Raw genomic sequence first — 56,210 nt, 5'->3', positions numbered from 1 at the left:
AAAATGTCCTGGGGGCCGACCACGGGGTCGTCCCCTTCGGCCACCACGCTGGCCTTTCCGGTCAGGACAAGGACGAGCGCCCGGCGGAAGGTGATGACCGCCAGCGGTTCATATCCAGCATTCAGAACGAGAGTGCGCATCCGCATACCTCTTCACGGCCGCACCCGCCAGCGGCACGAGGGCCGGCTGCCCTCTGCATGGTCGGGCTATGGATCGACAACACAAGAGTAAACACTCAAGTGCCGGATCACCGAATATTTTTTCACCGGTGCGGTCCCGGGCGCGGAAAGTTCACTGCACGGCAACGCAAAAGACCCCCGCCTGCAGGCGGGGGTCTTTCGGAATGCTGGGGTTCGTGCTTAGGCGCCGACGCGGATGAAGACCGGGCCGGAGCCGACGTTGACGCTGTACAGCGCGGTGGTGCCGCCGTTCCAGCCGCCGTGCACTGCCATGCCGTTGCCGACGTAGACCGCGATGTGAGCCATGCCCACGCCGCCGTTCTGGTAGTAAGCGAGGTCGCCCGGGCGTGCCTCGGCGGCGCTCACGGTGCGGCCCAGGGACAGGTAACCTGCCGGCCAGCCGTGGTAGTGGATGCCTGCCGCGGCCAGGGCGTTGGTGGCGAGGGCGGTGCAGTCCTGCGCCACGCCGATCTGTGCGTAGGCAGCGGCGGCGATGGTCGCGCCTGCGCCGCTTCCGATGCCAGCGGGGGCCTGGGCAGCGACGCCGCCGCTGACGCCAAGCTCGGTGCCGCCGGCGCGGGTGGCCGTGGCGTCCTGGACCTTGACAACGGGCTTGGGAGCCTCGACAACGGGAGCCGGCGTGGTGGTCACGGCGGGCTTCTCGTAGGAGATCGCGATGGTGGAAGCGGCCGAGATGGTGGCCGGAGCTGCGGACTGGACTTCCAGGGCCGAAGCGGAGGTGGATTCGCGCTGAACATTGGTTTCAGCAGCGTTGGCTGCGATTCCGCTGGTCAGGACCAGACCGGAAGCTGCGGCGATGACCGCAGCCTGACGACCCACGCCGCCGGCGTTGTCGCCGACAGCCTTAGCAATAACAGCCAGCGAGTTGGTCTTGGTGACCTCGGCGCGGTGCCGTGCAACGTTTGCACGAGTAGTCATTAAGTTCTCTCTTTCGTGATCCTTGGACCGCGCGCTTTCGGGCGCGGACTGAGGACGCTCCGGCATCTTGGGGGTACGCCGGATCGCCCCGAAATGGGTTACTTAGCGAAGGGTGTACTGCGAAGACGCGCCAAAAGCGGAAACTGCATGCTGTCCGGGCTCGCTAGAGATTGAGCCTGCGGAACGTGATCCAATCCGGGCGCCGGCAAGGGCGGCACGTGATGTGGATTCCAGCGGGCTCGACAGAGCCTCGCCGGTGCGCATGCGCGCAGAATTGTGGCGTGAAGACACGAAAGTAGCCTCTCCCAATGCCTACGAGGTGAGCTGTCGGATTCGGATGGGAGTCACCCGGCCGCGCTGCTTCCTGGGAAGCTTTGCGACTTAACCCCAAGGCCTTCTTTCGAAGGCCAAAATTGGTTCCCCCGCCCCTGCCAGACGATGTAATGCGAACGGACCTTGAGCGGTGGCAGAGCTAGGCAATCCACTCAAGAGCGCCAACTTCGGAAAAGTTGGCGTGCTTCAAACCCTACAGCAGTCCGGATCCAATGTCACATTCAGATCACGGCGTGTCACAGGAAGTTGAGAGCAGCCCATCGTCTTTTTAGAGCCAGCCGAGCGGGTCAACGACATCGCCGTTGACCATCACTTCAAAGTGGAGGTGGCAGCCCGTGGAGGCGCCGGTGGTTCCGCTCATGGCGACGACGTCACCGCGGGAAACCTTCTGGCCGACCTTGACCGAGGCCGAGGACAGGTGGTTGTACGTGGTCTCCAGGCCGTTGCCGTGATCGATGACCACGCGGTTCCCCCCGCCGAAGGGATGCCAGCCGTTGAAGGTCACGGTGCCGCTGGCGGCCGCGTGGACCGCCGTGCCGCACTGGGCGGCGAAATCCTGGCCGCGGTGGAACTCCCCCGCGCCCCCGGTAATGGGGCTGACACGGTAGCCGAAGGGCGAGGCCGTGACCAGCTGGTCGAGCGGCGCACCCAGGGTGCCGGCCGATGCCGCGCGGGTGATGGTGCCCACAGACTGGGCGCTCAGCAGCTGCTTGAGTTTCCCGTCCGGATCGCCCTTCGTGGTGACGGCCGTGCGGTTGAAGTCGACTTTGGCGGCGGCGGCAGCGGTGACATCCGGCTGCACGGCAGCGGAGAGCGCGCCGGACCCGCCCGGATTCGAAGCCATCACCGGGCTCGTGACGGGGACCGTCACGGTCAGAACCAGACCAGTTGCGGCCAGGGCGATCCCGGCCTTCTGCCCGACCCCGCTGGCCGCGGCAAAGTCCGTGACCTGGCGGAACGGACTGCGACGGCGACGGCGTTCATCCCGGTGCACGTCCCGCGGGCGTTCGGCCGTGTGTGCGACGACGGGACGCGGCTCCGGTGCGGGACCGGTCGCGCGGCGACGGCCCCTGGAGGTCTGGGTGGTCAAGAACGGTTCCTCTCTGGATGGCCTGCGAAGTTAGCTGTCGGATTCGGGTCAGAGAGATCAAAGACCCGGTCCGCCGTTGCAAGCAGCCACGCACAGATGCATCCCCAGGGGATCCTTCGGTGGAAGCTGCTTGCCGCTGACGGACTTCACCCCAAGGCTGCCGAAGTAGCAGCCGAAAGTGGTTCCCCCGCCCCTGCCAGGAGGTAGTTCTGCGACTGATCCGCTGGCAGGGCTCGGCTTCGGATCAGGTAACGCTTTGGTATCGGTACTGGGCACTAACTATAGGCGATTAAGCCGCCCGGTAATAAATCCGTAACCGCAATTGTGGACAACTCATGGGTCGTCCCATGACCGGCGCGTAGTGGCTGGTCAGGCGACTGTTACAAAGACGTGCGCGGCAACCTCGGGCGGCAGTTCCAGGGCACCTTCGATATCGGGGACGCGGACCGAGATGTACTCCCCCACCCGCTCCAGCGAGACAAGCGCGCCAGGCCTGATTCCGCCCTCGTCGAGCTGGGCCAGAAGCTCCGGCTCCACCTGGATCGGCTCCGCGAGCCGGTTGACCGTAACCCGGGAACTTACCCCGTAGCCGGCCATGGCCTCCAGCAGGTTCACAGGCCTGTCCACGGGGGCGCCATTGGGAACGCCGCCAAGATCCGCAAGCCCCGGAATAGGGTTTCCGTAGGGCGAGACTGTCGGGTGGTTGAGCATCTCGAAGATTCTTCGCTCGACGCGTTCGCTCATGACATGTTCCCAGCGGCACGCTTCCTCGTGGACGTAGGCCCAGTCGAGCCCGATCACGTCCGCGAGGAGGCGTTCGGCCAGACGGTGCTTGCGCATGACACCGATTGCACGTTTCCGTCCGGTTTCCGTCAATTCAAGGTGCCGGTCGCCGGAAACAACCACCAGCCCGTCGCGCTCCATCCGGCCGATCGTCTGGGACACAGTGGGGCCGGAGTGGCGGAGCCGTTCGGCGATGCGGGCGCGGAGGGCAACGATGTTTTCTTCTTCAAGTTCCAGAATGGTCCGAAGATACATCTCCGTGGTATCGATCAGATCCGTCATTCAGCTCAGCTCCTCGAGCGCAGTCCTAGCGTCATTCCCACCGTACCGCGTGCGGGCTGCATGCAGGATGCGCCCAGGCGGGAACCGCCGTACGTTCGCATGCCAGCCTAGCCTATTTTGAATTACTCCGGATAATCTTTCGATCGACCTGGAGCTATTATCCCAGCCCCAGCCGGCCGGCCGTCCCCGGCGTCTCAATGACCGGACTATGACAGGCCTTTTTCCGTATCGCCGGGAGCTGTCAGGCAAAATAAAACAGGCAGAATGAAACAGGCAGAATGAAAAGGGGGGTCCGTGGTAGCCATCCCTGCCCGCCACCTCCCAGCCACGCTACGAACCAGCCGAAAATTGGAGCCACTGTGAGCGACACCAGCATCACGATCCCCGCCAACCTCCTGCCCAAGGACGGACGGTTCGGCGCCGGCCCGTCCAAAGTCCGGCCGGAACAGATGGACGCCCTGGCCGCGGCATCGTCGAAGCTGCTGGGGACCTCGCACCGCCAGGCACCCGTGAAGAACCTGGTCGGCTCGGTGCGCAGCGGCCTCAGCGAATTCTTCCGGGCACCGGAAGGCTATGAAGTCGTGCTGGGCGTCGGCGGATCTACCGCGTTCTGGGACATTGCCAGCTTCGGGCTCGTGGAGAACAAAGCGCAGCACCTGTCCTTCGGCGAGTTCGGCTCGAAGTTCGCCTCCGCCACCAACAAGGCGCCGTTCCTTGCCGAGTCCTCCATCATCAAGGCCGAACCCGGCACCCGCCCCACCGCCCGGGCGGAGGCCGGCGTCGACGTCTATGCGTGGCCGCAGAACGAGACCTCAACCGGCGTGGCCGCCCCCGTCCAGCGGGTGGCCGGCGCCGACGAGGGGTCGCTGGTGCTCGTGGACGCGACCTCGGCCGCGGGCGGGCTGGACGTGGACGTGGCGGAGTCGGACGTGTACTACTTCGCGCCGCAGAAGAACTTCGCATCCGACGGCGGCCTGTGGCTGGGCCTGTTCTCCCCGGCCGCGCTGGAACGGGCGGCACGGATCAAGGCCGGCGACCGCTGGATTCCCGACTTCCTTGACCTCCAGACGGCGATCGACAATTCCCGGCTGAACCAGACCTACAACACCCCCGCACTGGCCACCCTGGTGACCCTGGACGCCCAGGTGCAGTGGCTCAACGCCAACGGCGGCCTGGACTTCGCCGCCGGCCGGACCACGGATTCTGCCGGCCGCATCTACCGCTGGGCCGAAGCGTCCGAATACGCCACGCCGTTCGTGGCCAAGGCCGAGGACCGCTCGAACGTGATCGCCACGATCGACTTCGATGACTCGATCGACGCCGCGGCCATCGCCAAGGTGCTCCGCGCCAACGGCGTCGTCGACACCGAGCCGTACCGCAAGCTGGGCCGCAACCAGCTGCGCATCGCCACCTTCGTGGCGATCGAGCCCGACGATGTCTCGGCACTGCTCGAGTGCATCGATTTCGTCGTGGCGGAACTGAAGAAGTAGCCCTGCGTCCGGCGGCGTCACGGCCCCTGAGAACCTAAGCCGTGACGGCGCCGTCGTCGTTTCAGGTCCGTCCGCCCTGCTGTGCCTCCGGCAGCGCGTCCCTGCCGGCACCGGCCGCCCCGGTCCGGCTTTCGACGCGGAAGTACCGCAGCCCGTGGGCGCGGCGGTTGAAGTGGAGCCGCAGGTGCTTCGCGCGGATGATCCACACCAGCCCGATCAGGGCCGCCAGCAGGCCGGCGCCCGCCGCGACCGCCATGGACCAGCGGGGGCCGGCGGTGTTTGCCACCCAGCCGACGAGCGGCGCACCAAGGGGGGTTCCGCCCATGAAGATCGCCATGTAGAGGGCCATCACCCGGCCCCGCATTACGGGCTCTGTCGTGGTCTGGACGTACCCGTTGGCGCTCGTCATCATGGTGATCGCGAACAGCCCCACGGGCACAAGTGCGACGCCGTACCAGAAGTAGTTCGGGGCCATCGCTGCGATGCCCGAGGTCACGCCGAAGGCGGCGGCCGCCCCGAAGATGACCCGCAGCCGTGGCTTGCCGCGCCCGGCGGACAGCAGGGCCCCGGCGACGGATCCGATGGCCATGATCGAATTCATCAGGCCGAAGGCCCCCGCGTCCAGGCCGAATTCGGTCCCCACCATGGCCGCGATGAACAGGGCGAAATTCAGCCCCAGAGTTCCCACGATGAAGATCGCCACCAGCACCACGACCAAATCCGGACGGTACCTCACATAGCGCAGCCCCTCCCGGATCCTGCCCTTGCCCGCCGGTGCCCGCGGCAGCCGGCGCAGCGACGACGACGGGATTTTCGCCAGGCTCAGCAACAGGGGCACAAAGGTGAGCGTATTAATGAGGAAGACCCAGCCGGGCCCGACGACGGCCGTGAGCACGCCGGCGACGGCCGGACCGATCATCCGGGCAACATTGAAAGACGCGCTGTTCAGGGCCACTGCGTTGGGCAGGTAGTCGTCCTGGACGAGTTCCGAGACGAAGGTCTGCCGGACGGGGGCGTCCAGGGCGGAGACCACCCCGAGCATCAGGGCAAAGGCGTAGACGTGCCAGAGCTGCGCCGCGCCCGTGACCACCAGGATGCCCAGCCCCGCGCTCAGCAGCGCCATGGCGGACTGCGTCAGCACCAGGAGCCTCTTGCGGTTGAACCGGTCGGCGACCAGCCCGGCCACGGGTGCCAGGAAGAGTTGCGGGCCCAGCTGCAGGGCCATTGTGATTCCCACCGCCCCGGCATCGTGCGCCGTCAGGTGGGCGAACACCAGCCAGTCCTGGGCGGTGCGCTGCATCCAGGTGCCAACGTTGGAAATGAGGGCGCCGACGAACCAGACCCGGTAGTTCAGGATGTGCAGGGATTTGAACGTGGACATCAGCCCCAGCCCTCCCCAGACACCCTCCCGGACGCTTCCAACCGCTAGTCGGCCTCGCCCGTGGAGCGTTCCCGCTCGTCGTCGTCGGTGTCAGTGGCGTCGTCGGCGTCAGTGTCGGCGTCAGCGGCGTCGGCGTCGGCGTCGGCGTCGGCGTCGGCGTCGGCGTCGGCGTCATCCTGCTGGTCGGCGTCGGACGCCTGTGACGGCGCTTCGGAACCGGACGGCGCCTCGGCAGCCTCGTCAGCCTGCGCGTCTTCCGGGCGGACCCGTTCGGCCCACGGAACCCAGGCCGGTGCCAGGATGGAGTCCTCGGAGGGCAGGAGCCCAAGTTCGTCCACCGTGACCACCTTGGAGCGCGAGTTGCGTGTCAGCACGGCGTACCACTGCCAGCCCAGGTATCCGGGGAGCCTGGATTCGAACAGGTGGGTCACCAGGCGGTCGCCCTCGCTCCGGGCACCGATGTGCTCGCCGATCTGCTCGGCGGGGGCAATGCCCTCCACCGCGGTGCGGGCGACGTCGACGGCGGCGGCCAGGAAGGCGTCAGGCTTGCCGGTGCGCCAGACGGGCACGCCGGCGCGCGGGCGGATTCCCTGCTTGGAGCCGGTTGCTTTGGCCCCGGCGGGCGCTGCGGTTCCGGCATCCGGCGCCGGCAACTGATCAGGTTCCTGAGTCATCAAAAGCCTTATACGTCCAGCTCGTCGGCAACCTTACGGAGGGCCGCTGCGATCGCCTTGCCCTTGTTGCCTTCCGGGTACTTGCCCGCGGACAGGGTCCCGGACAGGTTATCCAGCACGCTGACGAGGTCCTGGACCAGCGGGGCAAGGTCCTTGGCGCTGGGCCGCTTTGCCTTGGCGATGGACGGCGTCTTGTCCAGCACGCGCAGGCCCAGGGCCTGGGCACCCTTGCGTCCGTCGGCTACACCAAATTCAACACGCGTGCCGGCCTTGAGCTCCGTGATGCCTTCGGGCAGCGCGGACTTGGGCAGGAAGACTTCCTGGCCGTCCTCGCCCGCGAGGAATCCGAAGCCTTTTTCCTTGTCATACCACTTGACCTTGCCGGTAGGCACGTAATCAACCTTCTTCGTTCTGCGGGGACACGGCCGGCGGTCACCGCATCCGCATGGATACGCGGGTTCAGGGTATGACTGCCCGGACCGTGTTGGTCTGTATCTCCAAGGTTATCCTGCCTGGTTCACTTTAACGGCTTGAGGCGCGGGCGATGCCGGACTGTTAGCGTTGCCCCCATGACACTGACGCGTTACCGGCGGCCTTTGATGATCGTAGCGGCCACCCTTGCTGTGCTGTCCCTCGTTGCCGTCGGCGCTGTCATGGCGATGGCCTTCAACAATGCCGTGGCGCCCGCTTGGATTACCTCGACGGCCCTCTACGGCCTCCCGGTGGCATTCCTGCTCATGCTGGCCCTCGTTGTAGACGCGGTGGCAGCCCGGCGCCGCCCGCGCGGGCCCGGCGAAAGGTAACGTTGGAGCGATGTCCCTCATCCGCGCGCTCAGCAAGGAACTTCAGGCACGAAGCGACGAATCGTTGCGGGCCTTGTTCTCCGCGCGGCCGGACCTGATTTCTCCCGGCGTCCCGGACTTCGCCGCCCTCGCCGCCCGCGCCAGCGGACGCGTCAGCGTCCAGCGGGCACTCGAACGGCTCAACCGCCCGCAGATGCAGGTCCTGGAAACCCTGCACCTGTGCACCAACGCCGATACCGGGCACAGCGCGTCGGCGGCGATGCTGAAGAAACTGATCAACGGCTCCTCGGTTGCCGCCGTCGACCGGCTCCTCCATTCCCTGCAGGAACTGGCCCTCGTCCACCGCGCAGATCCGCCGCACGGCGCGACCCCCGCCGCCGCCAAGCAGCGCCACTACCTTCCGGTCGGCAGCCTCAAGGACGTGATTGGCATCTACCCTGCGGGGCTGGGGCGCAGCTACACCGAACTGGTGCGGCTCCAGCCTGCTTTCACGCAGCGCGTGGTGCAGCTGGTGGGGGAACTTCACCGCGCCGGGGCGTCCATCTCTCCCGCCACGACGCCGATGGAAGCCGCCCTGTCCCTGCAGCACTGGACGGCAACACCGGAATCGCTCCAGCAAATCCTGGCCACCGCACCGGACCGGACCGCCGCCCTTCTGGCCCGGTTCGGGAACTGGGCCATGGGCGCCGTCCCGCAGGCGCAGCGCCGGGCGTCCGTGCTCCACGAAGGCGCCGACGTCGGCCCCGTGGACTGGCTGCTGGCGCGCGGGCTGCTGGTACCGCTGGACGCCGCGCACGTCGAACTGCCGCACAGCGTCGGAGTGTCGCTGCGCGGCGGGTTTGTCATCGAGAACTTTTCGCTCACGCCGCCTGTCCCCCGGCTGGGCAACACGAGCGCGGGGCTGCGCCGAAACGCCGCGTTGGGCGCCATCGCCGAGACGCTGCGGCTCGTCGGCGAAGTGCTCTACACCGTGCGCGAACAGCCGCTGGCGACGCTGCGAAGCGGGGGCGTCGGGGTCCGGGAGATGAAGCGGCTGGGGGATTCCCTGCGGATGGACGTGCACGAGGCCGGCGTCCTCGCGGAGCTCTGCGGAATGGCCGGTCTGCTGCGGCTGGACGTCGACAGTTCTGCGTGGGTGCAGCCGCCGCAGCTGGAGTGGCTGTCGCTGCCGCGGCAGGAGCAGTGGCTGTGGCTGGTCAACGCCTGGCTGGCCAGCGAGCGCGCACCGTCCCTCGTGGGCCAGCCGGTGAATGCTGCCGCCCCGGGCCCGGCCGGGCACCGGGGCCCGGCCGGGACCACCATCAATGCGCTCTCCGCCGAGGCGCAGCGGCCGGACGCCCCGGTGGTCCGGAAAAGGGTCCTGGAAATCCTGCACGAACTCACCCTTGAGGCCGTGGCGCCCGACGGGCAGGCCCCCGTCCTCGATGCCGCCGCCGTGCTGGAGCGTGCCGAGTGGACGCAGCCCCGGATGGCCAGGCGCTTCAGCTCGCTGATCCGCGGCATCCTCGCGGAGGCCGAGATGCTTGGCCTGATCGGCTCTGGGGCGCTGAGCCAGCTGGGCGCCGCGATCGCCGCCGAGCAGCCGGACGACGCCCTGGGGATCCTGGGCGAACACCTGCCGGCGGCCCTGCAGCACGTGTTGCTGCAGGCGGACCTGACGGCGGTGGCGCCGGGCTACCTCGACCCCGAACTGAGCGAACGGCTCCTGACCATGGCCACGGCCGAAGGGCAGGGACCGGCCACCATCTACCGGTTCTCCGTCACCTCCGTGCGCCGGGCCCTCGACACCGGCCAGGACGCCGCGGCGATGCTGGACTTCCTGCGCCAGCATTCGGCCACCGCCATCCCGCAGCCCCTCCAGTACCTCATCGAAGACACCGCCGCGCGCCATTCCCGGCTCCGGGTGGGGGCCGCGGCCAGCTTTATCCAAAGCGAGGACGAGGCTGCCCTGCTGGAACTGCTCAACGCCCCGGCCGCGGCTGGCCTCGGGCTGGTGCGCATCGCGCCCACCGTGGTCGTCTCCCACGCCGCGCCCCGGGAAACCGCCCAGGCCCTCCGGGGTCTGGGGCTCGCCCCGGTCCTGGAGGAAGCTGCCTCCGCCATCGTCCGGCTGCGCCGCAGCACCCCTGCGCCCGGCAGCGGCCGGCCGGTCTACACCGCCCCGCGGACCGCTCCGCCGGAGGCCGACATCGAGGCCCAGCTCGCCGTGCTGCGCACCAACGGGTCCCGGGCGCCGGGCTCCGGCGCCCACCCGCCCGCGGCACCGGGCAGCGAGGAAGCGACCCAGTTGGGCCTCGAGACCCTGCTGAAGGCGATCCGCCTCAGGCAGCGGGTCATCATGAACGTCGTGGACAGCATGGGGAATGCCACCCGCGAGACGGTTGTTCCGGTAGCTGTGAATGGCGGGCGGGTGCGGGTGTTCGATCCGGACAAGGAAATCGAGCGGGTCCTGTCCATCCACCGCATTATCGACGTAGAAGCTACAGAGGAATTGTTCCAGTGAATGACGGGCCCCTGATCGTCCAGAGTGACAAGACCATCCTGCTGGAGGTCGACCACGAACTCGCAACGGAGGCCCGGCACGCCATCGCGGCGTTCGCCGAGCTGGAACGGGCCCCGGAGCATGTGCACAGCTACCGGCTGACGCCGCTGGGGCTCTGGAACGCCCGGGCGGCCGGGCTGGACGCCGAAAAAGTGCTGGACACCCTGCTCACGTACTCCCGTTTCCCCGTGCCCCATTCCCTGCTGATCGACGTCGAAGAGACCATGTCCCGGTACGGCCGGCTCCGGCTGGAGAAGGACCCGCAGCACGGCCTGGTCATGCGCACCTCCGACTACCCGGTGCTCGAGGAAATCAGCCGCGCCAAGAAGATCGCCCCGCTGCTCGGGCCACGGATCGACGGCGAGACGGTGGTGGTGCATTCCTCCCAGCGCGGCCAGCTCAAGCAGCTGCTGCTCAAGCTTGGCTGGCCGGCCGAGGACCTGGCCGGCTACGTGGACGGCACCCCGCACCCCATCATGCTCAACGAATCGGGCTGGAAGCTGCGGCCCTACCAGCAACTGGCCGCGGAGAACTTCTGGGCCGGCGGCAGCGGCGTCGTCGTCCTTCCCTGCGGCGCCGGCAAGACGCTGGTCGGCGCGGCCGCCATGGCCACCAGCTCCACCACCACACTGATCCTGGTGACCAACACCGTCGCCGCGCGGCAGTGGAAGGACGAGCTCCTCAAACGCACGTCGCTGACTGAGGAGGAGATCGGCGAGTACTCCGGCTCCGTCAAGGAAGTCCGGCCGGTCACGATCGCCACCTACCAGGTCCTGACCACGAAGCGCGGCGGGCTGTACCCGCACCTGGAGCTCGTGGACGGCAACGACTGGGGCCTGATCATCTACGACGAGGTCCACCTGCTGCCCGCGCCGATCTTCCGGATGACGGCGGACCTGCAGGCCCGTCGGCGGCTCGGGCTGACCGCCACGTTGGTGCGGGAGGACGGCCGGGAGGGCGAGGTCTTCAGCCTGATCGGGCCGAAACGCTACGACGCGCCGTGGAAGGACATCGAGGCCCAGGGCTACATCGCCCCGGCCGATTGCGTGGAAGTCCGGGTGGACCTGCCCCGCGACGAACGGGTGGCCTATGCCATGGCCGAGGACGCCGACAAATACCGGCTGTGTGCCACCTCCGAGACGAAGACCCGGGTGGTCGAAGAACTCGTCGCCGAACACGCCGGGGAACAGCTCCTGGTGATCGGGCAGTACATCGACCAGCTCGACGAGATCGGCGAGCGCCTGGGCGCGCCGGTGATCAAGGGCGACACGTCGGTGAAGGAGCGCCAGCGGCTGTTCGACGCGTTCCGCGCCGGCGAGGTGCAGACCCTGGTGGTGTCCAAAGTCGCCAATTTCTCCATCGACCTGCCCGAGGCGTCGGTCGCGATCCAGGTCTCCGGTTCATTCGGGTCCCGCCAGGAGGAGGCCCAGCGCCTGGGCCGGCTGCTGCGCCCGAAGAAGGACGGCCGCTCCGCCCGGTTCTATTCGCTCGTGGCCAGGGACACCCTGGACCAGGATTTCGCCGCGAAGCGGCAGCGGTTCCTCGCCGAGCAGGGGTACGCCTACCGGATCATGGACGCCAAGGACGTCGGCACCGCGGGCTAGGCGGGGGCCGGGGATGCGGCCATGCAACACACAACCTCCATTCAGAAAACTCCCAGAGTCTGGGAGCATCATGGGAACATGAAGAAGAACGGTCCCGAAGCCAAGCTCCTCGTCGTCGATGACGAACCGAACATCCGCGAGCTGCTCTCCACGTCCCTGCGCTTCGCTGGTTTTGAAGTCGTCTCGGCCGGCAGCGGACGCGAGGCGCTGGCTGCTGCTGAGTTGCACTCCCCCGATCTGGCGGTGCTGGACGTCATGCTGCCGGACATGGACGGCTTCACCGTTACCCGCCGCCTGCGCGCCGCCGGCAAGCACTTCCCGGTCCTGTTCCTCACGGCCAAGGACGACACCGAGGACAAAGTCACCGGTTTGACCGTGGGCGGGGACGATTACGTCACCAAACCGTTCAGCCTCGACGAGGTGGTGGCCCGCATCCGCGCCGTACTCCGGCGCACGCAACCCCAGGTCGACGATGACGCCGTGATCCGGGTCGATGACCTCCAGCTCGACGACGACGCCCACGAGGTCCGCCGCGGCGGGACCGTGATCGAGCTCTCGCCCACGGAATTCAAGCTCCTGCGCTACCTCATGCTCAATCCGAACCGGGTCCTGTCCAAGGCCCAGATCCTCGACCATGTATGGGAGTACGACTTCAACGGCGACGCCTCGATCGTGGAGTCGTACATCTCCTACCTGCGCCGCAAAGTGGATATCGATCCCGATGCCCCGGCACTGATCCAGACCAAGCGCGGCGTCGGCTACGTTCTGCGGACTGCCGAGAAGCGCTGACCTTGCTGTACCGCTGGAAATCGGCGTCGCTGCGCTCGCAGCTCGTGGCCATCATGATGGCGCTCATGCTGGTGGCCCTCACGGCTACCGGGGCGGGCACGCTGACGCTGCTGCACAGCTTCCTGCAGGGCCAGGTGGATGACAAGCTCCGGGCCGCCGTCGAATCCGCGCGGCAGCAGCAGTCCTTCAGCCAGCTGCAGGAGACCAACTCCACCGTTCCCACCGACTACTCGCTGATGCTCTTCAGCCCCGGTCTTCCGCCCTACACGTTCGGCGGCGACAAGGAATCCCACCCCGCGCTCAGCACCTTTTCCTCGGTCGAGGCCCGGGAACGCCAGCAGATGCCGTTCCAGGTCCGCGGATCCGAGGGCGGCAGCTGGCGGGTCGTGGCCGTCAGCGTGGTGGACAACAACAACCGCGGCGCCGTCGTCGTGATCGGGCTGCCGCTGGACCCCGTGGATTCGGTGATGGAACACGCTGCCCTGGTGGTGGTGGGTGTGGGCCTGCTGACGCTTGTGCTGGCGTTCTTCATTGCCACCTGGACTGTTTCGCGGTCCTTCCGGCCGCTGGCCCGGGTGGAGAAGACGGCCGCCGCGATCGCCGCGGGAGACTTGTCCCAGCGTGTGGAGGTGGAGAACCCGGGCACGGAGGTGGGCCGGCTTGGGAGCTCGCTCAATGCCATGCTCGCGCACATTGAGACGGCCTTCGCCGCCAGGATGGCGTCCGAGGCGCGGATGCGGCGCTTCGCCGCCGACGCCTCGCACGAACTGAGAACCCCGCTGGTGACCATCCGCGGGTTCTCCGAGCTGTACCGGCACGGGGCGTTGTCCACCCCGGAAGACGTGGCCACGGCTATGGGGCGGATCGAAAGCGAAGCCAAACGCATGGGAGCCATGGTCGAAGACCTGCTGCTGCTGGCCAGGATCGACGAACAGCGGCCGTTGCAGCAGAAGCCCGCAGACCTGCTGCTGCTGGCCAACGACGCCGTGGTGGACACCCAGGCGAGCGACCGCAGCCGCACCATCACCCTCACCGGGATTGACGGCGCGGCCCCGGCCGCCGCCCCGGTGCTGGGCGACGAAGCCAAACTGCGCCAAGTGGTCAGCAACCTGGTCGGCAATGCCCTGCGCTACACGCCGGAGGGCACCCCGGTCGAAATTGGCGTCGGGGTCCGGACCGCACCGGACGGAACACGGCAGTCCGTGATCGAGGTCCGGGACCACGGACCGGGGGTTCCGGATGAGGAGGCGGCCCGTATTTTCGAGCGCTTCTACCGGGCCGACACCTCCCGGACCAGGGAGACCGGCGGCAGCGGACTTGGCCTGGCGATCGTGGCCGCCATCGTCGGCTCGCATTCCGGGTCCGTGCGGGTCGGGAAGACCGACGGCGGCGGTGCCACGCTGGTGGTCAGCATCCCGCTCCTGGACGAAGAGGCCACGGAACGGTCCACAGCGGACTTATCCACATAGGGGCCGACGGCGGTGTCCGGCCGGCGCGCCGCCCGCCTACGCTCGAGGTGTCCGGAAGATCCGGATGAGGCAGCCGCTCCCCGCCAGCTCTCACCGAAAATGTCACCGCAATACCTCACCGCAGACCCGCTGACGTTCACCGTGCTTCGCCGGGCCGCGGCCGCCTCCCGAGCATTCGAGAGGCATTTCCATGAGCATCATCTCCGTCGATACCGAACTCCTCCAGCTAAAGTCCGCCAACGTGCAGGCCACGGTGGAGAGGATCAGCGCGGACGTCCACGCCATGAAACGGGGGCTGGACGAGCTCCAGGGCAGCTGGCGGGGCTCCGCGGCGACTAATTTCCAAACCCTCGTGGCCGAGTGGACGCTGACCCAGGGCAGGGTCGAGGCGTCCCTGGCGTCCATCAACCTCGCGCTGAACTCCGCTGCCGCCACCTATGCGCAGGCGGAACTGGGCAATGCGCAGCGCTTCACGTGAGCCGCACGCGCCCTCAGGCCTCGGGTGTGCCCTGATGGAAGCGCAGGCGCCATTGGGCGCCTTCAAGGACCCACAGGGAGCTGCGCAGGGCTGATCCCTCACGGGACCGGCTGCGGTAGGTCAGCAGGATGGTCTTCTCACCCAGCCGGTCCGCGCCCAACAGTTCCAGCTCCACGGCTCCGCCCGGGTTGTCCTCGAGTGACATCATCATGGCGTCGCGGGTCCAGATCCGGCCGGAGCTGCCGATTTCGGTGAAGCCCGGGTGGAGCAGCACGCCCGTGCGGCCCAGGTCTGCCCGGGTTTCGGGGCGGAGCAGTTCGCGTTCGAGGGACTCGACGACGGCTTCGGCGCTGGCCTCCGCCCGGTCTACGGCAGGTTCTTCTTCAAGTTCGCTGAAGAGGTCCGGTTCGTCGTAGGTCCCCGGCGCGCCAAAGAGTTCCTGCTGGCCGGCTGGCGCCGGGGCTGCCTGCGGCCGGGTCGCGGCCGCAGGGGCGGCTGCGGGTGGGGCGGCGGACTGGGCGGCGGGCTGCATCTTGTCCTGCTGTGTTTTGCCCGCTGGCGGTTCGCCCGCTGGCGGTTCGCCCTCCGGGGTGCCGAACCCGGGACCCTGCCGGACGGCCACGCCCTGCTGGTACGCCGTGGCCGCTGCCCGGGCGCGGACGTCGGCCGCCTCGTTGAGCTCGTGCCCCGCGTGGCCCCGCACCCACTCGAAGGTGTACTTGCGGCCCACGAGCGCCTGGTCGATGTCCTTGAGGAGGTCCACGTTCAGCACCGGCTTGCCGTCGGCTTTGCGCCAGCCCTTGCGTTTCCAGCCGGGCATCCACTTGGTCACGGCGTTGATGACGTACTGGCTGTCGCAGAGGATCAGCAGGTCTTCCCTGGGCATGTGCGCCGTTGCCCGGAACAGGTCCAGCACCGCCATCAGTTCGCCCTGGTTGTTCGTGCCGTGGGGCCACCCCCCGGCCCGCCAGCAGTCGTCATTCACGTACCAGGCCCAGCCGGCCGGGCCAGGATTTCCTAAGGCCGAACCGTCGGCCGCTGCTGTAATCGTCACTGACCTATCCTGCCAGAACCCGCCGACGCCCACCGACGCTCCCTTGGACAGGGGCAGCGCTTAACCGGCGACGGCGGCCCCACCCGAAGGTGGGACCGCCGTCGTCGAACAGCCGGTGATGGCTGGCGCGGGTGGTTAGAAACCGCCCATGCCGCCCATGCCGCCCATGTCGTCGCCGCCGCCCATCGGGGCGCCACCCTTCTCGGGCTTGTCGGCTACAACGGCCTCGGTGGTGAGGAAGAGGCCGGCGATGGAAGCCGCGTTCTGCAGGGCAGAGCGGGTTACCTTGACCGGGTCGTTGATGCCGGCGGCCAGCAGGTCGACGTACTCGCCGGTGGCGGCGTTGAGGCCGTGGCCTGCGGGCAGGCCGCGGACCTTGTCCACGACGACGCCGGGCTCGAGGCCGGCGTTGAAGGCGATCTGCTTCAGCGGGGCGTCGATGGCAACGCGGACGATGTTCGCGCCGGTTGCTTCGTCACCGGAGAGCTGCAGGTTCGCGAATGCCTTGGCGCCGGCCTGGATCAGGGCAACGCCACCGCCGGCGACGATGCCCTCTTCGACAGCAGCCTTGGCGTTGCGGACGGCGTCCTCAATGCGGTGCTTGCGTTCCTTGAGCTCGACCTCGGTTGCGGCGCCGGCCTTGATGACTGCAACGCCGCCGGCCAGCTTGGCCAGGCGCTCCTGCAGCTTCTCGCGGTCGTAGTCGGAATCGGAGTTCTCGATCTCGGCGCGGATCTGGGACACGCGGCCGGCGATCTGGTCGGCGTCGCCTGCACCCTCGACGATCGTGGTCTCGTCCTTGGTGACAACAACCTTGCGGGCCTTGCCAAGGAGTTCGAGTCCGGCGGTCTCAAGCTTGAGGCCGACTTCCTCGGAGATGACCTGGCCACCGGTGAGGATGGCGATGTCGGCCAGCTGCGCCTTGCGGCGGTCGCCGAAGCCCGGAGCCTTGACGGCGACGGACTTGAAGGTGCCGCGGATCTTGTTGACGATCAGGGTGGCCAGGGCCTCGCCCTCGATGTCTTCGGCAATGATCAGCAGCGGCTTGTTGGACTGCATGACCTTTTCCAGGACAGCAACCAGTTCCTTGACGTTGGAGATCTTGGAGTTGACGATCAGGATGTACGGATCCTCAAGGACCGTTTCCTGGCGCTCAGCGTCGGTGACGAAGTAGGCGGAGATGTAGCCCTTGTCGAAGCGCATGCCTTCGGTCAGCTCCAGCTCGAGGCCGAACGTGTTCGACTCCTCGACGGTGATGACGCCTTCCTTGCCGACCTTGTCGAGGGCTTCGGCGATCAGGGCGCCGATCTCGTTGTCGCCGGCGGAGATGGACGCGGTGGCGGCGATCTCTTCCTTGGTCTCGATTTCCTTGGCGGAGGCCAGGAGCTCGACGGTGACCGCGTCAACAGCCTTCTCGATGCCGCGCTTGAGGGACAGCGGGTCAGCGCCGGCCGCTACGTTGCGCAGGCCTTCCTTGACCAGGGCCTGTGCCAGCACGGTTGCCGTGGTGGTGCCGTCGCCTGCGACGTCATCCGTCTTCTTGGCAACTTCCTTGACCAGCTCGGCGCCGATCTTTTCGTAGGGATCGTCCAGCTCGATCTCCTTGGCGATGGAAACACCATCGTTGGTGATCGTGGGGGCGCCCCACTTCTTTTCGAGGACGACGTTGCGTCCCCGCGGGCCGAGGGTGACCTTGACGGCGTCGGCGAGGATGTTCAGGCCCCGCTCAAGACCGCGGCGTGCCTCTTCATCAAATGCAATGATCTTGGCCATAACGGCAGTAGTCCTTTCGGGACAGTCGTTAAGAATGAACCTTCGCTGTGGTGCCCGCGACGGACGATCCCAACCCCGCGGCCTCTGTATGCCGCCGGGTCCGGGATCTCACCCCAGCAAGGTGTTTCTTTAGCTCCTGGACCGGCTGCCCCACTTCGCGGCCGGGCGGACCGGGCGTCGTGTTAGCAGTCAGTGCGCTGGAGTGCTAAATCAATAATTAGCACTCCCCCGGGGAGAGTGCAAGCAGTGGCAGGCCGGAACCGGCCACCACGCGGGCACAATACGCTACGAGCGATCAGCCGCCGCTGCTGCTCGCGGCTTCTGTGCCGTCCACCGTGGGCAGGTTGTCCTCGCCGTAGGTCGAAACCATGTAGTTCGCTTCGGTGATGTCGCCGTGGGCATCAAAGTTGATCCGTCCGGACTGGCCGTCGTAGTCCGGCCGCTGGCCTGCCCGGAGGACGCCGACGCAGTCTTTGTAGCTCGTGCATGACTCGCTGGGCGGCTGGCTGCCGCCGGCCCCGGTTCCGCCTGCTGCCGGGGTTCCGCCGGAGACCGCGACGAGGGACGCCGCGATGGAAGTGCCGGCGTCGTCCTCTGCGGCGGCGGCGGCGACGGCGGCCAGGACGACGGCGTCGTACGTCTCGGCGGCGAACACCATGTCCTTCAGCCCGGGATCAACGGCCACGAGGTCCGCCTGAAAGGCGGCGGAGGGAAACACGCCGGGCAGGATCCCGCGTGCACCCTCGAGCGCCCGGGCGCCCAGGCCAGAGCCGTACTTGCTGACTGCTCCGTCACTGAGGACCAGCTTCTTGCCGGCGAGGCCGGCGTTGTTCAGCTCGGCGATGGCGCCCTGTGCGCCGTCGCGCGAGACCAGGATGACGGCGTCGGGGTTGGCGGCCTTAGCGGCGGCGACAGCCTGCTGAGCCTGGCCGGGGGTGAACTCCGAGTCCGCCACGACCTCCAGTCCGGACTGTTTCGCCGCGCCGCCGACGGCGGCGGCGACGTCTTTGCCGTAGTCGCCTTCCTCATGCAGGACCGCCAGGGTCCTGGCGCCGCCGTCTTTGACCAGTTTGGCGAGGACGGATGCCTGGGCGATGTCGGCGGCCGAGGTGCGGAAATAGTAGCCGCCGCTCTTGTAGTTGCTGAGCGCGGCGGCGGTGTTGGCCGGGGAGATCACGGCTACCTTGGCGTTGGCGAGCACGTCGATGGCGGCCGGGGCACGGCTGGAATCGGTCGGGCCGATCACGACGTCGGCCTTGGCGGCAACCAGCGCTTTCGCCTGGGCGGCGGTGTCCGTGCTGATGGTTTCCGGCAGCAGCTCCACCGGTTTGCCTTTGTGCCCGCCGGCAGCGTTGATCTCCTTGACGGCAAGTTTGGCCGCCGCGAGCTCGGAGGCGTTGAGGAAGTTCTGCTTGCCCGTGTTGTCCAGGATCAGGCCGATGCGCAGGATGCCGTCACCGCTGGCGTCGGCGCTGGCCACGCGGGCACTGCCCGCGGGGCCCAGGCAGCCCGTCAGGGCCAGGGCCGCTACTGTGCCCGCCGCCAGGGCGCGGCCCAGCGGCAAATGTCCTCCGCGGCGCCCGGCCGCGTTCCTTGGGGCGTTCGTGACGGCAGCCAGTACCACTAGGCGGGCCGGACGCTTTCGGCCTGCGGGCCCTTTTCGCCCTCGCCGACTTCCAGTTCCACCCGCTGGCCCTCGTCCAGGGCGCGGTAGCCTTCCCCGACGATCGCTGACCAGTGCACGAAGACGTCGTTCTCGGAACCGTCCACGGCGATGAAGCCGTAGCCCTTTTCGGCGTTGAACCATTTGACGGTTCCCAGTGCCATGGTGTCCACACTTTCAGCTAGCTTGCGTGCGGCCCACCTCGATGTGCGCCGCGGACTGCGAAGAGAAATCCGCAGATACTGTACCCACAGCGTCCCCCAGGAACGCCGGCGGCGGGCAGGGCCGCCGCCTAATAGTTATTGAGGCGTAACCGGATTGGCTACTGGTAGCCGGGGCCGAGAACGACGACAAGGGGCATGTTGAACTCGGCAGAGTCCACGAGGGTGTCGACGCCGAGGAGGGCTCCGAGTGCCTCCGCATTGTCCTTCTGCTCGACGCCGCTGTAGAAGATCACCGACGTCTGTTGCGGGACACCGCCCCAGTTGCCTGTCTCGCCCAGGACCCAGCCGTCGGAGGTGACGGTGCCGCCGACGCGGGTGGCGAGGCCGGCGGTGGTGGTCGCGTTGTAGATCGTCACCGGCTGCGTCTTGTCGACGGCGGCGGCTGTGGCGCTCGGCGTAGCTGACGGCGAAGCCGCCGGCGCGGCGGCGGCGTCCGTGCCGGCCGGCTCCGGGCTCGTCGGCGTGGGACTGGGGCTCATGGTGCTCGTGGCGGACGGGCTGCTGCTGGCAGATGCGGACGCGCTGCCACCGGCCGTCACGGCCGCGGCCTGGCCTGCGGAGAAGCCGAGCTTCGGCAGGATCAGGAAGGCCACCAGGCCGATGGCCAGGGCTACGCAGCCAGCCGCCAGGATCGGCGCCAGGCTCCGCCGCCGCGATGCCGCGACGGCCCGGTGGACTCCCTGCCGGGTAGAGGTCTCCGGGACCCGATCAAATTCATCCCGAGCGTATTTGGTCATGGTAAAACGACGTCCTTGCTGATTTCATACGGGGTGCCCGAGGCCGGAACGGACGCAACAGGACGTGCGCATCCGGCTGCTCGTGACGCGACTTTACGAATCTGTTCCCAGACGACGGGCAGTGCGGGCACGTTGGCGTGATGTACGTAGTCTACGCAATCTCTTGACCAGCATGGGATCGTGGGCCAGCGCATCCTCGGTATCGATGAGGGCATTGAGGATCTGGTAGTAGTGCGTGGCGGACAGATCGAACAGCTCGCGGATGGCCTGTTCCTTGGCCCCGGCGTACTTCCACCATTGCCGCTCCAAGGCCAGCATCTGCTGGTCGCGGGCGCTCAGCGCAGACTCCGCGGACACCCCGTCCGGGCCCGCGCCGGCGGTTGGGAATCCGGCAGAATCCCCCGCGAGCACGTGCTCTTGCGCTGTTTCGGCCACGACACACTCCTGGTTGATTCCGAAAAACCTGGCTGGTATCCGTTAAAAAGTCAGTCCCAATGCTACGGCCGAATGACAGGGTTGTCATTCGGGCGGGCGCAGAAACGGGCCGCAGCTGGGGAAGAATGGGTGCTGTGTTTGATGCCGAGTTTGACCCCGCCAGTGAACCCGACGCGCTGTTCGAGCTGGAGCCCGCAGCCGCGGACGCCCTCAGTTTCGAGGACCTGGCGCGCCGGCCGCTGGACGCGCTGGTTGCTCCTGACTGGGCGGAGCCGCTGGCGCCGGTGGAGGCGGAGTTGCGCGAAGCCCTCGCCTTTGTCGCGGGCGAAGTGGCCGCCGGGCACGGCGTACTGCCCTCGCCGGCAAACCTGCTGCGGGCTTTCCGGCAGCCCCTGGCCGGCGTCCGCGTGCTGGTGGTGGGCCAGGACCCATATCCGACGCCGGGGCACGCCGTGGGGTTGTCCTTCGCCGTGGACGGCGCCACCCGGCCGATCCCCCGCAGCCTGGCAAACATCTACAAGGAACTTCAGGCCGATCTCGGCTTCCCCCCGCGCGTCCACGGGGACCTCAGCCACTGGGCGGACCAAGGCGTACTGCTGCTCAACAGGGTGCTCAGCGTCCGTGCCGGCGCGGCGGGCTCGCACCGGAACAAGGGCTGGGAGGCCGTGACGGCGGCGGCCATCCGGGCAGTCGCCGGCCGCTCGTCCGTATCCGGTGCGGGCCATGCCCCCCTGGTGGCGATCCTGTGGGGGAAGGATGCCGAGTCCGTGCGGCCGCTGCTGGGGTCCGCAGCCGTGATCGCCAGCGCCCACCCCAGCCCGCTATCGGCCTCGCGCGGTTTCTTCGGGTCCCGGCCGTTCAGCCGGGCCAACGCCCTGCTGCTGCAACAAGGCAACGGGACGGTCGACTGGGAGCTTCCGCCGTTGCCGTAACAGGCCCCCGCGCAAAGCTCCCGCCGGGGGTTCTTGGATAGGCTTAGCTGCATGACATCCGTCCCCGCAGCCACCACCGCCACCCGGAATTCGCGCCCCCAGACCGATCTGATGGTCCTGCGCAGGGAGCAGCTCTCCCCGCATATGGTCCGGATCATCGCCGGGGGCCCGGGCTTCGCCGGGTTCGTCAACAACGACTATGTGGACCGGTACGTCAAGATCGTCTTTCCGCAACCCGGCGTCGAATACCCGGATCCGCTGGATTTGTGGGCCATCCGGGAAACCATGCCGCGCAGTCAGTGGCCGCATACCCGGACCTACACGGTCCGCTGGGTGGACCCGGAGGCGCAGGAACTGGCCATTGACTTTGTAATCCACGGCGACGAGGGGCTCGCCGGCCCCTGGGCGGCCTCGGCCCAGCCCGGCGATCGCCTGACTTTCACCGGCCCCGGCGGCGGGTACAACCCTGATCCGGCCGCGGACTGGTACCTGTTTGCCGGCGATGAATCAGCGTTGCCGGCCATCGGCGCGGCGATCGAATCCCTGCCGGAGGATGCCCGCGGCCTCGCCCTGCTCGAAGTGGACAGCGACGCCGACGTCCAGGCCATCGCCGGGCCGGCCGGCGTCGAACTGCGCTGGCTGCTGCGCGGCGGCGCACCCGCCGGTGAGAGCGAACTGCTGGTCACGGCGGTGCGCGACGCCGAGTGGCCCGAGGGCCGGGTGCAGGTCTTTGCCCACGGCGAGCGGGGCTACATGAAGGGCCTCCGGGACGTGTTCTACGTGCAGCGCGGGCTGGAGCGGGCCCAGGTGTCCCTCTCGGGCTACTGGGCCAAGGGCCGGGTGGAGGACGACTTCCAGGCGGAGAAGAAGCTCCCCATCGGCAAGATCTAGCGAGGCAAGATCTAACGGCGCAAGACTAGGCGGCGCGAGATTTGGCGCTGCGGAGTTTCCCCACCTTTGCCACCACGACGCCGGGACACGCCGGCGCGGCGGGCTGACACGCCGTCGCGTCCCGGCAAAAGTGGGGAAACCCGGCGCCTTAGGGGAGCCGGACGGGCATTCCTCGCAAGGTCTAGCGGCGGCGTGCCCTGCGCCGTTCGTTGCTCGCCAGGCTCCGCGTCAGGGGCCGCGCCAAGGTGTCGCCGAGCACGATGCCGGCAGCGACACCGAGCACGATGGCCCCGGCGTTGAGCATGCCGCCGGCGCCCATGAGAATCTCCGATTCCTCGATGGTCAATACATACATCGACCGGAATATAGTGAGTCCGGGGAGCAGAATCAGCGCGGCGGGAACGGCCACCACTAGCTGTGGGGCGCCCATCCGGAGGGCCACGACGCGGGCCAGCAGGCCGATCACCACGGCAGCGAGGGCCGGGGCGAAGCGGGATCCGATGCCCAGGGCGTCGCCGCCGATGAGGACCAGGTAGCCCACCACCCCCACGGCCGCCGTCGGCAGCAGCAGCTTCCAGCTGGTCTGTTCCGTGATGCCGATCATCAGCACCGCGATGGCGATCAGGATGACGATCACCCACAAGTCATACTTGGGCGGGAATGTTTTGGTGACGTCTATGGGATCCATGCCGGTCATGTCCCCCACGACGAACCCGACGGCGATTCCGGCGACCAGCGCCCCGAAAGTCAGCATGGTGGACAGGAACCGGCCGGCCGCCGTGACGGGGAAGCCGTTGATCGCATCCTGCACCGAGGACACCAGGCGTCCCGTCGGCAGGAGCAGCAAAATCCCGCCGACCACCACGATCTCGGGAGCAATCTGCACTCCCAGCGGGCTGCCGAAGCGCCACAACAGCAGGGCGATGATGGTCACCAGGAACGAACACGAGGCAGTGATGAAGAAGTCCGGCGTACGCCAGCGGCCCAGCTGGCGGGCCAGCAGGCTGACCAGAAGGTTGGAGAGGAACGCGACGACCGAGGCGCCCAGTCCGCCGCCCAGGACACCGACGAAAACGGCAGAGAACACGCCGAAGGCCACGGTGACCATCCACCGCGGGAACGGCTTGGCGCTGCGGGTGATGTCCTCAAGCCGGCGCACGGCTTCCTCGCGGCCGACGCCGCCGGCCACGATGTCCGTCACCAGCTGGTGCACTTGAGAGAGGCCCGCGTAGTTGTTGGTCCAGGACCGCACCACGCGCAGCAGTGAGATGGGCGTCTGGTCCTTGGGTGCGTAGTTGATGGCCACCGACTGGTTGGTGATGTCCACCTCGATGTTCTTGAGGCCAAGCGCGGCGGTGATGGCGATGATGCTGGTCTCGACTTCGAGGGCGCCGGCCCCGTACCGGAACATGGATTCGGCCAGCTTCAGGGCGAAGTCGATGGTTTTGCGGGCAGAGGCGTCCACCCCGCCAACCTGGATCATCGGATTGGCGTAGGGGCTGCCGGCGAGCCGGTCGACGATGCTCATCGGCGCGGTGGGCGGGTTTTCGCCCTGGACCAGGCGGCGCAGCATCCTCTTGGCGGCGGCGTTCTGGCGCACCTGCATGGCCGACATTGGCTGGGTCCGGGGCAGGCCGTCCGTGGGTGGCCTGCGGTGGCCGTCGTTTCCGTTGTTCATTCCGGCCTCCTCACTGTCCTCGGCTGACCTTGATTGTCTCTGGCTCGGTTTAGTAAAACTGCTGGCCCGTGCGCCGGGTGTAGACCTGGCGTGCGACGCGCTCCCCCGCCGTCATCCAGGCCTTGTACTTCAGTGGGCTCAGGACTTGGTCATAGCAGCCGACGAAGTCGGTCACGGTCTTGCTGAAGCTGGTCTTGAAGAGCCCCAGCCCATGGAACGGGTTCGACGTGTCCTTGAGCTTGTCGCTCGGGGGCGTGCCGCAGAAGTCGTATTCGGTGCAGCCGAGGTCCTTGACCTGGTTGATCGCGGTCCACTGCACGAGGTGCGAGTCACCGTACTGGCCACGCTTCTGCAGGGAGCCGCCGTCCTTGTACGTTCCCTTGCGGCCGTAGTTGATCACGAACGCGCCCACCGAGGGCACGCCGCTTTCGTACACGAAGAGCAGCCTGCCCTGATCCCGCTTCAGAAAGTTGGTCCAGAACTGGCGGTAGTACTCGTACTCGCGCACCCGGACCTGGGACTTGGCTTCCACCGTGGTGGTCATCAGGGCATACATGGCCCGGAAGTTCTCTTCCGTGGGCTCGACGTTGTGGACTTCCACGCCCTCGCGGATGGCGCGGCGCACGGCGTTGCGGCCCCGGGAGTGCAGGTTGCGCAGCAGCTGGTTTTCCTCGGGCGCAATATCGAGCAGCGCCGTTGAGTCGTTCGGCTGCAGGTTGTGGGTCTTGACCAGGCCGGCCCCCTCAAGGATCCGCGCGGCGTCGTCGCACAAGACAACATCCGGTTCGATCTTGATCGCGAAGACACCCAGCTTGGCCCTTTTGACGAAGTCCGCGTTCGCCGCGACGATCCCGGGGATGTCCTCGACCGACGCCACGTCGGGTCCCTTGATCAGATACCAGAGCTTGCCGAGGACCGGAAAGGACTTCTCCAGGACCAGGTTGTAGCTCGTGTAATCGGCCGACTCGTACACCAGGTGCAAGGGCTTCCAGCCAAAGTGCTGTTTGACCTCGGCGAAGGCTTCCGATTGCAGGAGATTGCCGCCGTTGGGGTTCGCGGTGACGTGGGCATCCCAGTTGGCAATCTCTTCGGCAGAGGCAAAACGGGCAGTGAATTCTCGCAAGGGTGCGGTATCCAATCATTGCGGTACGAGCTTCGGCGGCATGCGGACATGCAGCCCCAAGTCTATCGGCACGCACCCTGCCGCCGGTCCGGGTCAGGCGGTTACGCTGGTCTCATGCAGGCTCAGCAACAACCGCTGGAAGGCCGTCCGGGGGCGCCCGGCGGCCACTCTAAGGGCGTCGGAAGCGGCGCGGGCAGCGGCTTCTCCCAGGTGGTCGCGCTGCTGCTGTTCCTCGGCGCGTCGGCGCTCGTTGCGGCCTTGGGCGGCCTGGCCACGGCCAACCACGTCAACGGCTGGTACGCCAACGCGGACAAGGCCCCGTGGTCCCCGCCGAACTGGGTTTTCGGGCCCGTCTGGACGGTCCTGTACGCCGCCATGGCCGTCGCGGCGTGGCTGGTCTGGCGCAGCCGCGCCCCGGGGTCCAAAGCGGCCCTGACAGCCTACGGCGTGCAGTTGGGGCTGAACCTGCTCTGGACGCCGGTCTTCTTCGCCTTGTACCCGGCGCTCGGGACGCCGGCGCTGTGGATCGCGTTCGGGATCATCGTGGCTTTGGCCGTGGCCGTGGCCGTGACGGTGGTGCTCTTCGGACCGATCAGTCGGACGGCAGGACTGCTGATGCTGCCCTACCTGTCGTGGATCGTGTACGCATCCTCGCTGAACCTGTGGGCGGCACTGCACAACTAGCGCCTGCACAGCTGTAGGCCGCATGGCTGTAGGCTGCACAGCCGGAGCCGCCGGCCAGCGCCACGTCAGCCCCGGCCGGCGGCGGTCAGCTTCCTAGCACTCCACGACGTTGACGGCGAGGCCGCCCATCGCGGTTTCCTTGTATTTGGAGCTCATGTCCTTGCCGGTTTCGCGCATGGTCACGATAACTTCGTCCAGGGAGACCCGGTGCGTGCCGTCGCCCCAGAGCGCCATTTTGGCGGCGTTGATGGCCTTGGCGGCGGCGATCGCGTTGCGTTCGATGCACGGGACCTGCACGAGCCCGCCGATCGGATCGCAGGTCAGGCCCAGGTTATGTTCCATCGCGATTTCCGCGGCGTTCTCCACCTGCTGGGGCGTGCCGCCCATAACTTCGGCCAGGCCGGCGGCCGCCATCGACGACGCCGATCCCACCTCGCCCTGGCAGCCGACTTCCGCCCCGGAAATCGAGGCCTGCTCCTTGTACAGCACCCCGATGGCGCCGGCGGTCAGCAGGAACCTGACGATCGTGTCGTCGCGGTCGGCCTGGGTGGCCTGGTCCATGCCGGGGGCGAAGTGCAGCGCGTAGTAGAGCACGGCCGGGATGATGCCGGCGGCGCCATTCGTGGGGGCGGTGACGACGCGGCCGCCGGAGGCGTTTTCCTCGTTTACGGCCAGCGCGATCAGGTTGACCCATTCCTGCCAGTACTTCGGGTCCCGGTAGTCGGGGTCCTGTCCGCGGGTTTCCTTCATGAGCCGTTCGTGCCAGTCCGGGGCCCGGCGGCGGACCTTGAGCCCGCCCGGCAGCAGCCCGGTGCGTTTGAGGCTGACCTCGACGCAGCCTTCCATCACCGAGTAGATGTGCAGCAGCCCGTCGCGGATTTCCGCTTCGGTGCGGGAGGCGCGCTCGTTGACGAACATGATCTGCCCGATCGAGAGGCCCTTGGACTGGCAGCGGCCCAGCAGTTCCGCGGCCGTGCGGAACGGCAACGGCAGTTCCTTCTTGGATTCGTCGAGCTCCTTCAGGGCCGCGTCCTCCTCGCCCTCGCGGACGATGAAGCCGCCGCCGACGGAGAAGAACGTGGCTTTGTGGACGGTTTCGCCGTCGGCGTCGGAAACCGTGAACGTCATGCCGTTGGTGTGCCGGGGCAGGATGGTCAGCGGCCGCAGGATCATGTCCTTCACCCCGTACGGCAGGGCGACCGAGCCGGCCAGCTGCAGAGTGCCGGTCTCAGCGATCGTGGCCAGCCGTTCCTCCACTTCCTCGGGCAGGATCAGCTCGGGGTGGAAGCCTTCCAGGCCGAGCAGGATCGCGGTCATAGTGCCGTGCCCCTGGCCCGTGGCGGCCAGGGAACCGTACAGGTCCACCCGCAGCGACGCTACCTTCTCCAGGTCCCCGGAGGCCTTGAGTTCCTCGGCGAAGAGGGCGGCGGCCCGCATGGGCCCCACGGTGTGTGAGCTGGATGGCCCTATTCCGATGGAAAAGAGGTCGAAGACTCCAACAGCCATTGTCGGTTCCTAACTAGGTCTTGCTGTGGCCCGGCAGAGGGTCCTGCCGGAAGGCGCTGCGGGCGCTGGTTGGCGGCCGCATGCCGGATGCACGACGCCGGGCGGCGGCTTGTGGCGGCAACCCGGCGTCGTGATCTGTACTGCTGTTAGTTCTGTACTGCTGCTACTTCAGTCTTACGTCGCCTGGGCGAGGTTATCAACCGAGGGGTAGAGCGGGTGGGCGGCGGCTTGTGGCGGCAACCCGGCGTCGTGATCTGTACTGCTGTTAGTTCTGTACTGCTGCTACTTCAGTCTTACGTCGCCTGGGCGAGGTTATCAACCGAGGGGTAGAGCGGGTGGGCGGCGGCGAGGGCCTGGACCCGGGTGCGGAGACTGGAGAGGTCGGCGCCGGCGTCGGCGATCAAAGCCTCGGCGATGATGTCGGCAACCTCGGTAAAGGCCGCCTCGCCAAAACCGCGGGTCGCCAGCGCCGGGGTGCCGATCCGCAGCCCGGAAGTGACCATCGGCGGACGCGGATCGAACGGCACGGCGTTGCGGTTGACGGTGATGTCGATCGCCGCGAGCCGGTCCTCGGCTTCCTGCCCGTTCAGCACGCAGTTGCGCAGGTCCACCAGGACCAGGTGCACGTCGGTGCCGCCGGAGATCACGTTGATGCCCTTGGCGGTCACGTCGTCCTGGACCAGGCGCTCGGCGAGGATCCGGGCGCCGGCCAGCACACGCTCCTGGCGTTCCCTGAACTCCTCGGACGCGGCGATCTTGAAGGCCACGGCTTTGCCGGCGATGACGTGCTCCAGCGGCCCGCCCTGCTGGCCGGGGAACACCGCCGAGTTGATCTTCTTGGCGATCTCGGCGTCGTTGGAGAGGATGATGCCGCCGCGCGGACCGGCGAGGGTCTTGTGCGTGGTGGAGGTGGTGACGTGCGCGTGCGGGACCGGGGACGGGTGCAGCCCGGCCGCGACCAGCCCGGCGAAGTGCGCCATGTCCACCATCAGGTACGCGCCCACCGAGTCGGCGATCCGGCGGAACTCGGCGAAGTCGAGCTGCCGGGCGTACGCGGACCAGCCGGCAACGATCAGCGCCGGCTTGTGCTCTTGGGCCAGGGCCTCGACCTCGGCCATGTCGATCCGGTGGTCCTCTTCACGGACCTGGTACGGAATGACGTTGTAGAGCCGGCCGGAGAAATTGATCTTCATGCCGTGCGTCAGGTGCCCGCCGTGCGCCAGGTTCAGGCCCATGATGGTGTCGCCCGGACGGATCAGGGCGTGCATCACGGAGGCGTTGGCCTGTGCGCCGGAGTGCGGCTGGACGTTCGCGTACCCGGCACCGAACAGGGCCTTGACCCGGTCGATGGCGAGCTGTTCGATCACATCAACGTGCTCGCAGCCGCCGTAATAGCGCTTGCCCGGGTAGCCCTCGGCATACTTGTTGGTCAGCACCGAACCCTGCGCCTGCATCACAGCCTTGGCGGTGTGGTTCTCCGAGGCGATCATCTCCAAACCGTCACGCTGCCGGGACAGCTCGGCGTCGATCTTCGCGGCGATCTCCGGATCCAGCACGGACAGCTCCGCGTCCAGGCTCGGCGAAACGACCTGCTCGAACGCCAACGTCTGGGTGCCCGCGGCCGCCGTTGCGCCGCTCACAGTTCGCCACCGTTCTTGGACGCGTACTCCTGGGCCGAGAGCAGCGGGCCGTCCGATTCGGCGGCCACCTTGAAGAGCCAGCCGGCACCGTACGGGTCGCTGTTGATCAGCGCGGGGTCATCGACGACGGCGGGGTTGATTTCGGTGACCTCGCCCGTGACCGGGGCGTAGAGGTCCGAGACCGACTTGGTCGACTCGACCTCGCCGCAGGTCTCCCCCGCGGTCACGGCGGAGCCGACCTCCGGCAGGTCAACGTAGACGATGTCGCCGAGGGCATCCGTGGCGACGGCGGAGATGCCGATGGAAACAACGTTTCCGGCCTCGCGGGCAACCCACTCGTGCTCGTCGGAGTACTGCAGTTCAGGGGCAACTTTTGCCATGTGTTTTTCCTTTACGTTTGAAAAGTCGTGGGCCACAACAATTGGGGTGGGTTGGGTGGCGGATGAGGCAATTCCTCCGCGTGCTCGCTCGTCCCTCGCTTAGACGCACGCTTCCGGAATCCCCTCACCCGCCGCTATTCAGTTCAGTTTTTGGGGCCAGCCGTTTCCTCGGAAGAAACAGTGGCTTTTCGATATCTTCCAGAGCCGGGGTGCTCCGAGGCTTCAAGGCTGTCATCAAGCTCAACCCCCAATGATCGGGCTTGGGACAACCCAGAGCCGCGGCAGGCGGTACATCCCCCAGCACTTTTGGCTTTCGAAGGCGCCCCAAATGAGGCTTGGAACTCGAGGTGAGTTGAACCCGAGGTGAGCTGCAGGGCCCCTTCGGGCCCGACATCCGGGAGCATGCGTCTAAGGGAGCGTTACGTCCGCTCAGCGGGCGTCTTCGCGACCGAGCATGCAGAGGATGCCGGGTCCGACGGGCTGACGCAACCACAATCACGCAGCCCCCGGGACAGCTTCGGCTACTTTTGGCGCTTGTAGAAAGGCAGTGCGACCACTTCGAAGGGTTCGGCCTTGCCGCGGAGGTCGACGTCCAGTGCGGTGCCGGGCTCGGTGAATTCGACGTCGACGTAGGCCATCGCGACCGGGTAGCCCAGGCTCGGGCTGGGCTGACCGGAGGTGACTTCGCCGACGACGTTGCCGTCCTTGAGGACCGGGTAGTGGCCGCGGCCGGCCCGGCGCCCGAGGCCCTTGAGCCCGACGAGCTTGCGGCCCGTCGTGGCGCCGGCGCCGGTTTCCTTCTTGGCGGCCAAGGCGGCCTTGCCGATGAAGTCGCCTTCCTTGGACAGGGCGACGACGGGGCCCAGGCCGGCGGCGAACGGATCGCCCTCCAGGGAGAGCTCGTTGCCGTAAAGCGGCATGCCGGCCTCGAGACGGAGCGAATCGCGGGACGCGAGACCGGAGGGGGTCAGCTCGCCGTCCTCTGCGATGGCGACGAGCGCCTGCCAGAGGGCGGCGGCGGCGTCGTTCGCGACGAAGATCTCGAAGCCGTCTTCACCGGTGTAGCCGGTGCGGGCCAGCAGGAGGTCCTGGCTGGCTCCAGCGAACATGAACGGGACGTCCACTGCGGCGTAGTACTTCAGGCCGGTGACGAGCTCGTGCTGCGCGGCGGGGACCAGGCGCAGCAGGATCTCCTGGGCCTTGGGTCCCTGCACGGCGATCAGCGAGATCTCGGCGGACGCGTCACGGACGGTGACGTCGAATCCGCCGTCCTTTCCGGAACCGGCGCGCTCGGCCAGGGCCGCGGCGACGATCTTCGCGTTGCCGGCGTTGGGGACCACAAGGAATTTCTGGTCGCCGCGGCGGTAGGTGATGAGGTCATCGATGATGCCGCCGTCCTCGTTGCAGATCAGCGAGTACTTGGCCTTGCCGATGGCCATCGCCGAGATCTTACCGACGAGGGCGTAGTCCAGGAAGGCTGCGGCGTCGGGGCCGGTGACCCAGACTTCGCCCATGTGGGAGAGGTCGAACAGGCCCGCGGACTTGCGGACGGCGTGGTGCTCGGCTAGTTCCGAGCTGTACTTCAGCGGCATCTGCCAACCGCCGAAGTCCGTGAAGGAGGCGCCGAGCTTCTTGTGCTCTTCGTAAAGTGCCGTGTAATTCTCATTCATCGGTGGCTGTCCCTAGCTGTCAGAGTCGGAGTTGGCGGAGTCGTCGGAGTGGACTGCTGTGTCTTCTTCGAAGGCCTCGAGGGGAGGGCACGAGCAGATCAGGTTGCGGTCCCCGGCTGCGCCGTCGATGCGGCCGACGGGCGGGAAGTACTTGTCCTGCTTGAGCGTGTGGACCGGGAAGACGGCCTGCTCACGCGGGTACTCGCGGGTCCAGTCGGTGCTGATCACGGCAGCGGCGGTGTGCGGGGCGTTGCGCAGCGGGCTGTGCTCCACGGTGAAATCGCCGTTGGCCACCTGGTCGATCTCGGCGCGGATGGCGACCATGGCCGTGATGAAGCGGTCGATCTCGCCCAGGTCCTCGGATTCGGTGGGCTCCACCATCAGGGTGCCGGCCACCGGGAACGCCAGGGTGGGGGCGTGGAAGCCGTAGTCGATCAGGCGCTTGGCCACGTCCTCGGCGGTCACGCCGGTCTTGGCCGTGAGTTCGCGCAGGTCCAGGATGCACTCGTGCGCCACCAGGCCGCCCTCGCCGGTGTAGAGCACCGGGAAGGAGTCGTTGAGGCGGGCCGCGATGTAGTTCGCCGCGAGCAGCGCGGACTTGGTCGCCTCGGTGAGGCCGCGGCCGCCCATCAGCTTCACGTAGGCCCAGGAGATCGGCAGCACGCCGGCCGAGCCGTAGCGGGAGGCGGAGATCGGGGTTCCGTCGGCGCCGTTGGCGGGATCAGCCGCGTTGCCGGGCATGAAGGGGGCGAGGTGCGCCTTGGCTGCGACCGGGCCGACGCCCGGGCCGCCGCCGCCGTGCGGGATGCAGAAGGTCTTGTGCAGGTTCAGGTGCGAGACGTCGCCGCCGAACATGCCGGGCTGGGCCAGCCCGACCAGGGCGTTGAGGTTGGCGCCGTCGATGTAGACCTGGCCGCCGGCGGCGTGGACCGCGTCGCAGACCTCGCGGACATCGGCGTCGTACACCCCGTGCGTGGACGGGTAGGTGATCATGATGCAGGACAGCGCATCCTTGTGCAGCTCGATCTTGGCGGTCAGGTCCGCGTGGTCGATCGTGCCGTCCGAAGCCGTGGCCACGACCACGACCTTCATGCCGGCCAACACGGCCGAGGCCGCGTTCGTGCCGTGGGCGGAGGCCGGGATCAGGCAGATATTGCGCTGGGCATCGCCGCGGGAGAGGTGGTAGCCGCGGATCGCCAGCAGCCCGGCGAGCTCGCCCTGGGAACCGGCGTTGGGCTGGATCGAGACCTGGTCGTAGCCGGTGATCTCGGTCAGCTGGCCTTCGAGGTCCTCGATCAGTTCACGCCAGCCGGCGGTCTGGGATTCCGGGGCGAACGGGTGGATGGAGGCGAATTCCGGCCAGGAGATGGCCTCCATCTCGGCGGTGGCGTTCAGCTTCATGGTGCACGACCCCAGCGGGATCATGGTCCGGTCCAGGGCCAGGTCGCGGTCCGAGAGCTTGCGGATGTAGCGCAGCAGCTGGGTTTCGGAGCGGTGCGTGTTGAACACCGGGTGCTGCAGGTAGTCGGAGGTGCGCTCGACGGCGGGGTCCAGGCCGAACGCAGTGTCCGTGCCTGCAGCCGCGGCAGTCACGGACGCGCCGAACGCGGCAATGACGTCGGCGACGACGGCAACCGTCGTGGCCTCGTCGGCGGAGATGCCGACGGTGTCGGCGTCGATGGCGCGCAGGTTGACGCCCTTGGCGTCGGCTGCCGCGATGATCTCAGCTGCCCGGCCCGGCACGGAGACGGTGATGGTGTCGAAGAAGGAGGTGTGCAGCACGTCCAGGCCGGCGGCCTTCAGGGAGGCGGCGATGGTCTTGGCGTGGACGTGGACCGACTGGGCGATTGCCTTCAGCCCGTCCGGGCCGTGGTAGACGGCGTAGAAGGAAGCCACGATGGCCAGCAGGGCCTGGGCCGTGCAGATGTTGGACGTGGCTTTCTCGCGGCGGATATGCTGCTCGCGGGTCTGCAGGGCCAGGCGGTAGGCGGGAACGCCGGCGTTGTCCTTGGAGACACCCACGAGGCGGCCGGGCATGGAGCGCTCGAGCCCCTTCTGGACGGCCATGTAGGCAGCGTGCGGGCCGCCGAAGAACAGCGGCACGCCGAAGCGCTGGGCGGATCCGACGGCGATGTCAGCGCCCTGCTCGCCCGGAGACGTGATCAGGGTCAGGGAGAGGAGATCTGCCGCGACGGTGACGAGGGCGCCCCGTTCCTTGGCGTCGGCGATCACGGCGGTGTGGTCGAACACGCGGCCGGAGACGCCCGGCTGCTGCAGAACGACGCCGTTGATGACGCCGTCGGGCAGGCCCTTGGAGAGGTCGGCGACCTCGACCTCGAAGCCGAGGGCCTCGGCGCGGCCCTTGACGATCGCGATGGTCTGCGGCAGGCAGTCGGCGTCGAGGACGGTCTTGCCGTCGTGCGCCGTCTTGTTCTTATTCGCGCGGCGCATCATCAACACGGCCTCGGCCACGGCGGTGGCTTCATCCAGCAGGGAGGCGTTGGCGATCGGCAGGCCGACCAGGTCCTGGACCATGGTCTGGAAGTTCAGCAGCGCCTCCAGCCGGCCCTGGGAGATCTCCGGCTGGTAGGGCGTGTACGCGGTGTACCAGGCCGGGGCTTCGAGGATGTTGCGGCGGATCACCGGCGGGGTGAGCGTGTCGTAGTAGCCCTGCCCGATCATCTGCACGGCGGTCTTGTTCTTCGACGCCAGCTTGCGCAGCTCGGCGAGGACTTCGACCTCGCTCAGGGCCGCGGCGAGCGCGAGGTCGGCGTCCTGGCGGATGTCCTTCGGAACGGCGGTGTCCACCAGGGCGTCGACGGTGTCGTAGCCGACAGCCTTCAGCATGGCGTCGACGTCGGCCTGGCGGCGCGCGCCGATATGCCGGTCAACGAAGGACGTGGAGGCTGGGGTAACAGTCACAAGGAACTCCATAACTCAGGCGGCGCAGGGTACGCCACATTGATTCGGGTTCCTCCCCGCTCTGTATTGGACCTGAGAGTTTCCGCGCAGCCCGCGTTTCAGGGCTCCGCTTGCACCGTCGGTGAGCACAGCATGTCCGGGACACGCCTGCTACTTTCCAGAGATGCCTTGCCGCGGCGGTACATGGGCCTGAGAGATTCCTGGGGAGGGTTTGCTCCTACGGCGCCTGCTTGTACCTACTTGCAGGACTCTCCCGCCGCAGATCAAAGGCGTATTTAATTAGGTGTTCAATCGGGGGTGACTACAGTCACAGCTCTCATTGTCCTATGCCGGGCGCGCGTCCGCAAACTCCCTCCCGGCGGCGGACCCAGGTTACGGGCCACGAGCCACCCGGTGGCGAATCCGGCGGCGCGAACTCGCCGGAAACGCCCGGAGTCGCCGCAACTTTCCGGCGTACTCGAACGCTTCCGGCGAATTCGGCGGGGAGTAGGGGGTCGGCGGGGAGTAGGGGGTCGGAGGGGGTGGGTGTGGGCTTCAGCCGCGCAGGCGCTCGACGGCGGCCAGGAGGCTCTGGACGTCCGCCTCGACTTCCGGCGGCGGCCCGCCGGGACCCCGCGCCAGCATGGCGTTGAAGTACAGCCCGTCCCCCATGCACAGGACGGCCTTCGCCATGGCGGGCCCGACGTCGGCCGCCAGCAGTTCCAGCCAGCTCGCCTGGCCGGCGGCGAAGCGGCGGAGCGTTTCCCCGTGCGCCACCTCGGCGAGCCGCGTGGCCGCCACGAAGACCCGGTCCATGGGCGTGTCCGCCCACACCGAGGACTTGATGAAGTACGCCGCCGCCCCTTCCGGGGCTGCCGCCATGGCCGCAACATCGGCAGCCAGGAGCCGGTCCAGCCGTTCCAGCAGGACCGCGATCATGGCCTCTTTCGTCGGAAAATGGTAGAGCAGGCCGCCCTTGGAGACGCCGGCCCGGCGCGCGACGGCGTCCAGCGTCGCGGCGCGTTCACCGACTTCGATGAGCAGGGATTCGAAGGCATCGAGGACGGCCTCGCGGGCGACGGGTTTCCTGGGCATGCCTCCCATCATGCCTGTCCGCGCGCGCATTTCTTAACTGTACCGTCCAGACGGTACAGTTATCCTTATGAGCATTTCATCGATCACCGTAGCCACCAGCACTCCTGCGGCCACCGGGCCCCGGGCACCGTGGCGTGACTGGGTGGCGCTGGCCCTGCTGATGTTCCCCGTCCTGCTCGTGGCCGTGGACAACACCGCGCTCACGTTCGCCCTGCCGGCCATCGCCAGCAGCCTGACCGCCTCCGGCGTCGAACTGCTCTGGATCGTCGACGCCTACCCCCTGGTCCTGGCCGGACTCCTGGTCGCGATGGGTTCCCTGGGCGACAGGATCGGCCGGCGCCGGCTGCTGTTCGTGGGCAGCGCAGGCTTTGCCGCGGTGTCCGCCGTGACGGCGTTCGCGCCGAGTGCGGAATGGCTGATCGCCGGCCGCGCCGGGCTTGGCCTGTTCGGCGCCATGCTGATGCCATCCACGCTGTCGCTGATCCGGAACATCTTTCCGCAGCCCAACCGGCGCAGGCTGGCGGTGGCGATCTGGGCCGCCGGCTTCTCCGGCGGCGCCGCCCTCGGCCCGATTGTCGGCGGCTGGCTGGTGGAACACTTCTGGTGGGGCGCCGTCCTGCTGGTCGCCGTGCCGATCATCCTGCCGCTGCTGCTGCTCGGGCCGGCCCTGATCCCGGAATCCCGCGATCCGAAGCCGGGCCGGGTGGACGTGCCCAGCATTGCCCTGTCCCTGCTGGTCATGGTGCCGGTGGTCTACGGGATCAAAGCCCTTGCCAGCCACGGGCCGGCTCCCGAGGCCTTCGCGAGCATCGGAACCAGCCTGCTCATGGGCTATGTGTTCATCCGGCGGCAACGCGCGCTTGCCCGTATCCACAGGACAGACCACAGCACCGCGCCGATGCTCGACGTCAGCCTGTTTGGCAACCGGATCTTCAGTACGGCCATTGTGGCCAACGTCCTGGCACTGTTCTCCTTCAACGGCTTCATTCTCTTCCTGGCCCAGCACCTGCAGCTGCTGGAGGGCCAGTCTCCCTCGGCCTCCGGCGTCGCCATGGTCCCGGCCCTCATCGCCACGGTTGTAGCGGGGCTGCTCGTGGTCCCGCTGGTGCGCAAGGTGCGGCCCGGCTTTGTGGTGGCCGGCGGCCTGCTGCTGAGCGCGGCGGGCTATTTCGTGGTGGCATTCGGCGACCACAGCCAGGGCCCGTCGCTGCTCCTTGCCGCCCTGCTGGTGCTCTGCCTGGGGGTGGGGGCCGCGGAGACGATCTCCAATGACCTGATCCTGGGTGCGGCGCCCGCCGACAAGGCAGGGGCAGCCGCCGCTATCTCTGAGACGGGCTACGAAGTGGGGTCCCTGCTGGGTACGGCGATTCTCGGCTCAATCCTGACGGCCTCCTACCAGGGCAACCTCCGGCTTCCCGCGGGCGTGTCCGAACTCGCCCCGGCGGCGGCCACCAGCCAGGCCGGTGAAACCCTGGCCGGCGCTGTGGATCTGGCCCGGATGCTTCCGGCGCCCCTGGCCGAGGCGGTGACGGCGGCCGCGCGCACCGCCTTCGACTCGGGCGTGCACGTCACTGCGTCCATTGCACTGGTCCTGATGTCCGGGGCCTGCGTCCTGGCCGCCGTCGTCCTGCGGTCGGTGCCGAAGGCCCAATAGGGCTCAGCGGCCGCCGTCAGCGTCACGCCGTCGTCAGCGTCAAGGGGTTCCAGCACTTAAACAGCAGCGTCCGGCGCCGGGTATCCTCCCGGCGCCGGACGCTGCTGTTTCTTGGGGGCTGGTGGGAGCCGGTCCCTACTTGCTGTCCGGGGTGGTCACGCTGGCGGTGGCCCGCATGGTCTCGGCATTCACCATCCAGGCGTACTGCTCAAACTTGGCGATGAACTCGTGCAGCAGATCCGCGGTGGTGGGATCTTCCTCGTCCACTTCGTCATGGACCTTGCGCATGGTGCCGACGGCCGCCTCAAGCGCGGCGACAATCCGCTCGATGGCGTCCTTCGTGTTGATCAGGCCCTTCGGGAACTCGGCCAGTGCGGTGGACTTGGAAACCGTGGAGCTTCGGCCGTCCGGGAGGGCGTGGAGGGCACGCATGCGCTCGGCAAGGTCATCCGCGAATCCCCGGGCGGCGTCGATGATTTCATCCAGCTGGAGGTGAAGGTCCCTGAAGTTGGTCCCGACGATGTTCCAGTGTGCCTGCTTGCCCTGAACGTGGAGTTCGATCAGGTCCACCAGTACTGCCTGCAGGTTGGTCGTCAATGTTGGTGATGCTTTCATGAATCCTCCTCGATAGAACCGGTGCCGTGCGGGCCGCGCATGCCATTGCTGGCACCCCGGCCGATGCTTCCGACGCTACCGCAGCGCGGCGCCGGGCCGCGATGCTTCTGGGAGGAATTTCTCGGTCAGCTTACTAAGTCGGCTTACTAACCGTTTTGGGGGCGGTTTAGACGGCCTCGTTGAGGATGGGCCCACGCGGGAACACGGCCCGTGTGATGCCGCCGGAGGTGGATTCGGACAGCTGGGTGAGGTAGTCGTTGCGCCGCCTCGGGGTAATCCTGGACTGGGGCTGGAACGGCTGCTCGGGGTCGTCGGCGTAGTGGGCGCTCAGGCCGTCGCGCATGAGCCGGATGGCTTCCGAACGCTGCTGGGACACCGCTGCGTGCGTGGATCCGAGTTCCGCGGCCAGGTCTTTGACCGTGCGGTCTCCGAAATAGATCTCCTCCACCACGTAGCGCATCCGTTCCGGAAGGGATTTCACGGCGGCCCGAAGGTACTGGAGCCGTTCGTCCGCGAGCACGGAGTGTTCCGGGGTGAGGGTTTCGGCGGCCAGGGTGTCCACCACGGCCTCGTCGAGGGGCGTCAATGTGCGCGAGGCATCCGCGAGCGCGGCCTCCACAACGCTCTGCTGGACGCCCAGGGCAGAGGCGATCTCGTCCACTGTGGGGGTGCGGCCCAGGGCGGACGCCAGGGTTTCCTGCACGGACATGGTTTCCTTGATCCGGCGGCGGGCGGATCGGGTGGCCCAGTCGCTGGCCCGCATCTCGTCTGCGAAGGCGCCAAGGATACGCCGGCGCGCGAAAGCGCCGAACGGCACCCCGAGGCCTGGATCGAACGAATCGGCCGAGGTAATCAAGGCAATAGCGCCGGCTGACGCCAAGTCATCGCGAGAAAGGTGTGACGCCTTCGAGCACAAATCTGAGACGAGATACCCCACCAGCGGAAGGTGCTGCGTGACCATCTCGTTGCGTTCCACGCGATTCAATACTGTGTCCCCCCATGAGACCGGATCCGAAGGGTCCTCGACCCTTAAAACGCCGAGAGCCGCACCCAAAACCGACCGGTGCTCCCCCCATTGGAGTCAGCGTTCGCAAGTAGGGCGCAGCACCCATGGAGGAAACCTATCACCTGTTCCAAGATCTGCGTGTACCCTCAGGGAAAAGCTGTGCGAAAAATGCGGTGACCGCCCCGAAGCTGTGATTCACGGGGCGGAAAGAGAATGGGGCACATGAGCGCAAGTGATCTCTCCGCGGCACTGTGGCAGGAGCGGCGGCAGCTGGAGCTACTCCTCTTCAGGCTGGAAACGCAGCGCCTGCACGTCGTGGCCGGGAATCTGGAATGGCTGAGCTTCATGGCCTCCGAGATTGAAACCGTGCTGGACCGCCTGCGCTTCGAAGCCCTGGCCCGGAGCGTCGAGTCTGCTGCCGTGGCGGCCCAATGGGGCCTGCCGGCACAGACCACGCTCGTCGAACTGATTGCGGCCGCGCCCGCCGGGCCATGGCCCGAGATCCTGCGCGAGCATCTGGACGCCCTGCACGCACTCCTGGCCCGGCTGGGCGAGGCTTCCAGCGTGAATGAGGACGCGCTGCGGAGCCTCCCGATGCCGGGACGCGCCGGCCCGGCGGGCACGGCCGGGCTTCTGGACCAGCTGACCATGGGAGGAAACCTGGAGCGGTCCCTCGCCGTGCTCCGGCGTTCAGCCCAGCCGCTCCTGGCCCAGTATCTCGGCGGGGACCATGTCTGATCCGGTGCGGGTCCTCAGCCGTCGGCGGGAGTGGCGCGCGGCGGCATGAGGCCGCGCAGCGCTTCCTCGGCGTCCGGGCCCGCTTCCGCCGCCGCGAGGTTCGCCGCCGCTATGGCTTCGATGACTTCCCGGCGCTGGATCGGCACACCGCGGGGCGCCTCAATGCCTATCCGAACACCGTCGCCGCGGCCTTCCAGAACAGTGATGACGATGCCGTCGCCGATCATGATCTGTTCGCCCGGCTTGCGTGTAAGTACCAGCATCCTCTCAATCTACCCTTCAGTCCGGGGAGCATCGTACGATTCCCGCCGGTTCTGCCATGTCGGTTCGGGCCCGGCGGGGCGCCCGTCGATCCAGCCCACGGGCAGTCCCAGGCCATTGACGCTTTCAGGCGACCCGGTCTCCGAGGCGCCGACCACCGCCACCGCGGTCACGTTGAGCTGGGCGGACAGCACGCCGACCCAGCGCGCCGTGTCCTCGTGCTTGCGTCCGGCATCGACCACAACCCAGACCTGGTCGGCGGAGAGCGCCGCCACGGACGGCACCCGGGCCAGGGCGTTGCGGGCTTTGCCCAGTCCGAACGCCACCAGGACGGTGCGCTCCGTCACCACGGCATGGGCGCGCGCGGCCGTGGCACTTTGGCGTCCGTCGACGTGCAGGTGGCCATAGGCGGAGAGCTCACCGGCGGTGCGCACATCGGCACCTCCGGAGGCCATGGACATGGCCAGGGCGGTATCCATCGCGTCCTCCCCCAGCCCGATCAGGAGCACGAGATCGCCGACGCCGGTCAGCGGAGCCGGAGCCGGGGCACCCGCAGCGTTGCCCGGCGCGACGGCGGCCGGGTGCGCGGGGCTCCCGACGGCGGCGGCGGGCGCTGCGGCGGGCGGATCTGTGGGGGTCCGGAGCCCGGTACCGAGCTGTTCCAGCAGCTCGGCGAAGTCCCGCGATTCGGTGGACACACCGGCAGGAGCGGGCCGGTGCAGGCTCAGCTCGGCGGCGTCCGCCTCCTCCAGGAGTGCGGCGATGGCGGCGCCCTGCAGGTGATGGGTCGGGGCGGCGGGCCGTGCCGGCCCTCCGGCCGGGCCCGCCTGCGCTGCGGTCCGGGCCGCCGGCGGGGCCGGTGCTGCCGCCGCGGCTCCGGCGTCGTACTTCCCGGCGGGGGTCCCGGCGCCCGGAACAGTGCCCGGAACAGTGCCCGCGGTAGCCACCCCGGCGGCGGTCTCCCCGGCGGGACCACCAGTCGCCGGGCCGGAATCGGCCCCGGCCAGGATGTCGGCGTCAGGCACTACCTCGCCGGTGACGACCTCGTGTTTGGACTGGAGCTCGATCATGGCCTCGTAGCGGTCCTGGGCGAAGAGGCCGGCGATTCCGGGGCTGCTGACGCGTTCGGCGGACACGATCCGGGCCGCCGGACCGTACAGCTGTTCCGCCTTGCGGCGGATTTCCTCGAGCGAGGCTCCCTTAAGCCGATAGCGGTTCGGCATGGCGCACCACTCCTACTGTTTCGATCCGGACGTTGGCGGAGGTCACCTCGCGGTAGGACAACACGGGCACGGATCCCGGCTGAGCCCCGACGAGGCGGTAGATGGCGGGCCGGAGCGCGGGTGCACAGACAAGCACGGCCTGGCGGTTGGCGGCGGCCGCGGCGTCGACAGCCGACCGCACCGAGCGCAGCACGGCGTCGAGCCGTTCCTGCCCCATGACGATCTGGCTGCCGCCCTCCGCGGGCCGCATGTCCTCGAGCATGTGTTGTTCCAGGACGGGGTCGATCATGATGACGTTGAGCACCTCGCCGTCCATGAATTTGGCCGTGAGGGCCGGGCCCAGGGCCTGCCGGGCGGCTTCCACAAGCGATTCCGGATCCGTGGAAATCTTGGCGCGGAGCGTGAGGGCCTCATAGATCCGGGCGAGGTCGTTGATGGGCACCTGCTCATCCAGCAGGCCCTGGAGGACGCGCTGCAGCTCGGCGAGGGAGAGCAGGGCCGGGGTCAGTTCGTCGACGGCGGAGGGGCTCTGCTTGCGCACGCCCTCGGTCAGCACCCGGACGTCCTCGCGGGACAGCAGCCGGGCAGCGTTCGCCGCGACGATCGAGGACAGGTGGGTGACCAGGACGGAGACCCGGTCGATCACTGTGGCACCTGTCATTTCGGCGTTGTGGCGCATCTCCCCCGGAATCCATTTCCCGGCGAGCCCAAACACGGGTTCGATCATCGCCGGGCCCGGGAGCGAGTCCAGGTTCTCGCCCAGGGCGAGCATCTGGCCGCTGGGGGCCGTGCCGCGGCCGGCTTCCACGCCGGCAATCCGGATGGCGTAGGTCGCCGGCGGCAGGTCCACACTGTCCCGGGTGCGCACCGGCGGGATGACCAGGCCAAGTTCCATGGCGATCTTGTGCCGCAGGGACCGGACCCGGGCCAGGAGGTCATCGGAGGCGCCGGAGACCATATCCACGAGGTCAGGTGCGAGCAGGATCTCCACGGGGTGGATGCGCATGTCTTCCAGCAGTTTCTCGTTCGGATCCTGTTCCGGGAAGTTCAGCGCGGTCGACTCAGCCTCCCGGGCCGTTTCCGCCAGCTGTTGGCTTGCCGCGGTCCGGCGGGAGGCGATGAACAGGCCGGCGCCTACGACGACGAACGGAATCGGGGGCATACCGGGGATCAGTGCCATGGCGACGGCGGCGACGCCGGCGATCATGAGGGCGTTCGGTGACTGCAGCAGCTGGGTGGAGGCCGTCCGCCCCATGTCGGACTCGGCGTTGGACCGGGTCACGATCATGCCGGTGGAGACGGCCATGAGCAGTGCCGGGATCTGGGTGACGAGCCCGTCGCCCATGGTCAGCAGGCCGTAGGTGTTCAGGGCGTCGCCGATTTCCAGGCCACGCTGGACCATGCCGATGGCGATGCCGCCGACGAAGTTGATGATGATAATGATGATGCCCGCGATGGCGTCGCCCTTGACGAACTTCGAGGCGCCGTCCATGGCACCGTAGAAGTCGGCCTCGGCAGAGACTTCGGCCCGCCGCTCCCGGGCCTGGGTGTCGGTGAGGAGGCCGGCGTTGAGGTCGGCGTCGATCGCCATCTGCTTGCCGGGCATGGCGTCGAGGGTGAAGCGCGCGCCCACCTCGGCCACGCGCTCGGCGCCCTTGGTGACCACGACGAACTGGATCACCACGAGGATGAGGAACACGACGGCGCCGATGATCATGGAGCCGCCGACCGTCACCTTGCCGAAGGCTTCAATGACCTGCCCGGCGTATCCGTTGCCCAGGACCAGGCGGGTTGAGGCGACGTTGAGGCCGAGCCGGAACAGCGTGGCCACCAGCAGCAGGGACGGGAACACCGAGAAATCCAGCGGTTTTTTGACGAACATGCTGGTCAGCAGGACCAGCAGTGCCAGCAGGATGTTGCAGACGATGAGGAAGTCGAGCAGCGGCGCGGGAACGGGAACCACCAGCAGGAGCACGATCCCCACGATGCCGATGGGCACCACCAGCCGGTTCAGCCTGTTGTTCATGGTGCTGTCCTTTCACAGACGCTGATTCCCGAAGATTTCGTGCCGTGTTGCACGCTGTGGAGCCTGCCGTGTTTCATATGGTGGCCACCGTGGTGGTCATGCGGTGCATCCCGGCAGCGGCGCCCCGGGCCTTGAGTGCCATGACGAACGCGAGGACGCCGGCCACCGCCCGGTAGAAGTCCACCGGGATCTCGTCCCCCAGCTCACAGGCCCCGTGGAGGGCCCTGGCCAGCGGGATGTCCTGGACCATGGGCACGTTCTTTTCCTCGGCTTCTTCCCTGATCCTCGCAGCCACGTGGCCGGCGCCCTTGGCAACGACGCGGGGTGCGGATTTTCCGGGCTCGTATTTCAGGGCCACCGCCACGTGCGTGGGGTTGACCAGGACGACGTCGGCGTCCCCGATCGCCGCGATCATGCGGTTGCGGCTCATGGCCATCTGGCGCGCCCGGCGTTGGGACCGGATCAGCGGATCGCCCTCGCTGTTCTTGTTTTCGTCCTGGATTTCCTTCTTGGACATCCGCGTCTTCTTGCGGTTGCGCCGCATCACGACGAAGAAGTCGGCCGCGGCCAGAACGATGCCGGCGGCCACCGCGAACTGGACCAGGGCGGCTATCCCGCCGGCGGCGGCCTGCACTACCCCGGCGACGGGCAGTCCACCGGCGGTCAGCAGCACCGGAACCAGTCCCTGCACGACGGTGTAGAGCACCAGCCCCACGACGCTTGCCTTGAGCAGCGCCTTGAGGCCGCCCCACACGGCCTGCGCGCCGAACAGCCGCTTGATCCCGGCGAGCAGGTTGAAGTGTTCGAATTCGAGCCTGAATTTCTTCAGGTGGACACCGCCCTGGAGGGCCGAGCCGGCGAGGACGGCCAGGAACACGACGACCAGCAGGGGGCCGACGATCCCGGCGATGGACGCGAAGCCGGCTTCCAGCGCCCGGACGGCTTTGCCGGGGTCCGGGGCGGACACGATCCCGCGGATGCTGAAGAGCTGGTCCGTGGCGGCGTTGGCGGCCCGGTCCACCGTGCTGGGCAGCATCAGCGCGGCGGCGCCGACGCCGAGCCAGGCGGTGAGGTCCTGGGAACGGGACAGCTGGCCCTTGGAGCGGACCTCCCGCATGCGTTTCTCGGTGGCTTGCTCGGTCTTTTCCTGTGAATCCGCCATCAGCCCACCCCCAGTACGGCTTTGGCCGCCTGCCCGGCGAGGCTGGAAACGAGTCGGGGCAGGGCCAGGAACATGAATCCGGCCAGCGTCAGGGTGAGCAGGATTTTCAGCGGGAAGCCGAGGGAGAAGGCATTCAGCGCCGGGGCCACGCGGGTCAGCAGGCCGAGCCCGACGTCGGCAAGGAACAGGACCACCAGGAGGGGGCCGGCGATCTGCACGGCGGCAAGGAACATGCCGGACACCGCCGCGATCATGGCCTGCACCGGCTGGGCCAGGTCGATCCCCCCGGCCAGCGGCAGGGCGGCAAAGCTGCCGGTGAGGCCGGTGATGACGAGCTGGTAGCCGTCGGAGGCGAAGAGCAGGGCCAGCGCCGCCATTTGCAGGAGACGGGTGAACTGTGCGCCGTTGACCATCATTTGGGGGTCGTAGGCCTGGGCCATCTGGAACCCGCTGAAAAGGTCGATCAGGCTGCCGGCGGACTGGATGGCGGAAAAGATGACGAGGACCAGGAAGCCCAGGACCAGCCCGGTGACGAGCTCCAGGACCACACCGGTGACGAACCCGGCGGTGTCCCGGGGCATGTAGCCGCCGGCCAGGCGCTGCGTCACCGCCAGGCCCAGGCCCAGCCCCAGCATGGCTTTGACGCGCCCCGGAATGGCGTGGTGCGAGAAGGGCGGTGCCACGACCAGGAAGGCGGTCATCCGGACCGTAGCCAGCAGCAGGACTTCAAGCCAGGCCGGGTCGATGGGGATGCCCACCTCACAGGCCTCCGAGCAGGGACGGAATCTTCGCGAAGAGGTCGTTGGTGAAGCCCACCATCTCCGAGATCATCCAGTGTCCGCAGACAATCAGGGCCACGGCCACCGCGGCAGCCTTCGGCACGAAGGACAGCGTGGCTTCCTGCAGCTGCGTGATGGACTGCAGCAGGGAGATGGCCAGGCCCACCACCAGCGCCGTGACCAGCACGGGCGCGGAGAGCTTGGCGGCCACGATCATGGCCTGGAGGCAGATGTCCAGGACCGCGTTGGCGTTCATCCTGAACCCGCATAGCTCTGGATGAGCGCGGTGATGATCAGGCCCCAGCCGTCCACGAGCACGAAGAGCAGGATCTTGAAGGGCAGCGAGATCATGACGGGCGGGAGCATCATCATGCCCATGGACATCAGGGCCGCGGACACCACGAGGTCAATCACGAGGAACGGGATGAAGATGACGAAGCCGATGATGAACGCGGCACGGAGTTCGGAGATCATGAACGCCGGGATGAGGGTCTGCAGCGGCACGGCCTCAGGCGTGGCCGGGTTCTCGGCTCCGGCGGCACGGGACATCAGGGCGATGTCCTCCTCGCGCGTGTGGGCGAGCATGAAGTGCTGCAGCGGACCCGATGCGGCGCTGACGGCACCGTTGAAGTCCAGTGTGCCGTTGAGGTAGGGCTGGACGCCGAGGGTGTTCATCTCGTTGATGACGGGCCACATCACAAAGATCGAGAGGAACAGAGCCAGCCCGGCCAGGACCTGGTTCGGCGGGATGGAGGGCAGGGACAGCGCGTTGCGGGTCATTGCCAGGACCACAAAGATCTTGGTGAAGGACGTCATCATCAGCAACAGCGAGGGCGCAACGGCCAGGAGGGTGATGCTGATCAGGGTCAGGACAGCGGAGGAAGGTTTCCCGTCCATCCCGTTGATCTGGATGTTGATGTTCCCGCCGTCGGGATTGGCAGGGTCGGCCGGGGGCACCGGTGCAACAGGGTCGATCGGTGCGGCGTGGCCTGCCGAGGCATTGAGCCACAGCAGGAGGACGGCAAAGAGCACGGCGGCGAGCCCCAGGGCCAGGAGCCTGAGGGGTCTTGCGCCAGCTGTTCGCGGGCGGGTGGTGCTGGTGGGGAGCGGGAAGATCAATTGCGGCGTCCGCTCCTGAGCGCGGCGGCAGCCTGCTTCCAGGTGGAGCCGGCCAGGATGGAGCCGTGCAGCGGCGGATGGGCCGACCCGCCGGCGCTGCCGCGGCCGGCGTGGCCGCGGGCCGCGGAGCCCCGGTGAAGGGAGCTGCGGCGGGACGGCGGCAACTCCCGGACACCGTTCTGACCGTCGGCGAAATCGTCGGCGTCGACACCGTCCGCAAAATCGTCGCCGTCAGCGGCGGCATCACCTGCCGGCATGGCCGGCTGGCTGCTGAAGTGGTTGCCGGCGAGCGGGCTGGCGTCAGCGAGCATCCGGGCGAAATCGCCCAGGCCGCGGCTGGTGCCGGGGACCGCGACTTCTTCGGGTTCGGGCGGGATGTCCCCGGTGTGCAGGACGTTGACGGCGTGCTCGGTCACGCCCAGGAGGAAGCGCTGCCCGGCGGCGTCGACCACCACCACGGAGGCTTTTTGTCCGAGGCTCTGCCGGCTGACGATGGTCAAGGCGCGGTCAGCCCGGCGCCGTCCGGTGCCCTTGCCCAGCCGGTGCTGCAGGAACCACATGAGGCCAAGCACCGCGCCCAGGGCCACGACTACCCGCAGCCCGAGGATCAGTGCGTCCATTCAGCTGAGCCCCTCGGCCACGTCGAGGATCCGGGTGATCCGCACCGCGTAGTCCTGGTCGAGGACCACGACTTCGCCGTGCGCGATCAGGCGGCCGTTGAGCAGGACGTCGGCCGGGGCGCCGGCGGAGCGGTCCAGTTCGATGATCTTGCCCGGTTCCAGCGACAGGACGTCCCGGACCGACATCCGGGTGCGTCCGATCTCCACGGTCAGGGCCATTTCAATGTTGTTGATCCGGCCGAGCCGGCCGGCCACGGTGTCCCCGCCGGCGAACAGGTCCCCGCCGCGTTCCTGGCTGTTGCTGTGTTCGCGGAGCCGGACGGCGAACCAGGCCGCAGCGTTGCTGCCGTCGGAGAGTTCAAAGACGGCCGTGTCGGGATCCGAGAGGAGCCCTGAGACGTCGGATTCACGCAGGTCGGACAGGACACCGGCCCCGAAGACTGAGCTGGCGCTTTCCATCGCGGGGCGCAGCACGTCGGTCACGGAGACGTGGCCCAGCTGGGACCCCGCGCCGGCGGCCTCGTCAAGGAAGGTGCGGTCGCTGAGCATGAGGGCGAGGTCGGCGGTCACCGCGCCGACGAAGGTCGCCGTGACCGCCTGCCGGGCGTAGGCCGCCGCGGACCGGGCAGGCACCAGCGCGACAACCTTCAGGGCCACCGGGCTCGGGAGCTCCTCGACGAGCCGTTCCGCCGACATTTCGTGCTTGGTCAGGGTGATGCTCATCGTTGGTTCTCCTCGATTGTGACAATTACTGCGGCCGCGCGGGAGCCGTTGCGGGCCGGGGCGGCAGTGGCCAGCCGGGTTCCGTCCAGGGTGAGGTCAAAGGGCCGGTTCTCCAGGTGCGGCAGTGTCAGGACGTCACCGACTGCGAGACCCAGGACCTGGCTCGGGGTAACGAACGACGTCGAGAGCCGTACGGACAGTTCCACCGGGACCTGCTCCAGTTGGGCGCTGACGCGGGCGGCCGCGTCTTCGCGGGAGTCGGTCGGGTTGACCTTCTTGAGCCGTCCCAGCAGGATTCCGGCCGGAACGGCCAGGGTGGCGGGCGCGTTGACGTCGCCGACGCTCATGGTGAAGGAGGCAACGATCATCAGTTCGCTGGGTGCGGCGGCCTGGGCGAACTGGGAGTTGTATTGGATGGTGTCCACCCGGACGGCCTCGCTGAGCAGCGGGCCCAGGGAATAGCCGAGGTCTTCGAGGGCCTCGTCCATCAGGCCCTTGATCAGCGCCTGCTCGATCTGGGTGAACTTGCGGTCCGGCATGGGCGAATCGTTGGTGGCGCCGAGCATGCGGTTGACCCAGCCGAGGGCGGCCGGGCCGGGGAACTGCACCACGAGCTTGGAATCGTGGGCCTCCACGGTGCACAGGACCATGGCGGTGACGGCGGGCAGCGAGGCGGCGTACTCGTCGTAGCTGAGCATGCTGACGTCTTCCAGGCGCACCACGGACTTGACGCGGACCTTGGCGGTGAGCTGGGTGCCCCACTGGCGGGCGAAGGTTTCGAAGGCGAGCTCCAGCACCCGGCTGTGTTCGCGCGCGAGCGTCGCAGGACGGCGGAAGTCATAGACGCTGACGGTCCGCTCCCGTGCCACTTCCCGCTCATCCAGAACACTCACGGTTGCCACTATCGGCAAGGGAACTCGTGGCGTAAGCAGAACGCCTTAGGCAAAACACAGAGGCAAAATGCGGCAAGACACAGGAGGCAAAACACAGCCAAGGAAAACAGGCACGGAACGCGGACAGTCCGCCGTAGCCCCGAACGGCTACTTCTCGCTGAGTTTCAAGGCCTCCGGAATCAGTGCCCGGACGACGTCGGGCTTGTCGGAAATGACCACGATGTCCACCCGGCGGTTTCGCTCCATGAGCGCCGGCGTGGAGTCGTCGTTGACCTGGCGGGCAGAACCGAACGCGACGGCACCGATCGTGCCGGGGGCTATGCCGCCTCGGTCCACCATGTACCGCAGGACATTGACGGCGCGCGCCGAGGACAGTTCCCACGTCGAGGGGTAGGCCGTGATCCCGTTCGCGGCGTGGCCCTCGACCATGATTTCCATGCCGGCCGGTTTGAGGACCGGTGAGATGACCTGCAGCACCCGGGAGGCCCGGGAGGTGAGCTCGGGCCGGTCAGGTTCGAAGAAAGCCTGCGATCCGACGAGTTTGACCGTCAGGCCGCGCTGGTCGATCTGGAACTCGACGTTCTCGCTCAGCCCGGCTGCCGCCAGGCCTGCCTGCATTTTCTGCTGCAGCGCCTTGAGTTTGTCCACTTCCTTGATCGCTTCAGCCATGTTCTCGGGGGATGCGGTGGCCGCGCCCTTGACGGCGGCGAACGCCTCGAGGTCCTCTTTCACGAGTTCCGGCGGCACCACTGTGCCCGACGCCGTATCCACCGTTTCCGTCGCGACTGCGCCGAATCCCGTGGCCAGGGAGTTGCGAAGCTTTTCAAACTTGTTGGCGTCCACCGTGGACATCGCGAACAGGACGATGAACATGCACATCAGCACGGTGACCATGTCCATGTAGGACGCCATCCAGCGTTCGTCGACGTGGTGTTCTTCCGGCTTCTTCCGCCCGCGCCGCCTGGGGCTCACGCTGCCTCGTCCATCCTGTCGGACTTGTCAGCGCCGGCCTTCTTGCCGGAGCTCTTGAGCTGGTGCTCGGGGACCATGGCGCGGAGCCGTTCGGCCAGCAGAAGCGGCTGGGCACCGGACTGGACCGACAGCATGCCTTCCATGAGCAGCGTCATCCGTTCGATGTCCAGTTCCGAGAGCCGGGCCATCCGGGCGCTGAAGGGAAGCCAGATGAAGTTGGCGGACAGCAGGCCCCACAGGGTGGCGACGAAGGCTGCCGCGATCATCGGGCCGAGGTGGTCCGGGGTGGAGAGGTTTTCCAGGACGTGGGTCAGGGATACCACGGTGCCGATGATGCCCACGGTGGGGGCATAGCCGCCGAGACTCGCGAAGAATTTGGAGTTGGCGTGATCGCTCCGGGACTTGGAGTCGATCTCGTCCTCCATGAGCATCCGGAGGTCCTCGGCGTCGGTGCCGTCGGCGATGTTCTGCAGGGCACGGGCAAGGAAGGGGTCCTTGACGCTGGCCGCTTCCTCTTCCAGGGACAGCAGGCCCTCGCTGCGCGCCTTTTCGGCGAAGCGGACCATCTGGTCAATGCTTTCCTGCGGCTTGGCGGTTTTGCCGAGGAACATCTTGGGGAGGGCTTTGAAGGCCTGGACGACGTCTTTGAGGGTGTTTCCGGCGATCCCGACGGCGAGCGTGGCGCCGAAGACCAGGATCATGGGGGCCGGGAGGAGCAACGCCGACAGGCTGGCGCCCTCGAGCGACACCATGGCGATAACGGAGCCAAAGGCGAGGAGCAGTCCGATGACTGTTGCGGGATCCATCGTTACTTTCTGGGTTGCGCGGGCGCCGTGGGACCGGCGCCGTCGTCGTAGGGGTCGTCGTCCGGGTCTTCAGTCCGGACCAGGCTGAGGGGATAGCCGGTGATGGCCGGAAAGTCCCGGGCTTTGCTCAGGATGTAAGCCCGGTACTCCGCGATCAGCTCGACCACTTCGGCGAGGCTTTCGAGCACCACGTAGGCGGCGCCGTCGAGCGTCACCAAGTGCGTATCCGGGCTCTCGTGGATGCGTTCAATGAGGTCCGGATTGACCGCGAAGCGCGTTCCGTTGAGGCGTGTGACGACGATCATGGGCCGATTCTGCTCTGTGAGGGGAAGGGTGTTCTCCTCCGTACTGTCGGCAGCCGGGGCCCCTTCGTTAGGCGCCGCCGTCAGGCGCCTTGTCAACGTGCCGGTGCCCGGGGGCGGCCGGCGCAGCAACATTCCCCGTGCCAAGGCCGCCGCGCGGTATTAGGGTGGGATCTGACGGGGCCACCCGGCCCGCCCCGTTGGACGTCTGCTCCACCGCAGTTCGTCCCGTGCAGTTGGCCCAGTGCCAGGAAACGACGGCCGCCCGCCTCATCAGGAAGGCCAGCCATGGCGCCATTTCCGGATTTTGAGCAGCCGTTGAACCCGTTTCCCCGCTACGCAGCCATGCGGGACAGTGAACCCGTTTTCCAGGACCCGGACACGGGCGTCTGGCACGTGTTCCGCTACGACGACGTGCAGCGGGTCCTGTCCGAGCACGCCACTTTTTCTTCCCGGATGGGCGGGGACAACCCCTCCGAAACGGGCCAGCTCTTCGCCGCCAGCCTGGTCAACACGGACCCGCCGCGGCACCGCCAGTTGCGTTCGCTCGTGACGCAGGCGTTCACGCCGCGGGCAGTCGAAGCGCTTGCCCCGCGCATCTCGGAACTGACCGACGAGTTGCTGGAGCCGGTGGTGGCCGGCGGCGCCACGGACCTGATCGAACAGCTCGCCTATCCGCTTCCGGTGATCGTGATCGCCGAACTCATGGGCATTCCGGCCTCTGACCGGGACCGGTTCAAGCTGTGGTCCGACGTGATCGTGAGCCAGACCCGCCCGGGCGCCGACGATTCCGTCCACACGGCAGCCAACCGGGAAATGGCGGAGTACTTCATGGGCATGATCGAGGAGCGGCGGCACCGGCCGGGCAATGATTTGATCAGCGCGCTCCTCGCGGCCGAGATCGACGGGCAGAAGCTCAGTCCCATCGAGTTGCTGGGATTCTGCAGCCTGTTGCTCGTGGCGGGAAACGAGACCACCACCAACCTGATCGGCAATGCGGTGCTGTGCTTCACCGAGTCGCCGGGCACGGCGGAACGCCTCGTCGCCGAGTCTGCCCTGCTCCCGCACGCCATCGAAGAGGTGCTGCGCTACCGCTCCCCCGTCCAGTCCATGTACAGGCTCTCAGCCGTCGACACGACCGTGCGCGGCCGCACCATCCCGGCAGGCTCGCCGATCATTGCCTGGATCGGCTCGGCGAACCGCGACGGGGAGCAGTTCCCGAGCCCGGACGAGTTCGACGTCGAACGCTCACCCAACCGCCACCTCGCCTTCGGGCAGGGCATCCATTTCTGTCTGGGGGCGCCCCTGGCGCGGCTGGAGGCCAGGATCGCGCTGGAGGCCGTGCTCTCACGGCTGCCGGGGCTTGCGGTGGACCCCGACGCGCAGTTGGAGCGGATGGAAAGCATGATCGTCTACGGGGCGAAACAGCTTCCCGTGACCTGGCAGGCTGCCTGACGGCGGCCACGACGTCAGGGGCGGCGATCGTGACCGTCTCCGGCGCCCTCGAGGGCGGCCCCGAACCATGTCGGCAGGTGGCGGAGCAGGTCGTCCTGGTCGTCGCCGATCCATGCGACGTGGCCGTCCGGTCGGAGCAGGACCCCGGGCGCGTCCAGTTCCCCGCTGGTGTCCGCGACGTGGTCGATCCGGTCCGCCCATCCTGCCACGGAGAGTTCGCCGGTCTGGTCCAGCAGGAGCCCGCGGCCTTTGCGGGTGAGTTCGTAGAGACGGCCCCGCGATAGAGGAATGTCGCGCAGTCGCCTGCCGAGCAGCTCGGGTCCTTCGCCGAAGTCGTAGCGGACCCCGATCGCGGTAATCTTCTCGGCCAGGAAACGGCTGACGTCCTCGAAGTCCATCAGCTCGCTCAGCAGCCGCCGCACGGCCTGCGGGCCGGGCTCGGTGGACAGCAGCTCGCTCTGGGCGCGGGTGATGGTCAGCACGCCTTCGGCGACCGGGTGACGCTCGGCGTAATAACTGTCCAGCAGCCCGTCACGCGCCCACCCTTTGACCTCGGCGGCGAGCTTCCAGCCGAGGTTGAAGGCGTCCTGGATGCCGAGGTTCAGTCCCTGCCCTCCCAGTGGCGGGTGGACGTGCGCCGCATCGCCGGCGAGCAGAATGCGGCCCACCCGGTATTGCTCGGCAAGCCGGGTGGCGTCGCTGAAACGGGACAGGGAGCGTGGTGAGTGGACGCCGAAGTCGGTGCCTGCGAACGCCCGCAGCTGCGTCCGGAACTCCTCCAGCGTCGGCGGGACCGAGCGGTCCTCGGCCACGGCCGCCGCGGGCACGACGGCGCGGTACAGGCCGTTTCCGGCGGGGCCGATGCCGAACCCCTTGTGGGTCTTGCGCACCTCCTCGGCCACCTCGGCCAGCTGGTCCGGCGCCGCGGTCACCGCCACCTCGCCCAGGAGCCACTCGGTCTTGGCCGGCTCGCCGGGGAAGCCGATGCCGAGCAGTCTGCGCACCAAGCTGCGTCCGCCGTCGCAGCCGACCAGCCAGCGCGAGCGCAGCCGTGTGCCGTCAGCGAGTTCGACGCTCACCGCGTCCTTGTCCTGCTCGACCCCTGCCACCTCGCAGCCGCGGCGGATCTGGGCGCCGAGCTCACCGGCGCGCTCGGCCAGCAGGCGATCGGTGACCGGCTGGGGGATGCCAAGGACGTAGCCGTGTGCGGTGTCCAGGTTCACCGGCCGGGGCTTGTCGATCCCGGCGAAGCGACCCACGCCGCCGGGATACTGCTGCCCGTGGGCGAGGAACCGGTCCAGCAGCCCGCGCTGGTCCATGATCTCGATGCTGCGCGGGTGCAGACCGAGCGAACGGACCGCCTGGCTCGGCTCCGCGTCCCTCTCCAGCACGAGCACGTCCACGTCGTGCAGCCGCAACTCGCTGGCAAGCATCATCCCCGTCGGGCCGCCGCCGCTAATGATCACGTCGAAAATATGGAACCCCAATCCCAGAAACTCACTTCCCGGATTGCCCGGCTGCGTCCCGCACCCTGAAATGCGGGGGTGAGCCCGATCAGTACTCGCCCTTGATCACGAAGTAGGAGCCGCGAATAACGCCCGCCAGCTTCGACTTTTGGCGGGCGAACTTGAAGCGCGGCGCCAATTCCTCCGGAACTTCCATGCCGTCGGCAAGTTTGAACCCCACCGCTCTCTTCCCGCCGTCCTCGATGCTGTACATGACGTTGACCGACAGCCCCGACTCGTAAAAAACATAGGCCATCCGCAAACCGTCGACTTCGAAGGCGGTCGCCTCCAGCGGGCGGGAGCCGATCACGATCTCGCGTTCATCACGGAGGATGCGGCTCACCCGGTCAACCACGTCAGGAACTTCGCCCGCGGGGCTCACGGTGAAGGCGTGGCCGTACTTATTCCGGTAATAGCGGGCCTCGTTGGCGCGCAACCCGGCGAGGGCCTCGGAGACGGGGGAAGATTCCAAGCCGACGGTAGAAACGGTCTCGAAGTCAACGATGTACGGCATGTGCCCTCCTGGACAGACGTGTTGGGACCAATGCTAACGCGACGACGTGCTGCCGGACGCCGGAACGCAAACGCCCCCTGAGGGTGTGATCCGTGGAGACAGCTCCGGGTCCGGCAATACCGGAAACCCGAAGCTGTCTCCCGAATCCTTAAGGGACAAGCGAAATTCCGCTCATCAGCGCTTGAGCTGGGTCAGTTCCTGGAGAACCTCATCCGAGGTGGTGATGATGCGGGCGTTGGCCTGGAAACCGCGCTGCGCAACGATCAGGTTGGTGAATTCCTGGGACAGGTCCACGTTCGACATTTCCAACGAGCCGCCGGTCAGGGTGCCAAGGCCGGGGTCGCCCGCAGCACCGAGCTGCACGCCGCCGGAGTTGCCGGTTGCGACGTAGGAGGAGCCGCCGGCCTTCTCCAGGCCGCCCGGGTTGGTGAACTTGGCGAGGGCGATCTTGGCGAGGACCTGCTTGACGCCGTTGCTGAACGACCCGACCAGGGACCCGTCGCTGCCCAGCGTGTAGGACTCGAGCTTGCCGACGGGGGCACCGTTCTGGCCGCTGACGGTCAGCGAGCTCATGGCGGCGTAGCCGGAAACCTTGGAGACATCGATGGTGATGCCGTTGACGGTGACGTTGCCGCCGGCGGTGGGCTTGCCGTTCGTGTAGGTCACCGACCCGGTGGCTGTGGTGCCGTTGTCGTCGGCCGCGATGTTCCACGTGCTTCCGGCCTTGGTGAAGGTCATTGACACGCTGCGTTCAGTGCCGGCGGCGTCGTAAACCTTGACGAGACGGTCCAACTTGGTGCCGTCGACGGCGTCGCTGGGCAGGTTTCCGTCCAGCGTCACCGAGTCGGTCTTCTTGGCCACCATGGTGTTGGGGTTCAGCGTAATGTCGCCCACGGGGCCTCCCGCGTTGATCACACCGTTGGTGGCCGTCCAGCCCTGGAGGATGCCGCCGTCGGGGCTTACCAGCTGGTTGGCTGCGTCCGGGCTGAACGCGCCGGCGCGGGTGAAGAGCTGGCTGCCGCCCTTGCTGGTGACGAAGAAACCGTCACCGGAAATCATCAGGTCGGTGGCCCGGCCGGTGCTCTGCGAAGAGCCCTGGGAGAAGTTGGTGGTGACGCCGGCAACCCGGACGCCCAGGCCGATCTGGGCGGGGTTGCTGCCGCCGGTCGCGGCCTGCGGGCCGGTGGCGCCCTGCTGCAGCTGGGACAGGGTGTCCTGGAACTGGGTGGAGGAGGCCTTGAAGCCTGCGGTGTTGACGTTGGCGATGTTGTTGCCAGTAACGTCCAGCATGGTCTGGTGGGCGCGGAGGCCCGAGATTCCGGAGTACAGCGAGCGGAGCATGGGAACTGCCTTTCTACGGGTGAAGAACTGGTTAGGAAGCGGCCGGAGCGGTAAGCCCGGTGATGGAGTCGAGGGGAACGGAAAGGTCGCCGATCGTGACGGACGGAACCGATCCCGCATAGCTGACGGAACTGGCGACGCCGGTCCCGGTGGTGCCGTCCGCGAGGGTGTAGCCGACCGAGTGTCCGATCAGCTGGGCTGCCGCCGTCCGCATCTGGAGGGAGAAGCCCTCCTTGCTGTTGGTGGTCAGTTCGGTCATTTTTTCCATCATGGAGAGCTGAAGGGTCTGGCTCATCATCTGGTTGGTGTCCATGGGAGCGCTCGGGTTCTGGTTCTTGAGCTGCGTCACGAGCAGGGACATGAACACGTTGGCATCCATGGTCTGCGAGGGGGTCCGCACGGCAGAGGCCTGGGGGGCCTCCCCCGCCGCCGTTACCGGCTGGGATGCGATCGGCTGAATCGTCATAAGTCGCGTTCCTTCGTGTCAGACAAGAATGTCGAGGGTGGTCTGGGGGCCGTTCAACAGCCTGGCGGTGCGTATGGCTTGATCATCGGCCAGCGCATCCCAGCGGTTTCCGGGCCGCGGCCCGTTCCGGTGGCCCGGGCCGGAGCCGCTGCCGCCGGGGTCCGAGCCGGTGCCGCCGGGGTCCCGGCCGGTGGCGAACTGGCCGCCGGTCCCCGTCCGGTCCTGGCCCGTGCCGTGCTGGGCCCCGTGTTGCCCGAAACCGGGACCGTTGTGGTCTGAGAGGTCAAGGCTGGCCGCGAATCCGGCGCCGTGGAGTTCCCTGCGGAGTTCGGGCAGGATTCCGCGGACGGCTTCACGTCCCGCATCGCCCGGGGCGAACAGCTCAATCCGGACGCCCGCGGCGTCGATCTGGGCCCGGACCGTGAGCGGACCGAGATCTTCCGGGCTGACCTTGAGGGTCATGATGTGCTGGCCCTGGGGTGCCCCCACGAGGGTGAAAAGCGGTTTGGCCAGCTGGGACTGGAGGGGCGCCGCGAAATGGGGCGCCGGCGGGGACGCCGACTGGAACGCCGGCTGCGCAGCGGCCTGGGCAGCCGGCTGGGGCACGGCCTGGGCCTCGGTTGCCGCCGCGAGAGTCGGCTGGACGGGGAAGGCGGCCGCCGCGGGGGCGTCGCTTTCCGGATTTGACCGAGCCTGGGTGGCGTTGGGCACCAGTGCCGCGACTGGTTCCGTCAGGACGCCGGCGTGGAAAGGAGCGGGGGCGTGTGCGGGGGCGTGTGCGGGGGCGGTTCCGGTTCCGGTTCCGGTT

General features: G+C 67.7%; 54 protein-coding genes and 4 riboswitches (2 of these 58 running past the window's edge). Of the genes, 13 read left to right on the top strand and 41 right to left on the bottom strand.

Going from position 1 to position 56,210, the window contains the following annotated elements; genetic code table 11:
* The 4 genes from AC1DDH_RS09305 to AC1DDH_RS09290 form a co-directional block, all read right to left on the bottom strand.
* A protein-coding gene (locus tag AC1DDH_RS09305) for an HNH endonuclease (protein ID WP_026266867.1) crosses the window boundary here: on the bottom strand, positions 1-140 show its beginning. Its footprint begins 361 nt before the window's first position; 140 of the gene's 501 nt are visible here — the first part of the coding sequence; it begins with the start codon at positions 138-140; its stop codon lies off the left edge, out of view.
* Between the two features lie 219 nt (positions 141-359).
* A complete protein-coding gene (locus AC1DDH_RS09300) occupies positions 360-1,118 on the bottom strand; it encodes an NlpC/P60 family protein (protein WP_230009730.1) in 759 nt (252 codons plus the stop codon).
* 295 nt (positions 1,119-1,413) lie between these two features.
* A riboswitch (cyclic di-AMP (ydaO/yuaA leader) is annotated at positions 1,414-1,583 on the bottom strand.
* A 136-nt stretch (positions 1,584-1,719) separates the two neighbouring features.
* The gene (locus AC1DDH_RS09295; protein ID WP_476851273.1) at positions 1,720-2,541 is read right to left on the bottom strand and encodes a M23 family metallopeptidase; all 822 of its coding nucleotides are present in this window, start codon (positions 2,539-2,541) and stop codon (positions 1,720-1,722) included.
* A gap of 4 nt (positions 2,542-2,545) precedes the next feature.
* Positions 2,546-2,760, bottom strand: a riboswitch (cyclic di-AMP (ydaO/yuaA leader).
* Between the two features lie 150 nt (positions 2,761-2,910).
* Entirely contained in the window at positions 2,911-3,606 is a 696-nt protein-coding gene (locus AC1DDH_RS09290) for an iron-dependent transcriptional repressor DtxR (RefSeq protein WP_476858024.1), read from the bottom strand.
* A gap of 359 nt (positions 3,607-3,965) precedes the next feature.
* Between AC1DDH_RS09290 and serC the strand changes: the two genes are divergently transcribed.
* Positions 3,966-5,096 carry a phosphoserine transaminase gene (serC, locus tag AC1DDH_RS09285; protein WP_476955292.1) on the top strand — a complete coding sequence of 377 codons (1,131 nt, stop codon included), beginning with the start codon at positions 3,966-3,968 and terminating at the stop codon, positions 5,094-5,096.
* Between the two features lie 61 nt (positions 5,097-5,157).
* Here serC and AC1DDH_RS09280 read toward each other — a convergent pair whose 3' ends face one another.
* From AC1DDH_RS09280 to AC1DDH_RS09270, 3 genes are read right to left on the bottom strand one after another with little or no spacing between them, the layout of a single operon-like run.
* Positions 5,158-6,477, bottom strand: coding sequence for an MFS transporter (locus AC1DDH_RS09280; RefSeq protein WP_476948358.1), 1,320 nt, complete (start codon positions 6,475-6,477; stop codon positions 5,158-5,160).
* 44 nt (positions 6,478-6,521) lie between these two features.
* The gene (locus AC1DDH_RS09275; protein WP_476955291.1) at positions 6,522-7,151 is read right to left on the bottom strand and encodes a DUF3027 domain-containing protein; all 630 of its coding nucleotides are present in this window, start codon (positions 7,149-7,151) and stop codon (positions 6,522-6,524) included.
* An 8-nt stretch (positions 7,152-7,159) separates the two neighbouring features.
* Entirely contained in the window at positions 7,160-7,543 is a 384-nt protein-coding gene (locus AC1DDH_RS09270; RefSeq protein ID WP_120955117.1) for a cold-shock protein, read from the bottom strand.
* Positions 7,544-7,720: 177 nt separating this feature from the next.
* Here AC1DDH_RS09270 and AC1DDH_RS09265 point away from each other — a divergent pair, with 177 nt between their 5' ends.
* The 6 genes from AC1DDH_RS09265 to AC1DDH_RS09240 all read left to right on the top strand — a co-directional run bounded on the left by AC1DDH_RS09265 (position 7,721) and on the right by AC1DDH_RS09240 (position 14,836).
* Complete coding sequence (locus tag AC1DDH_RS09265; protein ID WP_079555362.1) at positions 7,721-7,954, top strand: hypothetical protein; 234 nt, start codon at positions 7,721-7,723, stop codon at positions 7,952-7,954.
* 10 nt (positions 7,955-7,964) lie between these two features.
* Positions 7,965-10,457, top strand: coding sequence for a helicase-associated domain-containing protein (locus AC1DDH_RS09260; RefSeq protein ID WP_476955290.1), 2,493 nt, complete (start codon positions 7,965-7,967; stop codon positions 10,455-10,457).
* The gene (locus tag AC1DDH_RS09255; protein WP_476858019.1) at positions 10,454-12,100 is read left to right on the top strand and encodes a DNA repair helicase XPB; all 1,647 of its coding nucleotides are present in this window, start codon (positions 10,454-10,456) and stop codon (positions 12,098-12,100) included. Before AC1DDH_RS09260 ends, AC1DDH_RS09255 begins: the two co-directional genes overlap by 4 nt.
* Positions 12,101-12,178: 78 nt before the next feature.
* On the top strand, positions 12,179-12,889 hold the full coding sequence (locus AC1DDH_RS09250) for a response regulator transcription factor (RefSeq protein WP_018775770.1): 711 nt from the start codon (positions 12,179-12,181) through the stop codon (positions 12,887-12,889).
* Positions 12,890-12,891: 2 nt separating this feature from the next.
* Entirely contained in the window at positions 12,892-14,358 is a 1,467-nt protein-coding gene (locus AC1DDH_RS09245) for a sensor histidine kinase (RefSeq protein WP_476851307.1), read from the top strand.
* A gap of 190 nt (positions 14,359-14,548) precedes the next feature.
* On the top strand, positions 14,549-14,836 hold the full coding sequence (locus AC1DDH_RS09240) for a WXG100 family type VII secretion target (protein ID WP_026538909.1): 288 nt from the start codon (positions 14,549-14,551) through the stop codon (positions 14,834-14,836).
* Positions 14,837-14,849: 13 nt separating this feature from the next.
* On the opposite strand, the gene AC1DDH_RS09235 is transcribed toward AC1DDH_RS09240, so the two are convergent.
* The 6 genes from AC1DDH_RS09235 to AC1DDH_RS09210 form a co-directional block, all read right to left on the bottom strand.
* A complete protein-coding gene (locus AC1DDH_RS09235) occupies positions 14,850-15,890 on the bottom strand; it encodes an RNase H family protein (RefSeq protein ID WP_476955289.1) in 1,041 nt (346 codons plus the stop codon).
* Between the two features lie 135 nt (positions 15,891-16,025).
* A complete protein-coding gene (gene groL, locus AC1DDH_RS09230; protein WP_079555368.1) occupies positions 16,026-17,663 on the bottom strand; it encodes a chaperonin GroEL in 1,638 nt (545 codons plus the stop codon).
* Positions 17,664-17,958: 295 nt separating this feature from the next.
* Complete coding sequence (locus AC1DDH_RS09225; RefSeq protein ID WP_476873478.1) at positions 17,959-19,227, bottom strand: ABC transporter substrate-binding protein; 1,269 nt, start codon at positions 19,225-19,227, stop codon at positions 17,959-17,961.
* 59 nt (positions 19,228-19,286) lie between these two features.
* Positions 19,287-19,490, bottom strand: a complete 204-nt coding sequence (locus AC1DDH_RS09220) for a cold-shock protein (RefSeq protein WP_230008017.1) — start codon at positions 19,488-19,490, stop codon at positions 19,287-19,289.
* Positions 19,491-19,648: 158 nt separating this feature from the next.
* Positions 19,649-20,287, bottom strand: a complete 639-nt coding sequence (locus AC1DDH_RS09215) for a LytR C-terminal domain-containing protein (RefSeq protein WP_476873477.1) — start codon at positions 20,285-20,287, stop codon at positions 19,649-19,651.
* 93 nt (positions 20,288-20,380) lie between these two features.
* On the bottom strand, positions 20,381-20,644 hold the full coding sequence (locus AC1DDH_RS09210) for a DUF3263 domain-containing protein (RefSeq protein WP_223915291.1): 264 nt from the start codon (positions 20,642-20,644) through the stop codon (positions 20,381-20,383).
* Between the two features lie 203 nt (positions 20,645-20,847).
* Here AC1DDH_RS09210 and AC1DDH_RS09205 point away from each other — a divergent pair, with 203 nt between their 5' ends.
* The gene (locus AC1DDH_RS09205) at positions 20,848-21,654 is read left to right on the top strand and encodes a uracil-DNA glycosylase (RefSeq protein WP_476955288.1); all 807 of its coding nucleotides are present in this window, start codon (positions 20,848-20,850) and stop codon (positions 21,652-21,654) included.
* Between the two features lie 51 nt (positions 21,655-21,705).
* Entirely contained in the window at positions 21,706-22,545 is an 840-nt protein-coding gene (locus tag AC1DDH_RS09200) for a siderophore-interacting protein (protein WP_476955287.1), read from the top strand.
* 181 nt (positions 22,546-22,726) lie between these two features.
* Here the strand turns inward: AC1DDH_RS09200 and AC1DDH_RS09195 are convergent, their stop codons facing one another.
* Complete coding sequence (locus tag AC1DDH_RS09195; protein WP_476851263.1) at positions 22,727-24,223, bottom strand: threonine/serine exporter family protein; 1,497 nt, start codon at positions 24,221-24,223, stop codon at positions 22,727-22,729.
* Between the two features lie 49 nt (positions 24,224-24,272).
* Positions 24,273-25,346: a lipid II:glycine glycyltransferase FemX gene (locus tag AC1DDH_RS09190; RefSeq protein WP_476955286.1), complete on the bottom strand. Its 1,074-nt coding sequence runs from the start codon at positions 25,344-25,346 to the stop codon at positions 24,273-24,275.
* Between the two features lie 114 nt (positions 25,347-25,460).
* On the opposite strand from AC1DDH_RS09190, the gene AC1DDH_RS09185 reads away from it, so the two are divergent.
* On the top strand, positions 25,461-26,030 hold the full coding sequence (locus AC1DDH_RS09185; protein ID WP_476955285.1) for a TspO/MBR family protein: 570 nt from the start codon (positions 25,461-25,463) through the stop codon (positions 26,028-26,030).
* Positions 26,031-26,123: 93 nt separating this feature from the next.
* Here the strand turns inward: AC1DDH_RS09185 and AC1DDH_RS09180 are convergent, their stop codons facing one another.
* The 6 genes from AC1DDH_RS09180 to AC1DDH_RS09155 all read right to left on the bottom strand — a co-directional run bounded on the left by AC1DDH_RS09180 (position 26,124) and on the right by AC1DDH_RS09155 (position 35,222).
* Positions 26,124-27,536, bottom strand: coding sequence for an L-serine ammonia-lyase (locus tag AC1DDH_RS09180; protein WP_476955284.1), 1,413 nt, complete (start codon positions 27,534-27,536; stop codon positions 26,124-26,126).
* Between the two features lie 293 nt (positions 27,537-27,829).
* Positions 27,830-29,176, bottom strand: coding sequence for a serine hydroxymethyltransferase (glyA, locus tag AC1DDH_RS09175; RefSeq protein WP_476955283.1), 1,347 nt, complete (start codon positions 29,174-29,176; stop codon positions 27,830-27,832).
* Positions 29,173-29,556: a glycine cleavage system protein GcvH gene (gcvH, locus tag AC1DDH_RS09170; RefSeq protein ID WP_230007215.1), complete on the bottom strand. Its 384-nt coding sequence runs from the start codon at positions 29,554-29,556 to the stop codon at positions 29,173-29,175. Before gcvH ends, glyA begins: the two co-directional genes overlap by 4 nt.
* Positions 29,557-30,077: 521 nt before the next feature.
* Positions 30,078-31,226 (bottom strand): glycine cleavage system aminomethyltransferase GcvT, encoded by a 1,149-nt coding sequence (gene gcvT, locus AC1DDH_RS09165; protein ID WP_476955282.1) that lies wholly within the window; start codon positions 31,224-31,226, stop codon positions 30,078-30,080.
* A 12-nt stretch (positions 31,227-31,238) separates the two neighbouring features.
* A complete protein-coding gene (gene gcvP / locus AC1DDH_RS09160; protein ID WP_476857538.1) occupies positions 31,239-34,160 on the bottom strand; it encodes an aminomethyl-transferring glycine dehydrogenase in 2,922 nt (973 codons plus the stop codon).
* A 39-nt stretch (positions 34,161-34,199) separates the two neighbouring features.
* Positions 34,200-34,314: riboswitch (glycine riboswitch) on the bottom strand.
* Between the two features lies 1 nt (position 34,315).
* A riboswitch (glycine riboswitch) is annotated at positions 34,316-34,414 on the bottom strand.
* 268 nt (positions 34,415-34,682) lie between these two features.
* The gene (locus AC1DDH_RS09155; RefSeq protein WP_079555622.1) at positions 34,683-35,222 is read right to left on the bottom strand and encodes a TetR/AcrR family transcriptional regulator; all 540 of its coding nucleotides are present in this window, start codon (positions 35,220-35,222) and stop codon (positions 34,683-34,685) included.
* Positions 35,223-35,289: 67 nt separating this feature from the next.
* Here AC1DDH_RS09155 and AC1DDH_RS09150 point away from each other — a divergent pair, with 67 nt between their 5' ends.
* Positions 35,290-36,876, top strand: coding sequence for an MFS transporter (locus AC1DDH_RS09150; protein ID WP_476955281.1), 1,587 nt, complete (start codon positions 35,290-35,292; stop codon positions 36,874-36,876).
* A gap of 135 nt (positions 36,877-37,011) precedes the next feature.
* Here AC1DDH_RS09150 and AC1DDH_RS09145 read toward each other — a convergent pair whose 3' ends face one another.
* Together AC1DDH_RS09145 and AC1DDH_RS09140 are read right to left on the bottom strand one after the other, a co-directional pair.
* Positions 37,012-37,491 carry a Dps family protein gene (locus AC1DDH_RS09145; protein ID WP_028275324.1) on the bottom strand — a complete coding sequence of 160 codons (480 nt, stop codon included), beginning with the start codon at positions 37,489-37,491 and terminating at the stop codon, positions 37,012-37,014.
* A 166-nt stretch (positions 37,492-37,657) separates the two neighbouring features.
* Positions 37,658-38,476: a sigma-70 family RNA polymerase sigma factor gene (locus tag AC1DDH_RS09140; RefSeq protein ID WP_026538956.1), complete on the bottom strand. Its 819-nt coding sequence runs from the start codon at positions 38,474-38,476 to the stop codon at positions 37,658-37,660.
* A gap of 243 nt (positions 38,477-38,719) precedes the next feature.
* Between AC1DDH_RS09140 and flgN the strand changes: the two genes are divergently transcribed.
* Positions 38,720-39,235, top strand: coding sequence for a flagellar export chaperone FlgN (gene flgN / locus AC1DDH_RS09135; protein WP_476857540.1), 516 nt, complete (start codon positions 38,720-38,722; stop codon positions 39,233-39,235).
* A 14-nt stretch (positions 39,236-39,249) separates the two neighbouring features.
* Here the strand turns inward: flgN and AC1DDH_RS09130 are convergent, their stop codons facing one another.
* The 13 genes from AC1DDH_RS09130 to AC1DDH_RS09070 all read right to left on the bottom strand — a co-directional run bounded on the left by AC1DDH_RS09130 (position 39,250) and on the right by AC1DDH_RS09070 (position 50,124).
* Positions 39,250-39,498: a carbon storage regulator gene (locus AC1DDH_RS09130; protein WP_026538957.1), complete on the bottom strand. Its 249-nt coding sequence runs from the start codon at positions 39,496-39,498 to the stop codon at positions 39,250-39,252.
* Between the two features lie 9 nt (positions 39,499-39,507).
* A complete protein-coding gene (locus AC1DDH_RS09125) occupies positions 39,508-40,719 on the bottom strand; it encodes a hypothetical protein (protein ID WP_476955280.1) in 1,212 nt (403 codons plus the stop codon).
* On the bottom strand, positions 40,697-42,745 hold the full coding sequence (locus tag AC1DDH_RS09120; RefSeq protein ID WP_476851538.1) for a flagellar biosynthesis protein FlhA: 2,049 nt from the start codon (positions 42,743-42,745) through the stop codon (positions 40,697-40,699). Before AC1DDH_RS09120 ends, AC1DDH_RS09125 begins: the two co-directional genes overlap by 23 nt.
* 73 nt (positions 42,746-42,818) lie before the next feature.
* A complete protein-coding gene (locus AC1DDH_RS09115; protein WP_476955279.1) occupies positions 42,819-43,907 on the bottom strand; it encodes an EscU/YscU/HrcU family type III secretion system export apparatus switch protein in 1,089 nt (362 codons plus the stop codon).
* Positions 43,907-44,665 carry a flagellar biosynthetic protein FliR gene (locus AC1DDH_RS09110; RefSeq protein ID WP_476872222.1) on the bottom strand — a complete coding sequence of 253 codons (759 nt, stop codon included), beginning with the start codon at positions 44,663-44,665 and terminating at the stop codon, positions 43,907-43,909. Before AC1DDH_RS09110 ends, AC1DDH_RS09115 begins: the two co-directional genes overlap by 1 nt.
* 1 nt (position 44,666) lies before the next feature.
* On the bottom strand, positions 44,667-44,942 hold the full coding sequence (gene fliQ / locus AC1DDH_RS09105) for a flagellar biosynthesis protein FliQ (protein ID WP_079555610.1): 276 nt from the start codon (positions 44,940-44,942) through the stop codon (positions 44,667-44,669).
* Complete coding sequence (gene fliP / locus AC1DDH_RS09100; RefSeq protein ID WP_476857544.1) at positions 44,939-45,805, bottom strand: flagellar type III secretion system pore protein FliP; 867 nt, start codon at positions 45,803-45,805, stop codon at positions 44,939-44,941. The genes fliQ and fliP overlap by 4 nt, the downstream gene beginning before the upstream one ends.
* Positions 45,802-46,425 (bottom strand): flagellar biosynthetic protein FliO, encoded by a 624-nt coding sequence (gene fliO / locus AC1DDH_RS09095; RefSeq protein ID WP_476860128.1) that lies wholly within the window; start codon positions 46,423-46,425, stop codon positions 45,802-45,804. Before fliO ends, fliP begins: the two co-directional genes overlap by 4 nt.
* Positions 46,426-47,148, bottom strand: coding sequence for a flagellar motor switch protein FliN (gene fliN, locus AC1DDH_RS09090; protein WP_028277087.1), 723 nt, complete (start codon positions 47,146-47,148; stop codon positions 46,426-46,428). It lies immediately after the preceding gene.
* Positions 47,145-48,041, bottom strand: coding sequence for a flagellar motor switch protein FliM (locus tag AC1DDH_RS09085; RefSeq protein WP_223914317.1), 897 nt, complete (start codon positions 48,039-48,041; stop codon positions 47,145-47,147). Before AC1DDH_RS09085 ends, fliN begins: the two co-directional genes overlap by 4 nt.
* Before the next feature lie 147 nt (positions 48,042-48,188).
* A complete protein-coding gene (locus AC1DDH_RS09080) occupies positions 48,189-49,013 on the bottom strand; it encodes an OmpA/MotB family protein (RefSeq protein WP_079555607.1) in 825 nt (274 codons plus the stop codon).
* The gene (locus tag AC1DDH_RS09075; RefSeq protein ID WP_028277084.1) at positions 49,010-49,819 is read right to left on the bottom strand and encodes a motility protein A; all 810 of its coding nucleotides are present in this window, start codon (positions 49,817-49,819) and stop codon (positions 49,010-49,012) included. The genes AC1DDH_RS09080 and AC1DDH_RS09075 overlap by 4 nt, the downstream gene beginning before the upstream one ends.
* 2 nt (positions 49,820-49,821) lie before the next feature.
* Positions 49,822-50,124, bottom strand: a complete 303-nt coding sequence (locus AC1DDH_RS09070; RefSeq protein ID WP_018775806.1) for a flagellar FlbD family protein — start codon at positions 50,122-50,124, stop codon at positions 49,822-49,824.
* Between the two features lie 285 nt (positions 50,125-50,409).
* Between AC1DDH_RS09070 and AC1DDH_RS09065 the strand changes: the two genes are divergently transcribed.
* Positions 50,410-51,576 carry a cytochrome P450 gene (locus AC1DDH_RS09065; protein WP_476955278.1) on the top strand — a complete coding sequence of 389 codons (1,167 nt, stop codon included), beginning with the start codon at positions 50,410-50,412 and terminating at the stop codon, positions 51,574-51,576.
* A 14-nt stretch (positions 51,577-51,590) separates the two neighbouring features.
* Here AC1DDH_RS09065 and rox read toward each other — a convergent pair whose 3' ends face one another.
* The 5 genes from rox to AC1DDH_RS09040 all read right to left on the bottom strand — a co-directional run.
* Positions 51,591-53,051, bottom strand: a complete 1,461-nt coding sequence (gene rox, locus AC1DDH_RS09060; RefSeq protein ID WP_476955333.1) for a rifampin monooxygenase — start codon at positions 53,049-53,051, stop codon at positions 51,591-51,593.
* A gap of 79 nt (positions 53,052-53,130) precedes the next feature.
* Entirely contained in the window at positions 53,131-53,595 is a 465-nt protein-coding gene (locus AC1DDH_RS09055) for a phage tail protein (protein WP_223914319.1), read from the bottom strand.
* 174 nt (positions 53,596-53,769) lie between these two features.
* Positions 53,770-54,936, bottom strand: coding sequence for a flagellar hook protein FlgE (locus AC1DDH_RS09050; RefSeq protein ID WP_476932520.1), 1,167 nt, complete (start codon positions 54,934-54,936; stop codon positions 53,770-53,772).
* 31 nt (positions 54,937-54,967) lie between these two features.
* On the bottom strand, positions 54,968-55,402 hold the full coding sequence (locus tag AC1DDH_RS09045) for a flagellar hook assembly protein FlgD (RefSeq protein WP_476932521.1): 435 nt from the start codon (positions 55,400-55,402) through the stop codon (positions 54,968-54,970).
* Positions 55,403-55,420: 18 nt separating this feature from the next.
* Positions 55,421-56,210 carry the end of a flagellar hook-length control protein FliK gene (locus AC1DDH_RS09040; RefSeq protein ID WP_476955277.1) on the bottom strand. It continues 1,352 nt past the right edge of the window, so the window shows 790 of its 2,142 coding nt (coding positions 1,353-2,142); its start codon lies off the right edge, out of view; its stop codon occupies positions 55,421-55,423.

The organism is Arthrobacter sp. 10T425, assembly GCF_056393985.1.
Note: the sequence above shows the minus strand (reverse complement) of the source record. Positions and strands in the feature narration are given on the sequence as shown.

Coding starts and splice junctions, on each gene's coding strand:
- AC1DDH_RS09290 (WP_476858024.1), bottom strand. CDS start 3,606: ATGACGGATCTGATCGATACCACGGAGATGTATCTTCGGACCATTCTG.
- groL (WP_079555368.1), bottom strand. CDS start 17,663: ATGGCCAAGATCATTGCATTTGATGAAGAGGCACGCCGCGGTCTTGAG.
- AC1DDH_RS09250 (WP_018775770.1), top strand. CDS start 12,179: ATGAAGAAGAACGGTCCCGAAGCCAAGCTCCTCGTCGTCGATGACGAA.
- AC1DDH_RS09070 (WP_018775806.1), bottom strand. CDS start 50,124: ATGATCGTCGTCACACGCCTCAACGGAACGCGCTTCGCGGTCAATCCG.
- gcvP (WP_476857538.1), bottom strand. CDS start 34,160: ATGGAGTTCCTTGTGACTGTTACCCCAGCCTCCACGTCCTTCGTTGAC.
- AC1DDH_RS09075 (WP_028277084.1), bottom strand. CDS start 49,819: ATGGATCCCGCAACAGTCATCGGACTGCTCCTCGCCTTTGGCTCCGTT.
- AC1DDH_RS09300 (WP_230009730.1), bottom strand. CDS start 1,118: ATGACTACTCGTGCAAACGTTGCACGGCACCGCGCCGAGGTCACCAAG.
- gcvH (WP_230007215.1), bottom strand. CDS start 29,556: ATGGCAAAAGTTGCCCCTGAACTGCAGTACTCCGACGAGCACGAGTGG.
- AC1DDH_RS09180 (WP_476955284.1), bottom strand. CDS start 27,536: ATGGCTGTTGGAGTCTTCGACCTCTTTTCCATCGGAATAGGGCCATCC.
- AC1DDH_RS09240 (WP_026538909.1), top strand. CDS start 14,549: ATGAGCATCATCTCCGTCGATACCGAACTCCTCCAGCTAAAGTCCGCC.
- AC1DDH_RS09195 (WP_476851263.1), bottom strand. CDS start 24,223: ATGAACAACGGAAACGACGGCCACCGCAGGCCACCCACGGACGGCCTG.
- AC1DDH_RS09150 (WP_476955281.1), top strand. CDS start 35,290: ATGAGCATTTCATCGATCACCGTAGCCACCAGCACTCCTGCGGCCACC.
- AC1DDH_RS09130 (WP_026538957.1), bottom strand. CDS start 39,498: ATGCTGGTACTTACACGCAAGCCGGGCGAACAGATCATGATCGGCGAC.
- AC1DDH_RS09205 (WP_476955288.1), top strand. CDS start 20,848: ATGGGTGCTGTGTTTGATGCCGAGTTTGACCCCGCCAGTGAACCCGAC.
- AC1DDH_RS09065 (WP_476955278.1), top strand. CDS start 50,410: ATGGCGCCATTTCCGGATTTTGAGCAGCCGTTGAACCCGTTTCCCCGC.
- fliN (WP_028277087.1), bottom strand. CDS start 47,148: ATGAGCATCACCCTGACCAAGCACGAAATGTCGGCGGAACGGCTCGTC.
- AC1DDH_RS09155 (WP_079555622.1), bottom strand. CDS start 35,222: ATGCCCAGGAAACCCGTCGCCCGCGAGGCCGTCCTCGATGCCTTCGAA.
- AC1DDH_RS09055 (WP_223914319.1), bottom strand. CDS start 53,595: ATGCCGTACATCGTTGACTTCGAGACCGTTTCTACCGTCGGCTTGGAA.
- AC1DDH_RS09280 (WP_476948358.1), bottom strand. CDS start 6,477: ATGTCCACGTTCAAATCCCTGCACATCCTGAACTACCGGGTCTGGTTC.
- AC1DDH_RS09275 (WP_476955291.1), bottom strand. CDS start 7,151: ATGACTCAGGAACCTGATCAGTTGCCGGCGCCGGATGCCGGAACCGCA.
- AC1DDH_RS09220 (WP_230008017.1), bottom strand. CDS start 19,490: ATGGCACTGGGAACCGTCAAATGGTTCAACGCCGAAAAGGGCTACGGC.
- AC1DDH_RS09265 (WP_079555362.1), top strand. CDS start 7,721: ATGACACTGACGCGTTACCGGCGGCCTTTGATGATCGTAGCGGCCACC.
- AC1DDH_RS09200 (WP_476955287.1), top strand. CDS start 21,706: ATGACATCCGTCCCCGCAGCCACCACCGCCACCCGGAATTCGCGCCCC.
- AC1DDH_RS09115 (WP_476955279.1), bottom strand. CDS start 43,907: ATGGCGGATTCACAGGAAAAGACCGAGCAAGCCACCGAGAAACGCATG.
- AC1DDH_RS09045 (WP_476932521.1), bottom strand. CDS start 55,402: ATGACGATTCAGCCGATCGCATCCCAGCCGGTAACGGCGGCGGGGGAG.
- AC1DDH_RS09050 (WP_476932520.1), bottom strand. CDS start 54,936: ATGCTCCGCTCGCTGTACTCCGGAATCTCGGGCCTCCGCGCCCACCAG.
- AC1DDH_RS09145 (WP_028275324.1), bottom strand. CDS start 37,491: ATGAAAGCATCACCAACATTGACGACCAACCTGCAGGCAGTACTGGTG.
- fliQ (WP_079555610.1), bottom strand. CDS start 44,942: ATGAACGCCAACGCGGTCCTGGACATCTGCCTCCAGGCCATGATCGTG.
- flgN (WP_476857540.1), top strand. CDS start 38,720: ATGAGCGCAAGTGATCTCTCCGCGGCACTGTGGCAGGAGCGGCGGCAG.
- AC1DDH_RS09215 (WP_476873477.1), bottom strand. CDS start 20,287: ATGACCAAATACGCTCGGGATGAATTTGATCGGGTCCCGGAGACCTCT.
- gcvT (WP_476955282.1), bottom strand. CDS start 31,226: ATGAATGAGAATTACACGGCACTTTACGAAGAGCACAAGAAGCTCGGC.
- fliO (WP_476860128.1), bottom strand. CDS start 46,425: ATGGACGCACTGATCCTCGGGCTGCGGGTAGTCGTGGCCCTGGGCGCG.
- AC1DDH_RS09185 (WP_476955285.1), top strand. CDS start 25,461: ATGCAGGCTCAGCAACAACCGCTGGAAGGCCGTCCGGGGGCGCCCGGC.
- AC1DDH_RS09125 (WP_476955280.1), bottom strand. CDS start 40,719: ATGCCGAACCGCTATCGGCTTAAGGGAGCCTCGCTCGAGGAAATCCGC.
- AC1DDH_RS09120 (WP_476851538.1), bottom strand. CDS start 42,745: ATGAACAACAGGCTGAACCGGCTGGTGGTGCCCATCGGCATCGTGGGG.
- AC1DDH_RS09260 (WP_476955290.1), top strand. CDS start 7,965: ATGTCCCTCATCCGCGCGCTCAGCAAGGAACTTCAGGCACGAAGCGAC.